General features: G+C 63.7%; 51 protein-coding genes (1 of these 51 cut by a window edge). 27 read left to right on the plus strand and 24 right to left on the minus strand.

Annotation, left to right across the window (positions count from 1 at the left end):
• The 5 genes from BCV67_RS11220 to rpsU all read right to left on the minus strand — a co-directional run.
• A protein-coding gene (locus BCV67_RS11220; RefSeq protein ID WP_062170354.1) for a beta-lactamase hydrolase domain-containing protein crosses the window boundary here: on the minus strand, positions 1-405 show its 5' portion. 87 nt of this gene lie to the left of the window's left edge; only the first 405 of its 492 coding nucleotides appear in the window; it begins with the start codon at positions 403-405; its stop codon lies beyond the left edge, outside the window.
• Positions 406-426: 21 nt separating this feature from the next.
• Complete coding sequence (gene dnaG / locus BCV67_RS11225; RefSeq protein WP_062170353.1) at positions 427-2,163, minus strand: DNA primase; 1,737 nt, start codon at positions 2,161-2,163, stop codon at positions 427-429.
• Positions 2,164-2,462: 299 nt separating this feature from the next.
• Complete coding sequence (locus BCV67_RS11230; RefSeq protein ID WP_062170352.1) at positions 2,463-3,365, minus strand: YihY/virulence factor BrkB family protein; 903 nt, start codon at positions 3,363-3,365, stop codon at positions 2,463-2,465.
• A 482-nt stretch (positions 3,366-3,847) separates the two neighbouring features.
• Positions 3,848-4,294: a GatB/YqeY domain-containing protein gene (locus tag BCV67_RS11235; protein ID WP_062170351.1), complete on the minus strand. Its 447-nt coding sequence runs from the start codon at positions 4,292-4,294 to the stop codon at positions 3,848-3,850.
• Positions 4,295-4,436: 142 nt separating this feature from the next.
• A complete protein-coding gene (rpsU, locus tag BCV67_RS11240; RefSeq protein WP_002808376.1) occupies positions 4,437-4,652 on the minus strand; it encodes a 30S ribosomal protein S21 in 216 nt (71 codons plus the stop codon).
• Positions 4,653-4,779: 127 nt separating this feature from the next.
• Between rpsU and tsaD the strand changes: the two genes are divergently transcribed.
• From tsaD to BCV67_RS11265, 5 genes are all read left to right on the plus strand, one after another.
• Positions 4,780-5,811 (plus strand): tRNA (adenosine(37)-N6)-threonylcarbamoyltransferase complex transferase subunit TsaD, encoded by a 1,032-nt coding sequence (gene tsaD, locus BCV67_RS11245; protein ID WP_062170349.1) that lies wholly within the window; start codon positions 4,780-4,782, stop codon positions 5,809-5,811.
• Positions 5,812-5,892: 81 nt separating this feature from the next.
• The gene (gene folB, locus BCV67_RS11250; protein WP_062170347.1) at positions 5,893-6,252 is read left to right on the plus strand and encodes a dihydroneopterin aldolase; all 360 of its coding nucleotides are present in this window, start codon (positions 5,893-5,895) and stop codon (positions 6,250-6,252) included.
• A gap of 123 nt (positions 6,253-6,375) precedes the next feature.
• Positions 6,376-7,638: a mechanosensitive ion channel family protein gene (locus tag BCV67_RS11255; protein ID WP_156455888.1), complete on the plus strand. Its 1,263-nt coding sequence runs from the start codon at positions 6,376-6,378 to the stop codon at positions 7,636-7,638.
• 263 nt (positions 7,639-7,901) lie between these two features.
• Positions 7,902-10,076: a glycoside hydrolase family 3 N-terminal domain-containing protein gene (locus tag BCV67_RS11260; protein WP_062170342.1), complete on the plus strand. Its 2,175-nt coding sequence runs from the start codon at positions 7,902-7,904 to the stop codon at positions 10,074-10,076.
• 265 nt (positions 10,077-10,341) lie between these two features.
• On the plus strand, positions 10,342-10,839 hold the full coding sequence (locus tag BCV67_RS11265; RefSeq protein WP_062170340.1) for a hypothetical protein: 498 nt from the start codon (positions 10,342-10,344) through the stop codon (positions 10,837-10,839).
• A gap of 171 nt (positions 10,840-11,010) precedes the next feature.
• On the opposite strand, the gene BCV67_RS11270 is transcribed toward BCV67_RS11265, so the two are convergent.
• Positions 11,011-12,165, minus strand: a complete 1,155-nt coding sequence (locus tag BCV67_RS11270) for a PQQ-dependent sugar dehydrogenase (protein ID WP_062170338.1) — start codon at positions 12,163-12,165, stop codon at positions 11,011-11,013.
• A gap of 164 nt (positions 12,166-12,329) precedes the next feature.
• On the opposite strand from BCV67_RS11270, the gene yiaA reads away from it, so the two are divergent.
• Entirely contained in the window at positions 12,330-12,764 is a 435-nt protein-coding gene (yiaA, locus tag BCV67_RS11275; protein ID WP_062170336.1) for an inner membrane protein YiaA, read from the plus strand.
• A gap of 43 nt (positions 12,765-12,807) precedes the next feature.
• On the opposite strand, the gene BCV67_RS11280 is transcribed toward yiaA, so the two are convergent.
• From BCV67_RS11280 to BCV67_RS11305, 5 genes are all read right to left on the minus strand, one after another.
• A complete protein-coding gene (locus tag BCV67_RS11280; RefSeq protein WP_062170334.1) occupies positions 12,808-14,100 on the minus strand; it encodes a dicarboxylate/amino acid:cation symporter in 1,293 nt (430 codons plus the stop codon).
• Positions 14,101-14,152: 52 nt separating this feature from the next.
• Positions 14,153-14,890, minus strand: coding sequence for a L,D-transpeptidase family protein (locus tag BCV67_RS11285; protein ID WP_428999517.1), 738 nt, complete (start codon positions 14,888-14,890; stop codon positions 14,153-14,155).
• A 62-nt stretch (positions 14,891-14,952) separates the two neighbouring features.
• Positions 14,953-15,801: a MurR/RpiR family transcriptional regulator gene (locus BCV67_RS11290; protein ID WP_062170330.1), complete on the minus strand. Its 849-nt coding sequence runs from the start codon at positions 15,799-15,801 to the stop codon at positions 14,953-14,955.
• A gap of 1,072 nt (positions 15,802-16,873) precedes the next feature.
• Positions 16,874-17,971: a dipeptide epimerase gene (locus BCV67_RS11300; protein WP_062170326.1), complete on the minus strand. Its 1,098-nt coding sequence runs from the start codon at positions 17,969-17,971 to the stop codon at positions 16,874-16,876.
• Positions 17,968-19,422 carry an SH3 domain-containing protein gene (locus BCV67_RS11305; RefSeq protein WP_062170324.1) on the minus strand — a complete coding sequence of 485 codons (1,455 nt, stop codon included), beginning with the start codon at positions 19,420-19,422 and terminating at the stop codon, positions 17,968-17,970. The genes BCV67_RS11300 and BCV67_RS11305 overlap by 4 nt, the downstream gene beginning before the upstream one ends.
• A gap of 209 nt (positions 19,423-19,631) precedes the next feature.
• On the opposite strand from BCV67_RS11305, the gene BCV67_RS11310 reads away from it, so the two are divergent.
• The 9 genes from BCV67_RS11310 (at position 19,632) to hglS (ending at position 30,540) form a co-directional block, all read left to right on the plus strand.
• Positions 19,632-21,050 (plus strand): transglutaminase-like domain-containing protein, encoded by a 1,419-nt coding sequence (locus tag BCV67_RS11310; RefSeq protein WP_062171860.1) that lies wholly within the window; start codon positions 19,632-19,634, stop codon positions 21,048-21,050.
• Positions 21,051-21,108: 58 nt separating this feature from the next.
• Positions 21,109-24,129, plus strand: coding sequence for a TonB-dependent receptor (locus BCV67_RS11315; protein WP_062170321.1), 3,021 nt, complete (start codon positions 21,109-21,111; stop codon positions 24,127-24,129).
• A gap of 57 nt (positions 24,130-24,186) precedes the next feature.
• The gene (locus BCV67_RS20520) at positions 24,187-25,749 is read left to right on the plus strand and encodes a serine hydrolase domain-containing protein (RefSeq protein WP_428999475.1); all 1,563 of its coding nucleotides are present in this window, start codon (positions 24,187-24,189) and stop codon (positions 25,747-25,749) included.
• Positions 25,733-26,443 (plus strand): M15 family metallopeptidase, encoded by a 711-nt coding sequence (locus tag BCV67_RS11325; protein ID WP_231732404.1) that lies wholly within the window; start codon positions 25,733-25,735, stop codon positions 26,441-26,443. Before BCV67_RS20520 ends, BCV67_RS11325 begins: the two co-directional genes overlap by 17 nt.
• A gap of 53 nt (positions 26,444-26,496) precedes the next feature.
• A complete protein-coding gene (locus tag BCV67_RS11330; RefSeq protein WP_062170318.1) occupies positions 26,497-26,877 on the plus strand; it encodes a hypothetical protein in 381 nt (126 codons plus the stop codon).
• A 222-nt stretch (positions 26,878-27,099) separates the two neighbouring features.
• Positions 27,100-27,477, plus strand: coding sequence for a calcium-binding protein (locus tag BCV67_RS11335; RefSeq protein ID WP_057626741.1), 378 nt, complete (start codon positions 27,100-27,102; stop codon positions 27,475-27,477).
• 289 nt (positions 27,478-27,766) lie between these two features.
• Positions 27,767-28,519 (plus strand): HAD family hydrolase, encoded by a 753-nt coding sequence (locus tag BCV67_RS11340; protein ID WP_062170316.1) that lies wholly within the window; start codon positions 27,767-27,769, stop codon positions 28,517-28,519.
• 76 nt (positions 28,520-28,595) lie between these two features.
• Entirely contained in the window at positions 28,596-29,087 is a 492-nt protein-coding gene (locus tag BCV67_RS11345; protein WP_156455995.1) for a hypothetical protein, read from the plus strand.
• Positions 29,088-29,181: 94 nt separating this feature from the next.
• A complete protein-coding gene (gene hglS, locus BCV67_RS11350; protein ID WP_062170314.1) occupies positions 29,182-30,540 on the plus strand; it encodes a 2-oxoadipate dioxygenase/decarboxylase HglS in 1,359 nt (452 codons plus the stop codon).
• Positions 30,541-30,706: 166 nt separating this feature from the next.
• On the opposite strand, the gene BCV67_RS11355 is transcribed toward hglS, so the two are convergent.
• The 7 genes from BCV67_RS11355 to BCV67_RS11385 form a co-directional block, all read right to left on the minus strand.
• The gene (locus BCV67_RS11355) at positions 30,707-32,077 is read right to left on the minus strand and encodes a leucyl aminopeptidase family protein (RefSeq protein WP_062170312.1); all 1,371 of its coding nucleotides are present in this window, start codon (positions 32,075-32,077) and stop codon (positions 30,707-30,709) included.
• A gap of 35 nt (positions 32,078-32,112) precedes the next feature.
• On the minus strand, positions 32,113-32,823 hold the full coding sequence (locus tag BCV67_RS11360; RefSeq protein WP_062170310.1) for an HAD family hydrolase: 711 nt from the start codon (positions 32,821-32,823) through the stop codon (positions 32,113-32,115).
• A gap of 472 nt (positions 32,824-33,295) precedes the next feature.
• Entirely contained in the window at positions 33,296-34,393 is a 1,098-nt protein-coding gene (locus BCV67_RS11365) for an AI-2E family transporter (RefSeq protein ID WP_062170308.1), read from the minus strand.
• Between the two features lie 48 nt (positions 34,394-34,441).
• On the minus strand, positions 34,442-34,900 hold the full coding sequence (locus tag BCV67_RS11370) for a hypothetical protein (RefSeq protein WP_062170306.1): 459 nt from the start codon (positions 34,898-34,900) through the stop codon (positions 34,442-34,444).
• Positions 34,897-35,382 (minus strand): hypothetical protein, encoded by a 486-nt coding sequence (locus BCV67_RS11375; protein ID WP_062170304.1) that lies wholly within the window; start codon positions 35,380-35,382, stop codon positions 34,897-34,899. Before BCV67_RS11375 ends, BCV67_RS11370 begins: the two co-directional genes overlap by 4 nt.
• Before the next feature lie 5 nt (positions 35,383-35,387).
• A complete protein-coding gene (locus BCV67_RS11380; RefSeq protein ID WP_062170302.1) occupies positions 35,388-35,747 on the minus strand; it encodes a hypothetical protein in 360 nt (119 codons plus the stop codon).
• Between the two features lie 120 nt (positions 35,748-35,867).
• On the minus strand, positions 35,868-37,298 hold the full coding sequence (locus tag BCV67_RS11385) for a Do family serine endopeptidase (RefSeq protein WP_062170300.1): 1,431 nt from the start codon (positions 37,296-37,298) through the stop codon (positions 35,868-35,870).
• Positions 37,299-37,759: 461 nt separating this feature from the next.
• On the opposite strand from BCV67_RS11385, the gene BCV67_RS11395 reads away from it, so the two are divergent.
• From BCV67_RS11395 to BCV67_RS11405, 3 genes are all read left to right on the plus strand, one after another.
• Positions 37,760-39,910: an adenosylcobalamin-dependent ribonucleoside-diphosphate reductase gene (locus BCV67_RS11395; RefSeq protein ID WP_062170297.1), complete on the plus strand. Its 2,151-nt coding sequence runs from the start codon at positions 37,760-37,762 to the stop codon at positions 39,908-39,910.
• A 148-nt stretch (positions 39,911-40,058) separates the two neighbouring features.
• Positions 40,059-40,844, plus strand: coding sequence for a hypothetical protein (locus tag BCV67_RS20430; protein WP_062170295.1), 786 nt, complete (start codon positions 40,059-40,061; stop codon positions 40,842-40,844).
• A gap of 77 nt (positions 40,845-40,921) precedes the next feature.
• On the plus strand, positions 40,922-41,761 hold the full coding sequence (locus BCV67_RS11405) for an NrdJb (RefSeq protein WP_062170293.1): 840 nt from the start codon (positions 40,922-40,924) through the stop codon (positions 41,759-41,761).
• 198 nt (positions 41,762-41,959) lie between these two features.
• On the opposite strand, the gene BCV67_RS11410 is transcribed toward BCV67_RS11405, so the two are convergent.
• A complete protein-coding gene (locus BCV67_RS11410; protein WP_156455887.1) occupies positions 41,960-42,868 on the minus strand; it encodes a hypothetical protein in 909 nt (302 codons plus the stop codon).
• Positions 42,865-43,419, minus strand: a complete 555-nt coding sequence (locus BCV67_RS20110; protein ID WP_156455886.1) for a hypothetical protein — start codon at positions 43,417-43,419, stop codon at positions 42,865-42,867. Before BCV67_RS20110 ends, BCV67_RS11410 begins: the two co-directional genes overlap by 4 nt.
• Before the next feature lie 486 nt (positions 43,420-43,905).
• On the opposite strand from BCV67_RS20110, the gene BCV67_RS11415 reads away from it, so the two are divergent.
• The 4 genes from BCV67_RS11415 to BCV67_RS11425 all read left to right on the plus strand — a co-directional run bounded on the left by BCV67_RS11415 (position 43,906) and on the right by BCV67_RS11425 (position 47,457).
• The gene (locus BCV67_RS11415) at positions 43,906-44,415 is read left to right on the plus strand and encodes an REP-associated tyrosine transposase (RefSeq protein WP_062170289.1); all 510 of its coding nucleotides are present in this window, start codon (positions 43,906-43,908) and stop codon (positions 44,413-44,415) included.
• Positions 44,416-44,797: 382 nt separating this feature from the next.
• Complete coding sequence (locus tag BCV67_RS19575) at positions 44,798-45,196, plus strand: PAAR domain-containing protein (protein WP_082746638.1); 399 nt, start codon at positions 44,798-44,800, stop codon at positions 45,194-45,196.
• Entirely contained in the window at positions 45,193-45,702 is a 510-nt protein-coding gene (locus BCV67_RS11420) for a DUF4123 domain-containing protein (RefSeq protein ID WP_062170287.1), read from the plus strand. Before BCV67_RS19575 ends, BCV67_RS11420 begins: the two co-directional genes overlap by 4 nt.
• A gap of 549 nt (positions 45,703-46,251) precedes the next feature.
• Positions 46,252-47,457 carry a hypothetical protein gene (locus BCV67_RS11425; protein ID WP_156455884.1) on the plus strand — a complete coding sequence of 402 codons (1,206 nt, stop codon included), beginning with the start codon at positions 46,252-46,254 and terminating at the stop codon, positions 47,455-47,457.
• Between the two features lie 8 nt (positions 47,458-47,465).
• Here the strand turns inward: BCV67_RS11425 and BCV67_RS11430 are convergent, their stop codons facing one another.
• On the minus strand, positions 47,466-47,939 hold the full coding sequence (locus BCV67_RS11430) for a hypothetical protein (RefSeq protein ID WP_062170278.1): 474 nt from the start codon (positions 47,937-47,939) through the stop codon (positions 47,466-47,468).
• 390 nt (positions 47,940-48,329) lie between these two features.
• Entirely contained in the window at positions 48,330-49,448 is a 1,119-nt protein-coding gene (locus tag BCV67_RS11435) for an alkene reductase (RefSeq protein WP_062170276.1), read from the minus strand.
• Positions 49,449-49,904: 456 nt separating this feature from the next.
• Here BCV67_RS11435 and BCV67_RS11440 point away from each other — a divergent pair, with 456 nt between their 5' ends.
• Entirely contained in the window at positions 49,905-50,540 is a 636-nt protein-coding gene (locus BCV67_RS11440; RefSeq protein WP_062170274.1) for a hypothetical protein, read from the plus strand.
• A gap of 134 nt (positions 50,541-50,674) precedes the next feature.
• On the opposite strand, the gene BCV67_RS11445 is transcribed toward BCV67_RS11440, so the two are convergent.
• On the minus strand, positions 50,675-51,490 hold the full coding sequence (locus BCV67_RS11445) for a dienelactone hydrolase family protein (RefSeq protein WP_062170271.1): 816 nt from the start codon (positions 51,488-51,490) through the stop codon (positions 50,675-50,677).
• 246 nt (positions 51,491-51,736) lie between these two features.
• Between BCV67_RS11445 and BCV67_RS11450 the strand changes: the two genes are divergently transcribed.
• Both BCV67_RS11450 and BCV67_RS11455 read left to right on the plus strand, forming a co-directional pair.
• A complete protein-coding gene (locus BCV67_RS11450; protein ID WP_062170269.1) occupies positions 51,737-52,876 on the plus strand; it encodes an alpha/beta fold hydrolase in 1,140 nt (379 codons plus the stop codon).
• Positions 52,877-52,960: 84 nt separating this feature from the next.
• Positions 52,961-53,620: a glutathione S-transferase family protein gene (locus tag BCV67_RS11455; RefSeq protein WP_062170267.1), complete on the plus strand. Its 660-nt coding sequence runs from the start codon at positions 52,961-52,963 to the stop codon at positions 53,618-53,620.
• Between the two features lie 79 nt (positions 53,621-53,699).
• Here BCV67_RS11455 and BCV67_RS11460 read toward each other — a convergent pair whose 3' ends face one another.
• Positions 53,700-54,680 carry an HPP family protein gene (locus tag BCV67_RS11460; protein WP_062170265.1) on the minus strand — a complete coding sequence of 327 codons (981 nt, stop codon included), beginning with the start codon at positions 54,678-54,680 and terminating at the stop codon, positions 53,700-53,702.
• A gap of 173 nt (positions 54,681-54,853) precedes the next feature.
• Between BCV67_RS11460 and BCV67_RS11465 the strand changes: the two genes are divergently transcribed.
• Both BCV67_RS11465 and BCV67_RS11470 read left to right on the plus strand, forming a co-directional pair.
• Positions 54,854-55,648, plus strand: a complete 795-nt coding sequence (locus tag BCV67_RS11465; protein WP_062170263.1) for a hypothetical protein — start codon at positions 54,854-54,856, stop codon at positions 55,646-55,648.
• 132 nt (positions 55,649-55,780) lie between these two features.
• Positions 55,781-56,476, plus strand: coding sequence for a TorF family putative porin (locus BCV67_RS11470; protein ID WP_062170261.1), 696 nt, complete (start codon positions 55,781-55,783; stop codon positions 56,474-56,476).
• Positions 56,477-56,707 lie beyond the last annotated feature (231 nt).

The raw sequence follows: 56,707 nt of genomic DNA on the forward strand, positions 1-56,707 counted from the left end.
TACCGATGCGCCATTGATGCGGGCATCAATCAGTGACAGCAGTGCGCCGGCGCGGTTGGATGAGGCGCAATGCAGCAACGTCTTGCCGCTGTCCTGCTTGAGCAGGCGGTCCAGCGTGCGTGCATTGGCTTCGGTGATGTCGCCGGCACCGGCGATGGGCAGGCGCACATAGCGCAGGCCGAGCTGCTCGGCCAGGGCGGCCTCGTCATAGCCGCGGTCCTCATCGGGGCGGCGTAGGTCGATGACGGTGGTCACGCCATTTGCGGCCGCTTCACGCAGTTGCTGTGCGCTGGGCTGGCCAGCGGTGATCAGGCCGGGGCGTGGTTGATGCAGGGTGGCGTCGCCGGCGAAGGCATGGGCCGGGACCAGCAGGGACAGCAACAGCGGCAGATGATGGAAGCGCATGCCTTGCTCCGTTGATGGCGGCTACAGACGTAGCGTGGCGCGCGTCTTGAGCAGCTCGCGCAGTTCGTATTTGTCGGTGTCGTCCAGGCCTTGCTGGCGTTGCTTGGCCTGCAGTTCGTCCAGGCGCTGCTGCAGCAGTTGTTTTTCCAGCTGCAATACGGCGTCCTGCAGTTCCTGCGCCCACATCGCTTCATCGCCGGGCAGCGCCTGCGCGGCCAGCTTGTGCAGCGCGGCCTGTTCCTCGCGCTCGTTGAAGTGTTCGAGCAGGGCGCCGGTGCTGATGTCCGGGCGCTGCTGGACCAGGTTCAACAATTCGACCAGCAGTTCGATGCCGGGCAGGCGCAGCCCGCTGAGGGCGTGGTGACCTTCCAGATTCATTGCCAGCGACGGTTGCTGCAGCAGGATGGCGATGGCCGCGCGTACCAGGCTGCGCTTCTGCGCCGGCACCGCGTTGTTGCGCATCGGCGGGCGCGGCGTGGCTGCAGTCGCGTTGGCGGGGCTGCCGATGCCGGTCAGGCGCGCCAGTTCCTGCTTCATCAGGTCGCCGAAGGCACCGTCGGGAATCTGCGCCAGCATCGGTTTTGCGCGTTCGGCCAGGCGTGCCTTGCCGTCGAGCGTGCCCAGGTTGATCTCGCGGCTGAGCTCGTCGAAGAAGAACTGCGACAGTGGCGTGCCTTGCTTGAGCCGCGCATCGAAGGCCTCGGCGCCTTCCTTGCGCACGATGGTGTCCGGGTCCTCGCCATCGGGCAGGAACAGGAAGAAAGCCTGGCGGCCATCCTTCATGCGCGGCAGCACCGACTCCAGCGCGCGCCAGCCGGCGCGGCGACCGGCGGCGTCACCGTCGAAGCAGAAGTACACATCCGGCGCATTGCGGAACAGCAGTTCGGCATGGTCGGGGGTGGTGGCCGTGCCCAGCGTCGCCACCGCCTGGGTGACGCCGAACTGGAACAGGCTGACCACGTCCATATAGCCTTCAACCACGATCAGCCGTTCGATCTTCTGGTTGGCCTGGCGTACCTGCCACAGGCCGTACAGTTCGCGGCCCTTGTGGAACAGCGCGGTTTCCGGCGAGTTGAGGTACTTGGGGCCGTCGTCCTTTTCCATGACCCGGCCGCCGAAGGCGATGACCCGGCCACGGCGGTCGAAGATCGGGAACATCACCCGGTCGCGGAACTTGTCGTAGACGTGGCCACGGTCGTTCTTGGAGAACAGGCCGACGCGTTCGAGCAGCTTCATGCGCCGCTCGTCCTTGCCCAGTGCATCCTTCAGCGCGCTGTAGCCATCCGGCGCATAGCCAATTGCAAAGCGCGCACGGGTATCGGCATCGACGCCACGGCCATCGAGGTAGGCGCGGGCCTTGTCGTTGCCTTCCAGTTGCTTCTGGAAGAAGCGGGTAGCGGCATCCAGCGCGGCGTACTGCTCGCGGCTGTCATCCTGCTGTTGCGGCGTGCGTGCATTGGTTTCGCGCGGGATTTCCATGCCCACGCGCTTGGCCAGCTCATCCACCGCATCGAGGAACTCGAGGCGGTCGTAATTCATCAGGAAGCTGATCGCGGTGCCGTGCGCGCCACAGCCGAAGCAGTGATAGAACTGCTTGGTTGGCGAGACCGTGAACGAGGCCGAGCGCTCGTCATGGAACGGGCAGCGCGAGGCGTATTCCTTGCCCTGGCGCTTGAGCGGCACACGTGAACCCACCACTTCGACGATGTCGGTGCGGGCCAGCAGGTCGTCAATGAACGCGTCGGGAAGTCGGGCCATGCGGCAAATGAACAGCGCCGCCGGTTGGCGGGGCGCGATGAAAAGGGGAACGGGGAGTGTACTAGGCTCGGCTGCTGCTGGTTGCGGGTTGTGCTTGATGGTTTTCAGTCAAAGGCTTGAAGCTACCCCTCCCCAGCCGCAGAGCTACCCCTCCCCAGCCCTCCCCTTGCCTGCGGCAAAGGGAGGGGGTAGGAGCTGCAGTTCGCAAAATGACGAGGGCTGCAGCCGTTGCCCCCTCCCTTTCGCGCAGCGAAGGGGAGGGCTGGGGAGGGGTAGCAGCTGTCGCCCTTGCTTCTACCTCACTCCACAGCCCCAGCATCAACCTCCGCAGCCGCCTTCAGCTTGCGCCGCGCATACACACGCTCATCGATCACCGCGGTGATCAGCGCGCCGCCAAAGAACACCACGCTGGCGTAGTAGATCCAGATCAGCATGATCACCAGCGTGCCCATCGAGCCATAGGCGCTGCCCGGCGCGGCATTGGCGATGTACAGGCCGATCGCATAACGGCCCAGCGCGAACAGCACCGCGGTGATGGCGCCGCCGAGGAAGGCCTGGCGCCAGTCCACCGGCCGGTCCGGCAGGTAGTGGTAGAGAAAGGCGAAGCCCAGCGCATACAGCAGCAGGGTGGTGATGTAGCCCACCGCCGGCAGGGCCGAAGGCAGGTGCGAGAAGATCACCTGCAGGGCGGTGGTCGCCACCATCGACACGATCAGCAGGAAGCCCAGCGCCAGCACCACGCCGGCGGAGAACACCCGCTTCTTCAGCCAGCCCAACACGCCCTCGAAGCGCTTGGAGTCGCTGCGGAAGATCAGGTTCAGCGCCGCCTGCAGCTGTGCGAACACCACGGTGGCGCCGATGAACAGCAGCACCAGGCTCCAGATGCCGGCGAACGAGCCCAGGTCCGGCTGCGCGCTGGCATTGGTGATCACCGTGCGCGCCACCTCGGCCACGCTGGGGCCGGCCAGCGAGCCGATCTGGTCGATAAGTGTCTGCTGTGCTGGCGGGTACAGTGAGGCGGTCAGCCACAGCAGCAGGACCAGCAGCGGCGCCAGCGACAGCAGCGTATAGAAGGCCAGTGAGGCGGCCTGGGTCATCACGTCGGTTTCGACGAAGCGGCGGACCAGGGCGGCCGGCAGGCTTTGCTGGAGCAGCTCCAGCCGGGATTTGAAGGTGTGCAGGCTAGGGCGGGTGAGGGGCATCAGGGTTTGATGGGGCGTGAAGGCAGGCCTCTGTTCTAGCAAAGCCGGGCTTCGGAGCAGGTGAATGGGGGAGGGCTTCGCAGGCTAAACCGGCCCGGAACTGTAGTGCCGAGCCATGCTCGGCATGGGCGTTACCGGCAATGCATAACGATGTGGTGTGGGAGCGGCGTAAGCAGCGAAGCTACATCCAGATCAGAAGCGGTGAAGCTCAACCCTCCCCAGCCCTCCCCTTGGCCTGCGGCCAAAGGGAGGGGGCAGAGCAGGTAGTGCCGAGCCATGCTCGGCAGGGGCTTTACCGACAATGCCCAAAATGTAGGAGCGGCGTAAGCCGCGAAGCCACATATTCCTCAGATTGCAGGCAGGCCGGTGATTCCAGCGCTGCCAGCTTCGCGGCTTATGCCGCTCCCACAAAAAAATGCAGAGGCAGAAACAACAAGGCCCGCACGTGGCGGGCCTTGTCGGTACAGGCTTGGCAGCTGGGATCAGCCGGCCAGGGCCTGCTTGACCAGCTTGGACACCAGGCCCATGTCGGCCTGGCCAGCCAGCTTGGGCTTGAGCACGCCCATCAGCTTGCCGATGTCGGCAGCGCTGGCGGCGCCGGTTTCAGCCATGGCGGCGGCAATCGCGGCCTGGATCTCGGCTTCGCCCATCTTGGCCGGCACGTAGCGTTCGATCACCACGATCTCGTCGCGCTCGATCACGGCCAGGTCTTCACGGTTGGCGGCTTCGAACTGGGTGACCGAGTCCTTGCGCTGCTTGACCATCTTGTCCAGCACGGCAATCACGTCGGCATCGGTCAGCTCGATGCGCTCATCCACTTCGCGCTGCTTGATGGCGGCATTGATCAGGCGGATCACGCCCAGCGAGTGCTTGTCGCCGCTCTTCATGGCGGCCTTCATGTCTTCGGTCAGCTGTTGCTTCAGGCTCATGGAGCACCTCTTTGGGTCGGGAATACGGGGAAGACGCCAGCTTTGCTGGCGTCTGGAACGCAAAAAGCCGGCGACGCTTGCGCGTGCCGGCTTTCACTCCAGTACGGAAGGCCGGAGCCCCCCGTTCAGGAGTTGCGTACGATCAGTACAGGCGCTGACGCTTGGTGACGTCGCGCGAGGAACGACGCAGCTGGCGCTTCACGGCAGCAGCGGCCTTGCGCTTGCGTTCCTGGGTCGGCTTTTCGTAAAACTCGCGCTTGCGGGTTTCGGCCAGCACGCCGGCCTTTTCGCAAGTGCGCTTGAAGCGGCGAAGAGCAAACTCAAAGGGTTCGTTCTCGCGGACTTTAACGCTGGGCATGGAATCTCCGGGGACTCAGTAGAAAAACCGGGTCATACCCGGTGAGCCGCGCATTATAGTCCCTTTGAACAGACGTGCAACCCCCTTGGATTTGGCGGGGGCGTCAGACAGGTCCACAATACGCCTTATGAAAGTCCTTGGCATTGAATCTTCCTGCGATGAGACGGGCGTAGCCGTCTATGACACCTCCCTTTCCGGGGCGGCCGCGCTGCGTGCGCATGCCGTTTACAGCCAGATCGCGCTACATGCTGAATACGGTGGTGTGGTGCCGGAGCTGGCCAGCCGCGACCACGTGCGCAAGACCCTGCCGCTGATCCGGCAGACCCTGGACGAGGCCGGCATCGCCATTTCCGAGATCGAGGGCGTGGCCTACACCGCCGGCCCTGGCCTGGTTGGAGCGCTGCTGGTGGGCGCCGGTGTGGCCCGGTCGCTGGCCTGGGGCCTGGATGTGCCGGCCATCGGCGTACACCATATGGAAGGCCACCTGCTGGCCCCGCTGATGGAAGACGACCCGCCGGAACCGCCGTTCGTGGCGCTGCTGGTCTCCGGCGGTCACACCCAGCTGATCGCGGTGGACGCCATCGGCAAGTACCGCCTGCTCGGTGAGACCCTCGACGATGCCGCCGGTGAGGCCTTCGACAAGACCGCCAAGATGATGGGCCTGCCGTATCCGGGCGGCCCGCAGCTGGCCAAGCTGGCCGAGCTCGGCACCCCCGGGCGCTACAAGTTCACCCGGCCGATGACCGACCGGCCCGGCCTCGATTTCAGCTTCTCCGGTTTGAAGACCCAGGTGTTGATGGCCTGGCGCGACAGCGACCAGACTGACCAGACCCGGGCCGACATCGCCCGTGGCTTCGAGGATGCGGTGGTCGATACGTTGGTGATCAAGTGCGGCCGCGCGCTGGATGCGGCCGGTTGCGATGTATTGGTGGTGGCCGGCGGCGTCGGCGCCAACAAGCGCCTGCGCGCCAAGCTGCAGGACGCCGCCCAGCGCCGTGGTGGCCGGGTCTGCTTCCCGCGCCCGGAGCTGTGCACCGACAACGGCGCGATGATCGCCTTTGCCGGCGCCCTGCGCCTGCAGGCCGGCCAGCACAGCCCGGCCGAGGTGAAGGTCACCCCGCGCTGGGATATGGCGTTGCTGCCGCCCTTGCAGGGCTGACAAGCAGGCTGCCGTGTTCGTCCACTGCAGGCTCAGTCTGCTGCCGTTACCATGTCGTATTCATTCAAAACGACAGATGCAATGGACAAGGTATTCATCGAAGGGCTGGAAATCGACGCCCTGATCGGCATCTACGACTGGGAACGGCGCATCCGCCAGACCCTGGTGTTCGATCTGGAAATGGGCTTCGACAACCGCAAGCCCGCCGCCAGCGACGACATCGTCGACACGCTGAACTACAAGGCCGTCAGCAAGCGCTTGATGGAGTTCGTGCGCGCCTCCGACTTCGGTCTGGTGGAGACGCTGGCCGAGCGCTGCGCGCAGATCGTGCTGGACGAGTTCAACGTGCAGTGGCTGCGGCTGAAGCTGAGCAAGCCCGGTGCGGTGCGCGGCGCGCGCGCGGTCGGGGTGATCATCGAGCGCAGCCGCGCTGCGGCTTGATCCCGCGCGTATCAGGCCGCGCGTCGTGTCGCACGCGGCCTGGGTGGTTTCCTGTTCGCACATTCCCCCGCTGCGGGGCCGGGCAGGGTGTTTCTGCAGTACATGTAAAAGGAAGCGAGCACGATGGCGGTAATGGGAATTCGTTGGCTGGATCAGCTGGAGAACATGCTGGCGCCGTATCCAATGGCCTATCCGGCGGTGGTGCTGGCAGGCCTGGTGCTGGTGGCGTGGTTGGCCAACTTCGTCACCAAGCGTGTGCTGCTGCGCGGCCTGCGTTCGATGATCGAACGTTTCTCCGGCCCCAATCACAACGCCAGGCAGCCGCTGCGGGTAATCGCGCGGCTGTCCAACATCGTGCCCTCGGTGGTGCTCGCCGCCGGCCTGGACATCGTGCCCGAGCTGCCGCCGGGGCTGGTCCACACCTTGAAGGCGCTGTGTCATGCTTGGACGGTGCTGACCATCGCGATGGCGGTGTCGCATGCACTGGACGCCTTCAACGATTTCTACGAACGCCGCGCCGACGCGCGCAACAAGCCGATCAAGGGCTACCTGCAGGTCGTCAAGATCGTGGTGTTCGTGTTCGCCGGGTTGTCGATCGTGGCGATCCTGGTCGGCGTGGAGCTGCTGCACCTGGTGACCGGCCTGGGTGCGGCCACCGCGGTGTTCATGCTGATCTTCCAGGACACCATCCTGTCGCTGGTGGCCAGCGTGCAGATCAGTGGCGATGGCCGCGTGCGCATCGGTGACTGGATCGAGATGCCCAGCCAGAACGCCGATGGCGACGTGATCGACATCGCGCTTCATACCGTTACCGTGCAGAACTGGGACAAGACCGTCACCACCATCCCGACCAAGAAGCTGGTCACCGAGTCGTTCAAGAACTGGCGCGGCATGCAGGAGTCAGGCGGGCGGCGGATCAAGCGTTCGATCTACCTGGACCAGCACAGCGTGCGTTTCCTCGATGGTGCCGGGCTGGAGCGGCTGGGCCAGATTGCGCTGCTGGATGATTATCTTGCCGGCAAGCAGCAGGAGCTGCAGCAATGGAACGCGCAGGTGGCACAGGCGCACCCGGAGCCGGTCAATGCGCGCCGGCTGACCAATCTGGGTACTTTCCGTGCGTACGTGGAGCTGTACCTGCGGCACAACCCCGGCATCCATCAGGACATGACCCTGCTGGTGCGGCAGATGGCACCCACCCCGCAAGGCCTACCGCTGGAGATCTACTGCTTCACCTCCTCGACCGCCTGGGCAAAGTACGAAGCCATCCAGTCCGACATGTTCGACCACCTGCTGGCGATCCTGCCGGAGTTCGGCCTGCACGTCTTCCAGGAATCCAGCGACGCGATGCTGATGACCGCACGCGATCAGCGTGACCGCCAACCGTAATGGCAGCCCCGCACTGTAGTGCCGAGCCATGCTCGGCAGGGGCCGTACCAACAAACCCGAAACACCAAACCTGCACTGTGGTGCCCAACCATGCTCGTCAGGCGAGAGGACGCACTGTAGTGCCGTGCCATGCTCGGCAGGGGCCGTACCAATAAAACCCCAGCACAGCAAAACTCAGCTCCACCACCGCAACCCGCGCGCCAACCGCTTAACGACCGGGGCGCTAGAATTCCCCGCCTGCTTGTGTATACCAAGGAACACCGGTGTCCCCCGACCGCATTGAATCCCTGATCGCGCGCATGACCGTCGACGAGAAAGTCGGCCAGCTGAGCGTATTCGCCGACATGGTCCGGCCGTTCGCGCCGGACGTGAACCCCGAAGCCAACGCAAGCAATGCCGAGCAGGTGCTGGAACAGGTGCGTGCCGGCCGCGTCGGCTCGCTGTTCAACGGCGTCGGTGCCGAACTGGGCCGGCGCTTGCAACAGGTAGCACTGGAAGAAAGCCGGCTGGGCATTCCGCTGATCCTGGCATCGGACGTGATCCATGGCATGCGCACGGTTTTCCCGATACCGCTGGGCGAAGCCGCCAGCTTCGAGCCCGAGCTGGCCCGCCGCACCGCGCGCGCCACCGCCGTGGAGGCCACTGCCGCCGGCATCCACTGGACGTATGCGCCGGCGGTGGATGTCGCCCGCGATCAGCGCTGGGGCCGGGGTGCCGAAGGTGCGGGCGAAGACGTGCTGCTGAGCTGTGAATTCGCCGCAGCCCGTGTGCGTGGCTTCCAGGGCGATGACCTGACCGCCGCCGATTCGCTGCTGGCCACACCCAAACACTTCGCCGCCTATGGCGCGGTTGCTGCGGGCATGGAATACGCGCAGGTCGATATCTCGCCGCAGACTCTGCGCGATGTGCACCTGCCGCCGTTCAAGGCCGCGTTGGATGCCGGCGCCTTGTCCCTGATGAGCGCCTTCAACGACATCAACGGCGTGCCTGCCAGCGCCAACCGCGCGCTGCTGACCGATCTGCTGCGCAACGAGTGGAAGTTCGAGGGCGTGGTGGTATCCGACTACACCGCCGACATGGAGCTGATCGCGCACGGCTATGCGGCCGATGAAGTGGACGCCACCCGCAAGGCATTCCTGGCCGGGCTGGACCTGAGCATGCAGAGCGGTTTCTACGATCAGCATCTGGCTGCGCTGGTGCACGCAGGCGAAGTACCGATGGCGGTGCTGGATGCCTCGGTACGGCGCATCCTGCGGCTGAAGGAGGCGATCGGCCTGTTCGACAACCCCTACCGTTCGCTGGACCCGGAACGCGAAGCCGATCAATCGCATATCGCCGAACATGATGCGCTGGCGCGCGATGCCGCACGGCGCTCGGTGGTGTTATTGAAGAACGAGGGTGAGCTGCTGCCGCTGAAGAAGCAGGGGCAGAAGATCGCCTTGATCGGTCCGTTCGTGCAGGACCGGGAGAATATTGAAGGTTGCTGGACGCTGTTCGGCGACAAATCGCGCTACGTCACGCTGGAAAGCGGCATGCGTGCCGCGCTCGCCGACCACGCCGGCTTGGAAGTCGTCGCCGGCTGTGACCTGGAAGCGCCACTGGACGGTGGCATCGAGGCGGCAATGGCTGCCGCACGCCGCGCCGACGTCGTGGTGCTGGCGGTTGGCGAGCCGCAGCGTTACAGCGGTGAGGCGCAGTCACGGGTGGAGATCACCTTGCCGCCGGCGCAACAGGCGCTGGCCGAAGCGGTTGCCGCTACCGGTACGCCGCTGGTGGTGGTGTTGCGCAATGGTCGCGCGCTGGCACTGCAGGGTGCGGTACGTCATGCACAGGCCATCGCGGTGAGCTGGTACCTGGGTACGCAGAACGGCCATGCGCTGGCCGACCTCCTGTTCGGCGACTACAACCCGTCGGCACGTCTGCCGGTGAGCTTCCCGCATGCGTCGGGCCAGCAACCATATTTCTACAGCCACCCGCGCAGCGGCCGCCCGGAACTGCCGACCATGTCGGAGTTCAAGTCACGCTGGCGCGAGTTTCCCAATACCGCGCTATATGCCTTCGGCCACGGCATTGGCTATACGCGTTTCGAATATGAAGCGCCGCGCCTGAGTTCAGCGCAGTTGGATTGGGATGGCGAGCTTGTCATCCGCACCCGCATACGCAACCTTGGTGCGGTGGCAGGCGAGGAGGTGGTGCAGTTGTACGTGCACGATCGCGTCGCCAGCAGGGTGCGCCCGGTGCGTGAGTTGAAGGCCTTCCGGAAAGTGGCCGTGGCAGCCGGTGAGGCGGTCGACGTGGAATTCCGGCTGGACCGACATCAGCTCGCCTTCACCGGTGTGGATGGCGAATACAGCGCCGAGCCGGGGCTGTTCGATCTCTGGGTATGCGCCTCGTCGGTAAGCGGGGAAGCTGTGAGCTTCGAGCTGCTGGGCCGCTGATCCAAACCGCCGCAGCAAGGTAGTGCCGAGCCATGCTCGGCAGAGGCTTCACCGGTAGAGCCCGCTGCCGAGGTTCTGGGCATGGCCAGCTTCGCGGCTTACGCCGCTCCTACAGGCATTCTCCCCGTCCTGCGCGCTAAGCTCCGCAGGTGTAGTGCCGAGCCATGCTCGGCAAGGGGCTTCACCGGTAAGGCCTCTGCCGAGCATGGCTCGGCACTACGGACGTTGGATGCATTGTCGGTTTCTACAACCTGGGGAATGATTGATGCCTGCAGCACCGCCTGTCTATATGCCGTGGTTGATGACGGCCGGCTTCGGCTGGTTGTATTACCGGCGTATTCGCCGCCACTTCGGCTGGCAGCCATGGCGGCCGCTGCGTAATGGCATTCGCATCGGCGTCCTGTCGCTGGTGAGCGTGATGCTGGTGTTCGCCGCGCTGTATATCCCGCATGTTGCGCTCGGTATCGGGGCAGGTGCGGTTGCCGGGATTGGCCTGGGAATATTCGCGCTCAGACACACCATGATCAGTCCGCGTGATGGTCGTCTGGGATATACGCCCAACCCCTGGATTGGCGGTGCGCTGGCGCTGTTGCTGATCGGGCGACTGGCGTGGCGCTGGTATGGCGGCGCTTTCAGCCAGGGCATGGGGCAGGGCATGGGCAATGCCAGCCCGTTGACCTTGGCCTTGGCGGCGGCCTTGATCAGTTATGGGTTGGTGCAGGCCATTGGCTTGGCCCTGCGCCTGCGCCAGACAAACGGGTAGGGGGGGGCTGGTTGTGGTGCCGAGCCATGCTCGGCAGTGGCCTTACCGGGAAAGCCCCTTGCCGAGCATGGCTCGGCACTACAGCTTCGCTGGGAAAGCCCCTGCCGAGCATGGCTCGGCACTACAGCTTCGCTGGGAAAGCCCCTGCCGAGCATGGCTCGGCACTACGGCTCAGTTGCCTTTTGGCGTCAGCTTCAGCAGCTTTGCATTGCTGCCGTCTTCCAGCAGCCACAGGGCGCCGTCCGGGCCTTGCTCCACTTCGCGGATGCGGTTGCCCATGTCGAAGCGTTCGGCCTCGCGTGCCTTGTCGCCGTCAAAGGCGACGCGAACCAGCGACTTCGACGACAGCCCGCCGATGAAGCCGCTGCCCTGCCACTGCGGGAACAACGTTCCGCTGTAGATGATGAAGCCCGCCGGGGAGATCACCTGGCGCCAGGTCACTACCGGGGCGATGAATTCCGGGCGGGTGTCGTGGTCCGGGATCGGGCGGCCGTCGTAGTGGTCGCCGTTGGAGACGATGGGGTAGCCGTAGTTACCGCCGCGCTGGATCAGGTTCAGCTCATCGCCGCCCTTGGGGCCCATCTCGTGTTCCCACAACTTGCCGTTGCCGTCGAAGGCCAGGCCGAGCACGCTGCGGTGGCCCAGCGACCAAACCTGGTCGGCGGGTGAGCCCTGCGCCACGAACGGATTGTCCGCCGGCACGCTGCCATCGTCGTTGAGGCGGATGATCTTGCCCAGGTTGGTCTTCATGTCCTGCGCCGGGTCGAACTTCTGCCGCTCGCTGGAGCTGATCCACAGCTTGCCGTCCGGGCCGAACGCCAGCCGGTGGCCGTAGTGGCCGCGGCCGCTCACCTTTGGGGTCTGCCGCCAGATTACCTGCGTGTCGGTCAGCTGGCCGCTGCCATTGGCGTCCAGCACCAGCCTGGCGCGGGCCACGGCGGCGCCGCGGGTGTCATCCTCGCCGTCTTCGGCATAGCTGTAATAAACCAGCCCGTTGCTGGCGAACTGCGGATGCGCCAGCACATCACCCAAGCCACCCTGGCCGCCATAGGCCACGGTCGGCACGCCGCTGATGTTGCTGCGCTTGCCGCTGGCCGGGTCGAAGTGGACCAGCTTGCCGCCTTTTTCGGTGACCAGCAGGCTGCCATCGGGCAGGAAGGTCATCGCCCACGGCTCGTTGAAACGGGCCACTTCGGTGGCCTTGAACGGCCATTGCGCGGGCTTTATCGCCGCTTCGGCAGCCGGGTCCGGGTCAGCGGCACAGGCGCTGGTGAACAGGGCCGGGGCCAGGGCCAGGGTCATGCTGAGCAGAAGGGTACGGGGCATGGGAGTCTCCGGAAGCGGGATGCGATACCAGTGCAGGGTTGTACACCATGCCAGCCGGTGCTGTCCCTTTGAGGTATGGGACTGGCGCACGGAATCGCTTACCGTAGCGGCCGGGCGCCCGCGGATGTTGGGCCGCTACATCCACAAAAGGGAGTTTTTAAAAGATGAGAGCACAGATCTATCGCCCCTCGGCCGCGTTCATCGCCGCCGCCTGGACCGCATTGTTGCTGGGCGCGGCAGCTTATCTGGTCGGCCTGTTCAACGCGCAGATGCTGCTCAACGAGAAGGGCTATTACCTGACCCTGCTGCTGTTCGGCCTGTTCTCGGCGGTATCGCTGCAGAAGAGCGTGCGTGACCGGCTGGAGAACATCCCGGTGAGCAGCCTGTATTACAGCCTGTGCTGGTTTGCCCTGCTGTGCGCGTTGTTGCTGCTGTTGGTGGGCTTGTGGAATGCCACCCTGCTGCTCAGTGAGAAGGGCTTCTATGGCATGTCGTTCGCGCTGTCGCTGTTCGGCGCGGTTGCCGTGCAGAAGAACACCCGCGATGTGATGGCCGCCGATGCCGCTTACGGCACCCCGCCGCTGCCGCCGCAGGAATGATCCCAAGGCCACTCCCGTCTGGCGCGGGAGTGGCTGCAGTCAATCAACTGTCGCTGGCTTGATCCTGCTCCGGGTGCTGCGCGGTGTGGCGGGCAACGATGCCGGTTGCGGTGACCCCGCCGGTGGCGTTGCCAATCGTGCAGAACACATCGGGAATGGTGTCCACCGCCAGCAATACGCCCAGCGGTTCCACCGGTAGGCCCAGGCTCTGGGTGATCGGCATGTTGTTGGTCATGAAGTTGGCCTGGCCGGGCAGGCCGGTCGAGCCCATGCTGATCGCCGCCGCCAACAACACTGCTACCGCGTACTGCGAGGCATGCACGTCGATGCCGTACAGCCAGGCGATGAAGCTGGCCACGGCGATGTACTGCGCCGGGCTGGTGATGCGGAACAGCGACACCGCCATTGGCAATACCAGCGAGGTCAAGGCGGGCGGGTAGCCCAGCCGGTTGCGCGCGCTGTCGATCATGGCCGGCAAGGAGGCCAGTGAGGACTGCGTGCTGCCGGCAATCACCTGCACCGGCACCAGCGCACTGGCGAAACGACGGATCGGCTCGCCGGCGGCGAAGCGCGCCACCACGTACAGCAGCAGGGTGATCAGGATGTAGATTACGCACATCAGCACGATGTAATAGCCCAGCACGCCGAGGATGCTCATGCCCACTTCGGCGCAGACCACGAAAACCAGCGCGAACACGCCCACCGGCGCCGCCCACAGCACCCAGCGCACGATGGTGATCATGGTGTCGGCGATGATGCGGATGATGTCGAGGATGCGCTCGCGGCGCTCGGGCTGCTGGCGGCTCAGCGCAAAGCCGAAGAACATCGCAAACGCCACCAGCGGCAGCATCGCGCTGGAGGCGGCGGCCGCCAGTGCATTGCTGGGAATCAGCGAGCTGATCCACTGCGCGGCACTGAGCGGGGTGGCGGCCGTGGTCGGCGAGCGCAGCGCATCGCGGAAAGCCTGGATGTTGTCGGCATCACGCGGCAGCAGGTCCAGCAGCAGCGGGGTGATCACCGCGGAGAACGCCGCCGAACCCACCAGCAGGATCAGGAACACGATGATCGCGTTGCGTGCGGTACGCCCGGAGGCGGCGGCATTGCTGGCGGTATTGACGCCGACGATGACCAACGCGGTCACCAAGGGCACCACCGTCATCTGCAGTGCATTGAGCCAGAGCCGGCCGATCGGGCGCAGCACGTCGGCAATCTGCAGCGCCAGCACCTGGTCATAAGCGGTCAAGGAAAGGCCGACGATGGCGGCAAGTACCAGCGCTATCAGCACCTTGACCGGTGCAGAGACCTTTGGGGATTTTGCGGGTGCGCTGTCGGTCATGAAGGGAAGGCTTGGCTAAAGGAAGGGAAGATGCCCTGAACGGGACAAATGCTCAACGAGCGGTTTCTGAAAGTGGCGGCAGGCCCCAGCTTTTCTGCAGGCGCTGGTACTGCGCAGCGGGCAACAGCACGAACAACGGCTTGGCCTGCGGCGACAGCCACGACAGCAGCGCCGACATGCGCTCGGGCTCCATCGCGGTGCAACCGGCGGTGGCTTCGCCCGGCTGGCGCCACAGGTGGGCGAAGATGCAGCTGCCCTGGCCGGGCACCGCGGCAGCGTTGTGTTCGATGACGAAACCTTCGCGATAACGGCGGTCGCCATTGTTGTGCAGGTCCAGCCGCATGGCTTCGGTAGAGCCTTTCACCGCGTCCTCGCCGACCTTGCTGACGTCGACGATCTGGTTGTACAGCGGCGAGGCGGGCACATCCATGCAGTAGCTGCTGGCCAGCATCGGCTGGTAGGGCATCTGGCTGCTGATGTGTTCGGCATAGCCAAAGGCCGGGCCGATGTTGAAGATGCCTGCCGGGCTGCGGCCATCGCCTTCGCGCTTGTGCGGGCCGTCCTGCTGCTGCGGATGCACGCCAACACCCCAGGCGCTGCCGCTGCGGCCCAGGGCGACATCGAAGCCGGCGTCGTGGGCTTTCCAGCCGCCGTCAGTACGCTCGAATGCCTGCAAATGCCCGTTGGTCGCATCCCAGCCGGGAGAAGTGACCACGATCAGTTGGCGGGCATTGTGCACCGGTGTAGCGAACGGCGCAGCGATGCTGAGCGGTGCGATGACCATCAACATGCAGCCCAGCAGTTGACGGATGTTGCGTTGGTGGAAGCTGGACATGAGGTTGGTTCCTGCGCTCAGTTGTCGATCAGGTGCTGGATGCGTTCCTGGTTCATCGCCAGCTGCCGTTGCCGGTCCGGATTGGCCTGGCACAACAGTACGAACACGAAATCCAGCAGGTACTGCAGCGAGCTGCGGTAGAGCAGTTGGGCCACAGGGGGTTGCGGGTCGTGTGCGCAGATGGCCAGCGAGGCATCGGCATGTGCACGCAGCGGATTGGCGGTGTGGCGGGTGATCGAAACCACCTTGCCGCCCACTTCCTGGAACTGCCGCGACAACTGCCACAGTTGCGGCAGCTTGCCGAATTCGGAGAACACCAGCAGCGCGTCACCGGCCCGCGCGGCGGACAGGTTGGCGGTCATCAGGATGGGATCGGCCTGCTGCACGGTGAGGATGCCGAGCAGCGACAGGCGCATGGCGAATTCGCGCGCATACAGGCCGTCATCGCCCAGGCCATAGATGAAGACTTTGGGAGCGGTGTCGACAAGTGCGATGACCGCTTCCACGTCCGCCTGCGAATTGGCGGCCATGGTTTCTTCTTCGGCCGCTGCCTTGGCGCGGCGCAGGGTTTCGGCCACCAGCAGATAGCCGCCTGGCTGGTCTTCCGGCGGCCAATGGGTGCTTTCACCGTTGCCGGCGGCAGCCACGGCGGCACCGACCGAGTACTTCAGGTCGGGATAGCCCTTGAAGCCGAGTTTCTGGCTGAACTTGACCACGCTGGACTGGCTGATATCCAGCGCGTTTGCCAGCTGCTGCGAGGAGTAGTCGCGCAGCAGGTGGGCGTTGTCGAGGATGAAGTCGGCAATGCGACGTTCGATGGCCGACATCTGTTCGCGCTCGGAGCGGATTTTTACCAGGGGTGGCATGGGCGTGTTGGTATTTATCTGCTGAAGACTTTAAGGGATTGCACTGGTGAGCGGAGCAGCGCGTCACCCCCGACCTTGCACGAAGCACCAGAAAGGGCCAGGGAGCTGCAGCTTTGGCTTTGCTTCTGCTCCAGCTCCCTCCCTTGCACGAAGTGCAGGGGAGGGTTGGGGAGGGGTAGCTCCTGCAGTTGGTTCGGTTCCAGCTTTTGCCGTCGCTTCTGCTTTTGCCGTTGCTTCTGCCCTTGCCTTTGCCCTTGCTCTACCGGGTCCCCTTCCGCAGCGACGGAGCTGGCAGACAAGACCCCGAATGGGGCGACGTGCAAGGAAGCACGTCGTTTTTCGACGAGACAGGGACGTCTCGTTGAAAAATCCTGCCAGCGGAGTGGACCTGGAGCGCGTAGCGCGGAAGGCGCGTAGGCAGGGTGTGCTTTCTTTTGGTTATCTTTTCTTTGCACAAGCAAAGAAAAGTAACTCGCTCCCCGAAGGGGAGAGAAAGCCTTTGCTCTGGCTTTTAATGTTTTCTGCAAGTCGGAGCGAAAACTGAAGCCAAGGCCAAGGCGAAGGCGAAGGCGAAGGCAAGAGCTTTCGCTCCCCTTCGGGGCGCGAGCACACCTTTCTTTGCTTGTGCAAAGAAAGGTGGCCCAAAGAAAGCACACCCTGCCTCCGCGCCCACGCCGCTGCGCGACGCGGGTCCACTCCGCCGCCGGGATTTTTCGACGAGACGTCCCTGTCTCGTCGAAAAACGACGTGCATCCATGCACGTCGCCCCTGCGGGGTCTTGTCCGTCGGCTCCGTCGCTGCGGAAGGGGACCCGGTAGGGCAAAGGCTGGAGCAACGGCAACGGCAACGGCAACGGCAACGGCAGGAGCAGGAGCAGGAGCAGGAGCAAAAACTACCCCTCCCCAACCCTCCCCTGTGCTGCGCGCAAGGGAGGGGGCTGAAGCAGATGCCGAAGGCTGGGCAACTCCACAAAACAAAACAGCGCCGGGCGTTGCCGGCGCTGTATCAGTTCGTTCCGCATGCGCGACCACGGCGGCGGCAACCGGGGAGAGAACGGTTGCCGCCTGCGTGATCACGGCTTGATCATCTCCAGCCCGCGTACCTCGATGATGCCCAGGCCCGGCGCGTCGGTGATGCTGATCTCCGATTCATTGAAGATCACCCCGCCTACCACCGGATTGAACTGGCTCAACGAGGGCCCATCCAGATCCACCTTGCTGATCGCGCCCGACTTGGCCACACCCAGGTGCACCGCCGCCGCCACGCTGATGCTGGATTCCAGCATGCAGCCGATCATGCATGGCACGCCGTACAGCGAGGCAATATCGGCAATCTTGATCGCGTTGGAAATGCCGCCGGTCTTCATCAGCTTGATGTTGATGATGTCGGCCGCACCCTGTTGGATGAGGTCAAACACCTGGTGCGGGCTGAACACGCTTTCGTCGGCCATCACCGGCGTGTTGACGCGCTCGGTGACGTACTTCATGCCGGCGATATCCGCCGCCTTCACCGGCTGCTCCAGCAGCTCCAGCACAACGCCGGCGTTCTCCAGCACGTTCATCGCGTACACCGCCTGCTTGGCGGTCCAGCCCTGGTTTGCATCCAGGCGCAGCAGGGCGCGGCCTTCGACGGCGGCGTGGATCGCCTTGACCCGCTCGATGTCCAGGCCGATGTCCTTGCCTACCTTGATCTTCAGCGACTCGAAGCCTCGGTCCAGCGCGGACAGCGAATCGGCCACCATTTTGTCGATGTAATCCACGCTGATGGTGATGTCGGTGGTGATCACCGGATCGCCACCGCCCAGCATCTGGTACAGCGGTGCGCCGTGCAGCTGCGCCCACAGATCGTAGATGGCGATTTCCACCGCCGCCTTGGCGCTGGTGTTGCGCTCCAGCGAGGTCTGTATCAAGCCGCAGATGCGGTTGAGGTTGCTGATGTCCTCGCCGATCAGGCGCGGCTTGATGAAGCTGTTGATGGCTTCGATGATCGAGCCGTGCGTATCGCCGGTGATCACCGCCGTGGCCGGGGCCTCGCCGTAACCGGTGTTGCCGCTGTCGGTGCGTACCAACACCACGATGTCTTCCACCGTTTCCACGGTGCGCAACGCGGTTTTGAACGGGGTTTTCAACGGCACGCGGAGCATGCCCAGTTCGATATCGGTGATCTTCATTTGGTGTCTTGCAGGCGGATGCGCTGGATGTTGGTCATGCGGTCGATGTAGCTGGCGCTGTCGCTGGCCATCATCGGCTGTAGCGGGGTCACCGATACGCCGTTGAGGCTGGCATGCACGCGCTTGCCGCTGGCGTCGAACCAGCTGCCACCGGAAGTATCGTGGATCACCCAGGTCATGCCATTGGCCTGGCCGAGCATCATCATCACGTGGCCGGGGATGTAGATCAGGTCGCCCACCTGCAGCTTGGCGATGGCCTCATTGCGCGTGGCCTTGTTGTCCTTGTCGGTAAACGGCACGCGGTTCAAGGCCGGGCTGATTGCCTGCGCGCTGGTATTGCGCGGCAGCAGCACGCCAAAGCTGCGGTAGATCTCCGAGACGAAGCCGCTGCAGTCGCGGGTGTCGTAGGAGTGGCCCCAGCCATAGCGCTCGCCGAGGAATTTGAAAGCCTGGGTGATCAGGTTGGCCTGGGTCAGCGGCAGGTAGTCGCTGGCCGATTCCTGCGAGCGCGGCAGCAAGGCCGGCACCAGCGCCAGGCTGCCATCGACATTGCGAACCGGCAGCTGGATGACGTGACCGGCGTGGGCCTGTTGGCCATTCACCGGATCCATCACCGGCCAATCGGCCAGTACCGGCACGCGCACGCCCATTTCCAGCTGAAGGTCGGACACGCGCGGCTCTTCTGGCGTATGCGCGGTGAAGGCCTTGCCGGCCGTGATCACCCGGTACGGGCCCTTGGCGCCGTAGCCGAACACCTGCTCGGCGCTGCCGACGCCGACGAAGCGCTTCTCCATCCACGCCGCATAGCGTTCGCTGGCGATGAATACCCACTTGCCGTCGGCGCTTTCGTGCAACACCGCCACCGCGTCGCCGGGGAACAGCGCCGACTCCTGGAAGCGGTCGATATCGGTATCGCCCTGGCTGCTGAACACGCGCAGCTCGGTGGGGAAGGCACGCAGTGCGGCGCGGTGCACGACCAGGCCGTACTGGATCGGCCGGCTGGCCGGAACCGCGTCCAGACCAAGGTTGGCGGTAACCGCCTGCAACTGGGCGGCGCCGACCTCGCGACCCTTGACGTCATACAGGGTGCGGCTGGGCGCGCGCGAAATCTTGCCGATCTGCTCGCGCACCCATACTTGTGGCAGTAGCGCCGGCAGCGTGTGCAGGTCGATGATGGAGGCATCGAGCTGGCGCATGCGCGCGTTCTGCGCGTCGATCGCGGCCCGGTCCATGATCAGCGCGTCGGCGTTTGGCAGCTTGGCAACCCACGGTTGCGGCGTCAGCAGGCCGGGTTCCAGGCCGATGATGCCGGCGTAGCCGGGTGCTACGGTGGCCGCCGGTGGTGGCGACAAGGCGAAAACCGGCCCGGCACACAGTGCCGTGGCAAGGAGCAAAGCCCGCGCAAGCGGGGCGAGACGTCGGCGCTGCGACAGCGGCGGCAAAGCGGGCATTGAGAGTTCCCCTCGTTGATGCTCTGGAATATTTATTCCTTTCTCTCGTGAAAGCAAGAATAAATTATTGACCGTGTACCGGGTGCGTGTTAAACAGCGTTAACCACCCCGCACGTGGAAGTGTTGCCGTGGCATCAAACGCCGATTCTGCCCGCTTTGCCCGCGTCCCGTTTGTCCGCAAGGTCCTCGCCACTGCGTTGTGCATCGGCATGGCCTGCGCCGCCCATGCCGCCGAGGCACCTCCCAAGCCCTTGCCCGAGCTTGCCGCACGCGTGGACCGTGGCGACTTTGCCGGTGCCCAGGCGGAGATCGACAAGGCCTTGGCCGCGCCGGGCGTGGATGCCGATACCCGCGCGTCTTACCTGTTCCAGCAGGAGCGCATGCGCCGTATCCGCCTGGATTTCAGCCTCGACGAAGCCCAGGCCAAGGCTGCCGTGCGCAAGTCGGTGCCGGACCTGCGCGATGAAGAGTTCGCCGCCTGGGATGCTGCCGGGCTGCTCGAGCACCTGGACATCGATGGCCAGCGCCGCTGGTTCAAGCGCGCGCCCAATAATCTATTCCTGTTCAGTAGCGAGGCCTCCAACCGACGCCCGGCGGACAAGCGCGTCTCCCGGCCCGGCCCGTACGAACGTCTGGGCGCGCACCATATCGAGGTGATCAAGGCCTCGGAGCAGAGCGGCCAGTCCAGCCTCAGCCCGCGCCGGGTGCGTGTTACCCAGTCGATCAAGGTCGATGCCGATGCGGTACCCGCCGGGCAGACCGTGCGTGCGTGGCTGCCGTATCCGCGGTCGATACCCGGCCAGCAGGAGAACATCCAATGGCTGGCCAGCGTGCCGCAGGGCGCGCAGATCGCGCCGGAAGACACGCTGCAGCGCACCGCCTATCTGGAGCGCAAGGCTGTTGCCGGCACGCCGACCGAGTTTTCGGTCAGCTATGAGCTGACGATCTCCGCGCGCCGTTTCATCATCGACCCGGACAAGGTGCTGCCCACGCCGCGGGACCCGGCGCTTGCGCCCTACCTTGCCGAACGCGCACCGCATGTGGTGTTCACCCCGGCCATGCGTGAGTTCTCGCGCAAGGCGGTGGGCAATGAAACCAATCCCTACCGCGTGGCCAAGAAACTGTTCGACGCGGTGGATGCGATTCCCTGGGGCGGTGCACGCGAATACTCGACGATCAGCAATATCTCCGACTACGCGCTGCATGCCGGTCACGCCGATTGCGGCCAGCAGACCTTGCTGCTGATCTCACTGCTGCGCATGAACGGTATTCCGGCGCGCTGGCAGTCGGGCATGGTCTATTCGGACAACGAGGTCGGCTACAACAACCTGCACGATTGGGGTGCGCTCTATCTTGCGCCCTACGGCTGGGTGCCGATGGATGTAAGCACCGGCGCACTCAACAGCGACCTGCCGGCGCAGCGCAATTTCTATTTCGGCGGGCTGGATGCCTACCGCATCGCGTTCAACGATGACTACTCACGCGCGTTCGTGCCTGCCAAGCAGCACTTCCGTTCGGAGACCGTTGATCTGCAACGAGGTGAGGTTGAGTGGGAAGGGGGGAACCTTTACTTCAACCAGTGGCAATACGACTTCGAGACCGAGATTTTGGCGCCGGGGTCCAAGTAATAGAACGTCGTAACCGTTGTCTTACTTACCGATCTACATCTGCAGGAGAGAGCAGGGGATGAACAGGAAAATGTTGAAAAGGGCGGCACTGACCGTCGCATTGGGTGCCTGTCTTGGGGTCATGGCGCCAAGCGTGATGGCGCAGAGCGCAAGCGGTGCCATCGCCGGCCGCGCAAGCTCCGGTGACCAGATCACCATCGTGAACAAGTCCACCGGCCTGACCCGCAGCGTCACCGTCGGCAGCGATGGTTCCTATCGTCTGAGCCAGTTGCCGGTGGGCGATTACAGCCTGCAGGTGAAGCGTGACGGCGAAGTGGACAAGGAACCGCTGGCAGTCAACGTGTCGCTGGGCGGCACCACTACCGTCAACCTCGGCAGCGCCGGGTCGGGCAGCGCGGTTACCCTGGACTCCGTGCAGGTGGTCGGCTCCAAGATCGTCAATCGTGTAGACGTGTACTCCACGGAATCCTCGTTCAATATCAATCGTGAAGATCTCGCCCGCATGCCGGTGCCGCAGGACCTGTCTTCGGTTGCGATGCTTGCGCCCGGCGTCATCGGCGGCAATTCGTCATTCGGCGGCATCTCGTTCGGCGGTTCTTCGGTGGCCGAGAACTCGGTCTTCATCAATGGTTTGAATGTCACTGATTTTTACAAGCGGCAGAGCTTTTCGGCCGCACCCTTTGCGTTCTTCGAAGAGTTCCAGATCAAGACCGGCGGTTATTCGGCCGAGTTTGGTCGTTCCACCGGTGGTGTGATCAATGCGGTCAGCCGCTCGGGCAGCAATGAACTCAAAGGCGGCGTCTCCGTCACGTTCGAACCGTCTGCGTTCCGCTCGAAAGCGGATGATCACTACTACAAGGATGGCAGGACCAATGTCCGCTCCAGCCATGATAGCCGCAGCTTCACCAAGACCAACGGCTGGGCGTCCGGTCCGCTGATCAAGGACAAGTTGTTCCTGTTTGCCATGTACGAGCAGCGGGATACCAACTCCGGCAATACCAATGCTGCAGGCAACAGCTGGACCACGGCCGAGTCGAACAACGGCTTCTGGGGCACCAAGCTGGACTGGAATGTCAGTGACAACCACCTTCTGGAGTTGATGGCGTTCTCCGACAAGGGTGATGTTGATTCTGATATCTACACCTACGATTTCGCCAGCTCGACCATCGGCAGCGGCGCGCCAAGTCAATCCACCGCCTCCAGCGGCGGCACCAGCGGTTCGGTGACCTATACCGGTCATTTCGGTGACAACTTCACCGCCAAGGCGATGTACGGCATCAACCGCAGCAGCAGCTACAACCGCTCACCGGCCGATGCACTGTGCGACTACGTCACCTATGAAAACGCCAGCTATGGCGCTACCTATCGGGCGATGGGCAGCCCGGTGCTGGGCTGCCACCCGGGTGGCACGGTCGTCGATCATGAAGATGAGCGCATCGCCAAGCGGTTGGATTTCGAGTGGGTATTGGGTGACCACCAGCTGCGTTTCGGTTGGGATCACGAGCTGATGACCACGGACCGCAAGACGAAGTACCCAGGGCCTACCCGCAAGTACTACACCGCCTACGGCACCAAGCCGGGCAATCTGCTGGATAACGGCGCGGTGGTTCCGGGTGGCGTCAACGCCATCCTGCGTGCACGCGAGCGTGCCGATGGTGGTGTGTTCGATATCAAGGCCAGCGCTTTCTATCTGGAAGACAACTGGAACGTCACCCCGCACCTGATGCTGAATCTCGGCGTGCGCATGGACAATTTCGAGAACATGACCACGGTGGGCACCACGTTCACCAAGCAGGACAATCTGTTCTCGCCGCGTCTGGGCTTCTCTTGGGATATGAAGGGTGATGGCAGCACCAAGCTGTTCGGTAACCTTGGCCGCTACTACATGCCGATCCCGAGCATCCTGAGCTACAACTTTGCCGGTGGCCTGCTCGACGAGTACACCTACTACGCGCTGGATGGCTGGAAGCAGCAGACCAACCCTGTCACCGGCGCGCCGTACATGGCGCCGATCGTCGGTGCACAGATCGGTCCGGTTGATCAGTCACAGAACATCGCCGTACAGGATCTGCGTCAAAGCGTGGACCGCGATCTGGATGCGGTCTACCAGGACGAGGCAATTCTCGGCTTCCAGACGATGATCAACCAGGCGTGGTCGTGGGGTGTCACCGGTACTTACCGGCGCATGCCCAATGCGATGGATGACATGCGCATCAATGCGCTATGCGGAACGCGACATGGCAATCTCTGGCCGATCGCCAATCCGGGTGACAAGCTGACACTGTGGGGTACCAAGGCGCAGGGCTGTGCGCAGGACGGCTGGGTCACGATCGATACCTCCAAGGAGGGCTACATCAAGGCCGGCAGCGAAGAGATCGTTGGTTACTCCAAGCCCAAGCGTACCTACAAGTCGATCGAGGTCCAGATCGATCGTGCGTGGGACGACAAGTGGGCGTTCAACGCCTCCTACCTGTGGTCCAAGTCGTCGGGCAATCACGAAGGTCCGGTCAACTCGGATACCAACTACGCCGATACCGGCATGGTCCAGCATTGGGATCACCCTGCCAACAACCAGCGTTATGGCGATCTGTTCAACGATCATCGTCACCAGATCAAGCTGCGCGCCAGTTACAGGCTCAACGAGATGTGGTCCTTCGGTAGCACCTTCACCGCGCTTTCGGGTGGTCCGATCACTGCGTTTGGCGTGACCTGGCCGGATGAAAATACTGCCGTGGCCAGCTATACCAGCACTGGCAGTGGCGGCGGCACCGGTTGGCTTTGCGTGGACAAGTGCGCCGGCGCATGGCAGGACCGCGTATACCGCTATTCGCCGCGCGGTGACTTTGGGCGCATGCCGTGGACCTACAACCTGGGTGCGACCGTTACCTGGACGCTGCCGGTCGAGGGCATTGACCTGAAGGCCAGTCTGTCGGTCTACAACCTGATCAATACCCAGGAAGTGATCAACGTGGCAGCTCGCTATGAAGGCCAGCCGGGAGTCATGCGTGACACCTTTGGTACCGGAACGCGTTGGCAGGCTCCGCGCTATGCGCAGCTGATGGTCAATTGGAACTTCTGATGTAGTTTGTGAGAACGGCCCGCTTCGGCGGGCCGTTCGCTTTTGGGAGGAGTGATCGTGGGATTGAGGATCTGGTTGTTCGCCGCAAGCGTCGCGTTGGGTGGAGCAGCGCAGGCAGTGGCTGCGGAGAGTGCGGATGGCCCGCGCTTCGATGCTCTGCTTGATCAGGCCGTGCAGCACTACCAGCTGCCCGGTATCGCCATGGGCGTGATCGAGGATGGCAAGCTTGTCTATCGCGGTACGCGCGGTGAGCTGGTTGCAGGGCAGGGCGCGGCGATCAACGACGACAGCCTGTTCAAGATCGCCTCCAATACCAAGGCGATGACGGCGGCAGTGCTGGCGCGGCTGGTGCAGGCCGGCAAGCTGCGTTGGGACGACCCGGTCACCAGGCATCTGCCCCAGTTCCGCATGCAGGACCCATGGGTGACGCGCAACATGCAGGTGCGTGATCTGCTCATCCACAACAGCGGCCTCGGCTTGGGCGCTGGTGATCTGATGCTGTGGCCCGAGCCGAACAACTTCGATCGCAAGGACATCATTGCCGGCTTGGCGCATCTGAAGCCGACCGGCAGTTTCCGCAGTGATTACGCCTACGACAACCTGATGTATGTGGTGGCCGGTGAGGTTGCCGCTGCCGCTACGGGCAAGCCGTATGCGCAGCTGGTACGCGAGGAGATTTTCCAGCCGCTGGGCATGCAGCGCTGCCAGGTGGGTGCGTGGTCGCCGGCCGCGGTTGGCAATATCGCCCAGCCGCATCAGCGTGAAGGCAAGCGCAATGTCGCGGCCGAGCGCGATCCGCCGCAGGTAACCGATTTTCCTTCCATGGCCGCCGGCGGTGTGCGTTGCAGCCTCAATGACATGCTGCGCTGGATGCAGGTGTTACTGGATCCAGCACAGGCACCGGGTTGGCTGGATGCCACGCAGCGCCGCGCCTTGTGGACCGCGCATATGCCGATGCCGATCAGCCAACGCCTGCGTGACTGGGACAACACCCACTTCTACGCCTACGGTTATGGCTGGCGGTTGTCGGATATGGACGGGCAATGGAAGGTTGCTCATACCGGTACCTTGTCCGGCATGTATTCCTCGTTGGCCCTGCTGCCCGACCGCAAGACCGGCGTGGTGATCCTGATCAATGGCGAGGGCGAAGATGCACGCACCGCCCTGATGCAGGCCATGCTCAAGCATTACACCGAGCCGGGTGGAAATATGGACGTGCTGCACTATGCGCAGCTGATCGAAACCGCAGCCGCACAGCGGCGCTCGGCGGGCCATGTGCGCCCGCCGGTGCCAGCGGCGCGCGCGGCGACGCCTGCCGAGTTCGGCAGCAAGGCCGGTGTGTGGCAGGACCCGTGGTTTGGCGAGGTGTCCTTGTGCCCGCGCGATGGCACGCTGCAGTTTGCCTCGGTCAAGTCGCCGCGCATGACCGGTCAGGTGATGCGCAGTGGTGAGCGCTGGTATGTGGCCTGGCAGGGATTGGGCGAAGATGCCGATGCCTGGCTGGAATTCACTGGCGACGCACAACGGCCGCTGCTGCACCTGCGCGCCATCGACCCGGATATCGACTTCAGCTATGACTACCCCGATCTGGAATTCCAACGCCATGGCGATTGCCGCTAAGTTTCTGCCCTTGCTGCTGGCGTTGCTGCCGCTAGCCGCGCTTGCCCAACAGCAGGTGCAGGTATCGAACGCGACAACACCTGCGCAGGCCGGCATCGTCGATGTCACCACGCTGGCGCCCGACATCGCGCTGGACATCCGCTACGCCGGCACCGACAACTTCACCGGTCGCGTCGTGCCGGGTTACGAAGCGCCGCGGTGTTACCTGCTGCAACCGGTGGCGCAGGCTTTGGCGCGGGTGCAGCGCGGCCTGCGTGCGCAGGGCTATCGCTTGCAGGTCTTCGACTGCTACCGGCCGGTGCACTCGGTGACCTCCTTCGTGGCCTGGGTGCATGACGGCAAGGACCAGATCGCCAAGCAGCGCTATTACCCCAACATCGACAAGAGCCAGCTGCTGGATGGCTACATCGCCGAGACCTCCGGTCACAGCCGCGCGGCCACGGTGGATCTGGGGCTGCTGGATTGCCGCAGCGGGCCGTGCATGGCGGTCGACATGGGCACCGGCTTCGATCGGTTCGATGTGCTGGCGCATACCGCCAACCCCGATATAAGCCCGGCGCAGCAGCACAACCGGCGCTTGCTGCTGGATGCCATGCAGGCGCAGGGCTTTGCCAACTATCCGATGGAATGGTGGCATTACACATACAAGCCCGAGCCCACGCCGACCACGGCGTACGACTTCCCGGTGCGTTAGCCGGCACAGGGGCGGTTAGACTGCAGTCCCTTGAATGGACCCGCCCTCCGCCGATGAATCTGGTTCTGCATTACGGCCTGCTGGGCTCACTGGAGGCGGGTTTGATCGCCCTGGCCATCGGCTTCGTGGTGTTCGCACTGTGGTGGCAGGTGTGCCGACGCACAGGGCTGCGACATGGTCATGCCATCGCCTATGCCGCTTTGATAGCGGCGGCCATCGGCGCCGGCGTGGATGGCTGGAAGCTGTTTTCGCTGGGCATGATCAATCTGCAGTCACCGCTGTACGCCAAATTGGCGCTGGCCTCGATCCATGATCCGGACCAGTTGGGCACGCGCGTGCTGCTTGAGTTGATCGGAGTAGCGGTTGGCGTCGGCCTGGGTTGGTTGTTGTTCAGTTCGCGTCAGCCGTTGGCTGACACCACGCATGGCGCTTGAAGCCTCGGCATCGTATTAATAAGCACGATGGGTGGAACGCTCTAATCATCGGCTTACGTTCGTTTCATGCATGGCTAACGTGGGCGGTAACCGTTGCGCTGCGGGAAGTGGTTAACAGCATGTGTTTCGCGGTTTTGCACGGTGCAAGCGATTCAGTCACACCTTGTCAGGGTTGGGGTGTGCGGAATTTCCGCGCTTTGCCAAACACACGAGGAAGACCTGATGACCGTACGTAATCGCACTCCGCTGTTCGCCCTGGTTGCCATTGTAGGTTCCGCGCTTGCACTGCCGGCCATGGCACAGGACGCACAGGATCAGGCCGCCGCTGCACAGGCACAGGCTGCACAGGCACAGGACTCGGCCGATCAGGCGCAGAACGCTGCAGCCAGTGCATCGAGCAGTGCCGCCAAGGCCTCGGCAGCGGCCGGTGGTGGCCAGAGCTGGGCCGATGTGGACGCCGACGGTGATGGCGCCATCACCAAGACCGAATCGCAGGCCAATGCAGGCCTGGCACAGGTGTTCGACCAAGCCGATGCCAACAAGGACGGCAAGCTGACGCCTGAGGAATACCGGGCTTATGCAGCTGCACAGAAGAAGTAATCCGGATTGATGGAGGAGCTTCAGGAGCACCCCTCCCCAACCCTCCCCTGCGCTGCGCGCAAGGGCGGGGGTAAAGGCGGCTTCGCGCGATGAACTCACCGTTCGCACGGTCCGCTCCCTTCCTTGCGCATAGCGCAGGGGAGGGCCGGGGAGGGGTGCTTTGGCAGTTGATCTTTGCCGTCACTGAAATCCCTCGCGCTTTGCCCCACCGGCCAATCCAACTGACCAATCGGGGCCTTCCCAGAGCAATACCCTATTCATCGCAGGGCAGATTGCTATCCTGTGCGGCATGAACACGCAGACCTCCCCTTCCGCCATCGGCCTGGTCGGCTTCGACGGCGATGACACGCTCTGGAAGAGCGAAGACTATTACCAGAAGGCCGAGCACGAATTCGGCCTAATCCTGAGCAACTACATCGACCTGCACGACGCCGGCACTGCCCAGCATCTGCTCAAGGTGCAGCGGCGCAACCTGGCCGTCTTCGGCTATGGCGCCAAGGGCATGACCCTGTCGATGCTGGAAGCGGCGATCGAACTGACCAACGAGACGATTTCCGCGCACGACCTGCGCCAGATCGTCGAGATCGGCCGCCGCACGCTGGAACATCCAGTCGATGTCATTGATGGCGTACGCGATGCCGTGGCCGCCATTGCCGCTGAATTCCCGGTGGTGCTGATCACCAAGGGCGATCTGTTCCACCAGGAGCAGAAGATCGAACGCTCCGGCCTGCTGGATCTGTTCCCGCGCATCGAGATCGTCTCCGAGAAGGACCCCGGCACCTATGCCAAGGTACTGGCCGAATTCAACATGCCGGCCGAGCGCTTCGTGATGGTCGGCAACTCGCTGCGTTCGGATATCGAGCCGGTGCTGGGGCTGGGCGGCTGGGGCATCCACACCCCATACGCAATGACCTGGGCGCATGAAGCCGAGCACGGTGTCTCGGCCGACGAACCACGCCTGCACCATGCCGATACCGCCCACCAGTGGCCGGAGGCGGTGCGTGCTGTCGCCGCGCAGGCCGCCGCGGCGCAAGGCGGCTGAGGTGACAACGGCAGGCTGCCGGCCAACCACGCGGCGTGCGGTCTTGCTGCTGCGGCTGGGCCTGCTCGGCACCGCCATGCTGGCGTGGCCGGCGCTGGCCCAACAGCCGGCAGCGGCGGCCGAGGCCTATGCGCCGGCCACCGGCGATGCCTGGGTGGACCGCCAGCTGGCCGATATCAACGCCTATGCCGCGCGTTATCCGGAAGCTTTCGTGGACGAACTGGCGCGCTATGCCGGCGCCCGCCCGGGCTATGTGCAGGCCTTGCTGCAGGACCACGGCTGGAAGCCGGGTGACGTCTATCTGGCCTGCTTCTGGGGCAAGCTCAGCGGCAGCAACTGCCGGGCGCCGGTAAAGGCTCGCGCACAGCAGCCAGAAGCCAGCTGGAAAGAGGTGCTGGCCGGCCTGCAGCCGCCGCCGGACAACCTGCGCTGGCGCGCCCTGCGCCACGCCATCGTCGCCAGTTTCGACCACTGGGACCGGCCGATTACGCTGGACCCGCTGCTGCAGCGACAGCTTGGCGACCGCGCCCAGCGCGAGGCCGCCGCACGCCGCAGCGCCGGCGACTAAACCGCAGCCACGGTTGTGGCCCTGCAGATAGGCGTGGCCCCCGATTCCGGGCGAAAATGGCGCTTTCCTCGACTCCGTGCCTGCGCGCCCCATCATGACCGCCGACCGTTTCGTTTCGCCCGATCACATCCGCAGCCTGTTTTCGCAGGCGATGTCGCATATGTACCGCACCGAAGTGCCGTTGTACGGCACGCTGGTGGAGCTGGTTGGCGCGATCAACGCCGACGTCCTGGCCGCTCAGCCGGAGCTTGCTGCGCAGATGCAGCGCAGCGGTGAGCGTGAGCGCCTGGACGTGGAACGCCACGGCGCGATCCGCGTCGGCACCGCGCAGGAACTGGCCACGCTGGGCCGGCTGTTCGCGGTGATGGGCATGCAGCCGGTGGGCTATTACGACCTGTCGGTGGCCGGTGTGCCGGTGCATTCCACCGCCTTCCGGCCGGTGGATGGCGCCTCGTTGAACCGTAACCCGTTCCGCGTGTTCACCTCGTTGCTGCGACTGGAGTTGATCGAAGACGTGGCACTGCGCGAGCAGGCCGCCGAGATCCTGGCCCGGCGCAACATCTTCACCGTCGGCGCGCTGCAGCTGATCGAGCAATGCGAACGCGATGGCGGCCTGAGCGAAGACGATGCCTGGCGCTTCGTGGTGGAGTCACTGGAAACCTTCCGTTGGCACAACGAAGCCACGGTGTCGCTGCAGACCTATCACGCCCTGCACGGCGCGCATCGGCTGGTGGCGGACGTGGTCAGTTTTCGCGGCCCGCATATCAACCACCTTACTCCGCGCACACTGGACATCGATGCCGCGCAGGCGGCGATGCACGCTCGTGGACTTGCCGCAAAGGCGGTGATCGAAGGCCCGCCGCGCCGCGCCTGCGCCATCCTGTTGCGCCAGACCAGCTTCAAGGCGCTGGAGGAAATGGTGCATTTCCCCTCCGGTGCCGACAACGAAGCCGGTACCCATACCGCACGCTTTGGCGAGATCGAGCAGCGCGGGCTGGCGCTCACGCCGAAGGGCCGTGATCTGTATGACGTCTTGCTTGCACAGGCGCGTGGTGGCGAAGGCAGTGCCGGTGGCGACTACACGCAGCGCCTGCAGGACGCGTTTGCCGCGTTCCCGGATGATCACGCAACGCTGCGCCGCGAAGGCCTGGGCTATTACCGTTACAGCCTGACCGAAGCGGGCCTGGCCGCCGATGCGCAGACGCGTGCCCTGCCGGCGGAAGTATTGATCGAGCGTGGCCTGGTCACTGCCGATCCGATCATCTATGAAGACTTCCTGCCGGTCAGTGCGGCGGGCATCTTCCAGTCCAATCTGGGCGGTGGTGAGCAGCGTGCCTATGCCGCGCGTGCCAACCGCGACGCCTTCGAGCAGGCCCTGGGCGCGACGGTCAGCGACGAGTTCGCGATCTACGAGCGGCTGCAGGCCGAGTCGCTGGCAGCATTGAAGGGCTGATGATCAGCTCCCTCCCTTTGCCGCAGACAAGGGGAGGGTTGGGGAGGCCGGTCTGTAGTGCCGAGCCATGCTCGGCAGGGCCTTCACCGGTAACACCTCTGCCGAGCATGGCTCGGCACTACAGGTAATGCCTGCGCCGGGCATGGCGCGGCATTACATCAGGGCCTCAAGCGCCGTAGCGCGTCTTCAACATCGACCACGCCGAACGCAGGGCCAGTGCTTCGCCACCGGCCGGGCGGCCCGGGCGTTCGCCGTCGTTCCAGGCGTAGACGTCCAGATGCGCCCAGACCTGGCCTTCGTTGATGAAGCGTTCCAGATACAGCGCCGCGGTCACCGAACCGGCCATGCGCGAGCCGGCGTTGGCCAGGTCGGCGATGCCGCTGTTGAGGTAACGCAGGTACGGACGCCACAGCGGCATGCGCCAGACCGGGTCGCGCGTGCTGTCGCCGGCCTGCAGCCACTGGTTGGCCAGGGTGTCGTCATTGGCGAACAGCGCCGGCAGATCCGGGCCCAGTGCGATGCGCGCGGCACCAGTGAGGGTGGCGAAATCGAGGATGGTGTGCGGGTTCTGCTCGCTGACATAGGTCAACGCATCGCACAGCACCAGCCGGCCTTCGGCGTCAGTGTTGTCGATCTCCACGGTGATGCCCTTGCGGGTGGTGATCACTTCGCCGGGACGGAACGCATCCGGTCCCACCGCGTTCTCGACCGCCGCCACCACCAGGGTCAGCTGCACCGGCAGCTGCTGCGCCATCACCAGACCCGCCAGTGCGATGGCATGGGCAGCGCCGCCCATATCCTTCTTCATGTTGCGCATGCCATCGGCCGGCTTCAGGTCCAGGCCGCCGGTGTCGAAGCACACGCCCTTGCCAACCAACGCCAGATGCGGCGCACCGGCGGTGCCCCAGCGCAGCACGATCAGGCGCGGCGCGCGGTGCGAGGCGCGGCCTACCGCATGGATGGTGGGGAAGTTCATCTCCAGCAGTTCGTCGCCGGCAATCACTTCCAGCTCGCCGCCATGCGCATTGGCCAGTTCGCGCGCGGCGTCTTCCAGCTGCTGCGGGCCCATGTCTTCGGTGGGCGTGTTGACCCAGTCGCGCACGCGCAAGCAGGCGATCACCACGTCCAGCACTTCGGCGGCCGGCGTTGCCAGCAACTGCGCGGCCGGGCGGGCCAGCTTGCGGTAGCGGTCGAAGCGGTAGCTGCCCAGGCCCCAGCCGATCTGCAGGTTGGCGGTGCTGCTGGCATCGAGTTCATTGGCGAGCTGCCAGCGGGTGCCGGCCGGCAGCGCGAACGGTGCATGCGCATAGGCATAGGCGTCGGCGTGATCGCCCACGCCCAGTACCGCGCCGGCAATGCCGTTGTCACCGGGCAGCAGCAGCACGCTGCTGGGCGCGCCGTTGAACTGCTGCGCGCTGGCCCAGGCCTGCACGGCGGCCGGTTGCTGCGCCTTCCAGGCGGCAAAGCCATCGCGGTCGAGCACGTATAGCGGCAGGGTGTTGGAGGAATCGGAGGTGTAAGCGGTAATCGGGGTCATGGTGTTCTCTGAAGCGTCTGCTGGCGGCCGAGGGCTTAGCGCTGCGGGGTGGATGCGCCTGCATCCAGCCAGTCGGCCAGTCCGGTCAGGGTGTCGAACTGCAGATCGGGCTGCAGCTCGGTGTGAGTCCATGTGTGTTCTTCGCGGTTGATCCAGCAACCACGCAGGCCTGCGCGCATCGCGCCGGCCACGTCCATTTCGGCATGGTCGCCGACATGCAGAACCTGCGCGTGTTCAACGCCGAGGCGTTCGCAGGCCGCATGGAAAATGCCGGGATCCGGCTTGGCCGCACCGAATTCGCGCGAACCCAGCTGGAAGGCGAATAGATCACCAATGCCGATGCGCTGCAGGTCGGCGTTGCCATTGCTCACCGCCGCGATAGGGACGCGCGCGGCAATGCGGCGCAGCGCGGCCAAGGCATCGGGATAGAACTCGACCTGGTTGCGTGCGGCATAAAAGGCTTCGTATGCCGGATCCAGCAGCTCCATGCTGGCACCGCTCTTTTCCAGCGCTTCGGCCAGGGTCAGTCGGCGCAATGCGCTCAGGTCGTAGTGCAGCTGCGGGTTGTCGCGGAACGAACGTTCGCGCAGTTCACGCATGGCCGGCACCGGGTACATGCTGGCGGTGGCCGGACTGTGTTCCAGCATCCAGTCGTGCAGCACCTGGTCGATGCGGGCGCCGATGGGAGCGAACGGCCACAGTGTGTCGTCCAGGTCGAGGGTAATGGCGAGTACGGGGAAGTTCATTCCGCCATTTTACGCCATGCCCATGAGCCGGGCCTGTCGGCGGCCGGGACGTGGCCCGGGGAAGCGCAACCGGGCATGCTGCCCGCAGGATTTTGTAGGAGCGGCGTCAGCCGCGAAGCAGGTACATCGTCAGTTGGCATGGATGCTTGTTGCTTCAGCACCATCAGCTTCGCGGCTGACGCCGCTCCCACAAACGAGCGGCAGCCAAGCTCAACCATCTGTCGTAGATAGCCCCGTAGCCCGGGTAAGCGCAGCGCACCCGGGAGGTGGGTGTCTGCTGATGTGTCGAATTGTCCGCAAACGGCCCCGGGTATGCGGTGCTTACCCGGGCTACAACAGCCGGGCTTTCTGGCTTCTTGGTTTTGTGGGAGCGGCGTCAGCCGCGAAGCAGGGACATCATCAGTTGGCAGGGACGCTGGTTGCGGCAGCACCGTCAGCTTCGCGGCTTACGCCGCTCCTACAGCTGATGACGCTATTCCAGCAGTTTGGCCCAGCCTTGCATGCCGTCCACGCGGCTCAACACCAGTTTCACGCAGACCAGCAGCGGCACTGCCAGCAGCAGGCCGACCATGCCCCACAGCCAGCCGAACAGCATCAGCGCCAGGATCAGCATCAACGGCGAAATCGTCATGCTGCGGCCGAGCACGATGGGCGTGATCAATTGCCCTTCCAGCGTGTGCAAGCCCAGGTAGGCCACCGCGGGCAACAGCGCGGTGAGCGGATCGCGGAATTCGACGAAGCCCATCAACAGCATCAGCACGATGCCGATCAACGGCCCCACATACGGTGCGAAGTTCAGCAGCGCCGCCACCGTGCCCCATAGCAGCGCTTCCGGCATTTCGATGCCAAGCAGCATCAGGATGCCGGCCAGCACCAGGCCCAAGGCGATGTTGATCACGGTGATGGTCAGGACGTAGCGCGATATCTCGCGTTCGATCGAACGCAGGATCTCGGCGGTGAAGCGTTTCTGCTGGCGGTTGGGCAGCAGGGCGATCACGTGCCGCTGCAGGTTTTCGCCGTAGATCATGAAGAACAGGGTCAGCAGCACCACCGCCAGCGCCGAGGCGGCCAGCTTGGGCGTGCGCACCAGCGCCTTGTAGGGATCGTCGAGCTGGGTGCGGATCACCTGCACCTTGCGGTTGCCTTCGCCGCCGGCCGCGCGCGCGAAGCTCTCGGCAGCCTGGTTGGCCTGCTGCACCGGTTTGACCAGATCCTGCACCTGGCGCGACAGCTGCCGCATCTGCTGCGGCGCTTCCTGCACCCACTCACTGGCGGGGCCGGCCAGCTGCACGGCCAGCAGGCCACTGCCCGCCAGCCCGGCCGACAGCACCAGCAACGCAGCCAGGAACCGCGGCAGGCGCAGTTTCTGCAGCAGGCGGATGATGGGGTTGCCGATCAGCGCGAAGAACATCGCCAGCAGCACCGGCAGGATGACTTCCTGCGCTGCCCACAGCGTATAGCCCACCGCCAGCGTTGCCAGCACCAGCAGCGCAGCAGGTGCACGCGGGCGCGGTGGGGGCGTGGTGGGTTCGGCCGGCGCGGTGGCGGCTTCGGGCAACGGCTCGGACATGCGGGCGGGGCTCCGGCGGAAAGGGCGCGGCGCAATGCCGCGCCCGGCTCAGGATTCTGACAGTTCCGTGGCCGCTTCGGCGGCGCGCGGTGGACCGGAGTTGGGCGGACTGGCTGCGGCAGTTGCACTGCCACTTCTTGCCGCTGCCGCACCCTGCGCGGCGTCGGCCGCAGCGTCGCCGGCGTCATCCGCAGCATCGGCTGCATGGGTGGCCGCCATGCCCGCAGCTGCGGCGGCGAACGATGCCACCGAGGCTTGCGCCGAGGCGACCAGGCCGGACACCGAGCCGATCATCTGCAGCCAGCGCGCACCACTGAAGGCGCCACCGGGTTCCAGCTTGCCGGCCAGGAAGCCACCGGCTAGCCCGGCCACGATGATGCGGCCGGGCGTCCAGGCGCTGCGCCAGGTGTGGTTGAGCAGCTCCCAGTGCTGGGTGGTTTCCTCGTTGCGGATCTGCACCACGGCTTCGGCGCGGCGTACGCGGCGCTGCAGGGCGTCGAAGTTCATCGTTGCTCCTCCCCGGGCAGCTTAACGTCGGCATCGGGATCCTCACCGCTGGGCTCATCGAACAGGCCCAGCCGCGACAGCTGCCGGCGTGTGGCATGCATGCCGGTGTGATGGAAGAAATACGAGACCCGCCAGATGCCGTAGCCGGTGATGGCCAGGCTCAGCGCCGTGGGTATCAACAGCGATACGAACAAGGACAGGCCCATGTATTGCAGCAGGGCCACCAGCGTGGCGGCCAGCAGCAGCCACGCCGATGCGCCGAACACGATGGCCACGCCACTCCAGGCCAAGGCCCGGCCGAACGCACTGCGGGCCAGTGCGAAATCGGCCGAGACCAGGCGCCGCAATGAACGTGCGGCGTGGCCTGCCGAATCCAGCGTCTGCCGGCCGGCGGTGCCAACCTGGCGGATGCTTTCTTCCAGCCCGGGCGCAGGGCCCGGGGTGGATTCGTCGCCAGTGGGCGGTGTTGCGTCTTCGCTCACGCCGATCAGTCGTTGCTGCGGGCGAGCTTGGCGATGATCCAGCCGGCGGCGAAGGCGACGCCGAACGAGGCCAGCGGACGCTCACGGATCAGGTCGGCGGCGCTGTCCATCAGGTCCTTGCCCTTGTCCATCAATGCATCGACCTGTTCCTTGGCGGCGGCACCGCCCAGTTCGGCCGCAGCAAGGCCCGACAGCGCGCTGTCGGACAATTCGGCCTTCAGGTTGGCCCGGCCCAGGCGCAGCTCGTCACCGGCAGCGCCGGCAGCGCCCTTGACGGCCGAACCAGCGGCGGAAGCGGCGGACTTCAGGTGTGCGCCAGCCTCGCCCAGGTGTTCCTTCATGTTCTCGGTATTGGTGGGGCTCATTGTGATCTCCTGGTTTCAGCGGGTGCGCCGGATGGCGCGCGGTTGCAACAGAAAGCAACAAATACCAGCTGTGGGGTGTAAACGACGTTATGCCACCACAGCCTGATGCTCACCTGGGCATCATCGCATCATCAATTGGCCGCGCTGGCTGCCGCCGCGCAGGATGCTCAGCACCAGCTGTGGCGGGCGCTGGCTGAAGCTGGCGCGCCAGCCGGCCAGGTCGGTGAACGCACCGCTGCTGGCGGCGAGAATCACGTCGCCACCGGCCAGGCCCGATTGCGCGGCGCGGCTGCCGCGTGCCACTTCGCTGACCAGCACGCCATTGATGCCGGCCTGGCGCAACGATTCGGGCAGGTCGACGAAGGTGGCGCCGTTCAGGCGTGGGTCCAGCGTGTCGCCGACTACCGCGCGCGGTTGTTCCTTCAAGGTGGCCTTGAGTTGCAGCGGCTTGCCGTCGCGGCGGACTTCCAGGTCGACCGTGCGGCCCACCGTGGAGAGGCCTTCGAAATTGTGCAGGGCCTGCGCGCTGTCCACGCGCTGGCCGTTGATGGCGGTGACAACGTCGCCGGCCTTCACGCCTGCAGCGGCGGCGCCGGAGCCGGCCAGCACCCGCGTCACCAGCGCGCCACGGGCTTCTTCCAGGCCCAGGCCCTGCGCGATCTGCGGGGTCAGGTTCTGGGTTTCCACGCCCAGCGTGCCGCGTACCACCACGCCCTTGGTGATCAGCTGTTCGACCACATCGCGGGCAAGATTGGACGGAATGGCCAGGCCCAGGCCGATGTTGCCGGCCATGCTGCCTTGCGGGTTGTAGCTGGCGGTATTGATGCCCACCAGCTGGCCGCTGAGGTTGACCAGCGCGCCGCCGGAGTTGCCCGGGTTGATCGAGGCGTCGGTCTGGATGAAGTTCTGGTAGCCCAGCCCGCGGATGCCGCTGCGGCCCACCGCCGAGACGATGCCGGAGGTGACCGTCTGGCTGAAGCCGAACGGGTTGCCGATCGCCACCACGAAGTCGCCCACGCGCAGCTGGTCGCTGTTGCCCAGCGGCAGCGCGGTGAGCTTGTCGGCCGGGATGCGGATCAGCGCGATGTCGGTGTCGCGGTCCGAGCCAAGGAACTCGGCCTTGACCGTGCGCCCGTCGGCCAGGGTGACCTGCACGTCGTCGGCGTTCTCGACCACGTGGTGGTTGGTGAGCACGTAGCCGCGGCTGGCATCGATGATCACGCCCGAGCCCAGCGACTCGTTGATGCGCTCCTGCGGCACCTGCGGGAACAGGCGGCGGAAGAACGGATCATCGAAGTAGGGGTTGCGCACCCGCACCACCTGCTTGGTGTTGACGCTGACCACGGCCGGCATGGCCTGTTCCAGCATGGGCGCCAGTGACGGCACCGCCTGCCCGGCGACCGCAGCCGGCAGTGCGGCGGTGGTGGGCAATACCGTGCCCAGCGTGGCGGCGCTGGCGCGGTTGTCCAGGTGGGCATTAATGGCGGTGGCGGTAAAACCACCAAAGGCGGCGGCCAGGGCCAGGGTCAGCAGGGTCGGGATGGGTCGCATTGCCGGGGGTTCCATGCGGGGGCGCCCGAGGGCGGCGCCGGGGTGGGGCGGGTTGCTGAACGCGAGTGTGGCGGGGGGCAGCTAAATCGGCAATGAAACTTCTGCAACGCCGCAATCCCAAGGCCGCCAAGCCCTGCACGAATTGCAATAGACAAGACGCAGATTTTTCGTTTGACATCACCCCGCCGGCGGGTAAGCTTGGCCTGGTCATCACCCACTAGATGTTGGGTTGATGTGAAAAGCGTCCCCAAGCAGTAGGGTTTAGTGCTCGGGGTGCAAGCACCCCAACGGAAGGCGTGCAATGACCGCGACAGTGATGCAGAAAACCGGTATTTCCCGGATTCCCCTCATCCCGCCGACAGGCGCGTAAGTACGCGCCTGCGCGTCGTTGTCTTTGCCGCCCGGCCTGTTCGGGAAAAGTTGAACGCACCGCAAGGTGCCCCAGGAGAATTTCCACAATCATGAGTACGGTGCGTCTGGAAGTGGTCAGCAATCAAACCAAGTCGGACATGATCCCTCTGCAACCTGCCTCGCAGGACATCTGGGAAAAGAAGTACCGCCTCACGACCAAGGCGGGCGAAGCGCTGGATGCCGATATCGACGGCACCTACCTGCGCGTGGCCCGTGCCTTGGCTGACGCCGAGGCCACCGACGACAAGCGCGCCTACTGGTATGAGCGGTTTGCCTGGGCCCTGCGCCGTGGCGCAATCCCGGCGGGCCGCATCACCTCCAATGCCGGCGCGCAGCAGCACAAGCCGGCTACCAGCACCATCAACTGCACCGTGTCGGGCACCATCACCGACTCGATGGATGGCATCCTGGAAAAGGTCCACGAAGCGGGCCTGACCTTGAAGGCCGGCTGCGGCATCGGCTACGAGTTCAGCACCCTGCGTCCGCGCGGTGCCTTCGTTGCCGGCGCCGGTGCCTACACCTCCGGGCCGATGTCCTTCATGGATATCTACGACAAGATGTGCTTCACCGTGTCCTCGGCCGGTGGCCGCCGTGGCGCGCAGATGGGCACCTTCGACGTGTCGCACCCGGACGTGAAGGACTTCATCCGCGCCAAGCGCGAAGACGGCCGCCTGCGCCAGTTCAACCTGTCGCTGCTGATCACCGACGGCTTCATGGACGCGGTCAAGAACGACGCCGACTGGCAGCTGGTGTTCCCGATCAACACCAAGGAACAGGCCGAAGTCGACCAGAACGCGACCGACCTGGTCTGGCGCGATTGGCCGACCCACGAGAACTACATCGTCCGCGATGACGGCCTGGTGGCCTGCAAGGTGTATGGCCACATTCGTGCCCGTCACCTGTGGGACATGATCATGGTCTCCACCTATGACTACGCCGAGCCGGGTTTCATCCTGATCGACCGCGTCAACGAGATGAACAACAACTGGTGGTGCGAGAACATCCGCGCCACCAACCCCTGCGGCGAGCAGCCGCTGCCGCCGTACGGCGCCTGCCTGCTGGGTTCGGTGAACCTGACGAAGTTCGTGCGTGACCCGTTCACCGACAAGGCCTCGTTCGACTGGGACGAGTACAAGGAAGTGGTGCGCGTGTTCACCCGCATGCTCGACAACGTGGTCGAAGTGAACGGCCTGCCGCTGGAACAGCAGCGCAACGAGATCATGCGCAAGCGCCGCCACGGCATGGGCTTCCTCGGCCTGGGCAGCACCATGACCATGCTGCAGATGAAGTACGGCAGCCCCGAGTCCTGCGAGTTCACCGAAGCCATTGCCCGTGACATGGCCGTGGCCGGCTGGGAAACCGGCCTGGAGCTGGCCCGTGAGAAGGGCGCCGCCCCGATCATGGAAGAGCAGTTCGCGGTCACCGCCGCGATGCTGCGCCAGCGCCCGGAAATGAAGAAGGACGGCTGGAAGATTGGCCAGAAGATCGCCGGCAAGGTGCTGCACGCCCGCTACAGCCGCTACATGCAGCGCGTGGCCACGGTGGCCCCGGAGCTGGTGGAAGAGCTGTCCAAGGTGGGTTCGCGCTTCACCCACCACAGCTCCATCGCCCCGACCGGCACCATCAGCCTGTCGCTGGCCAACAACGCCTCCAACGGCATCGAGCCCTCGTTCGCGCACCATTACAGCCGTAATGTCATCCGCGAAGGCAAGAAGTCCAAGGAAAAGGTGGACGTGTTCTCCTTCGAGCTGCTGGCCTACCGCCAGCTGGTCAACGCCAAGGCCATGCCGTTCTCCGACGAGGCCGATGCCAAGCTGCCGGACTACTTCATCAGCGCCGACGACATCTCGCCCAAGGAACACGTGGACGTGCAGGCCGCCGCGCAGAAGTGGGTGGACAGCTCCATTTCCAAGACCGCCAACGTACCGACCGATTACCCGTACGAGCAGTTCAAGGACATCTACCGCTACGCCCACGAGCAGGGCCTGAAGGGCTGCACCACCTTCCGTTTCAACCCGGCTGCCTTCCAGGGCGTGCTGGTCAAGGAAGCGGACCTGGAGAACACCACCTACCGTTTCGAGCTGGAAGACGGCCAGACGGTGGAGGTCAAGGGCAACGAACAGATTGAATACGACGGCGAAATGCACACCGCCGCCAACCTGTTCGACGCCCTCAAGGAAGGCTACTACGGCAAGTTCTGAGTGCCTTCATTGCCCGCCTGGCGCCTGCGCCGGGTGGGCATGACGGTGGTCTCACCGCCACCGGGTTGTTGCGCGCTTGTTTCACGTTGCATCGGCTTCGATATAGCATCGCCAACGTTAAAAGACCCGATGCCCTGAGGAGGGCTTTATGAGCAATGGTAATGGTGTGACCGCGACCGTAACCCAGGTTGCCGAGAACGTGAAAGAAACCGCAGCCAACGTGGGCGAGAGCATCGCCGCGACCGCCAGCGATGCGGTGGCGGCCGTCAAGACCGGCGCGCACAAGGTGGAAGCCGGTGCCAAGAAGCAGGTGGCCAAGGTCAAGAAGGCAGTGAAGAAGGCCGAGAAGGCCGTGGTCAAGAAGGCCAGCGCCGCCAAGAAGGTCGTGGCCAAGAAGACCGCTGCGGCCAAGAAGGAAGTGACCAAGAAGGTCAGCTCCATGCGCAAGAAACTGGAAGCTGCCAAAGCCAGCGCCCAGGCCGAAGCCGCTGACCTGAAGAAGAAGGGCGCCGGCAAGCGCGTCGCCGCCAAGAAAGCCGTTGCCAAGGTTGCCAAGAAGGCAGCGGGCAAGGTCGCCTCGGCCAAGAAGACCGTGAAGGCTACCGAGAAGAAGGTCGCCAAGGCCGTCGGCAAGAAGGCCGCTGCCACCAAGAAGGCAGTGAAGGCCACCGAAAAGAAGGTGGCCAAGGCCGTCGTCAAGAAGACCACCGCTGCCAGGAAGGCGGTTAAGAAGGTTGAAAAGAAGGCCGCCAAGAAGGTCGCCGCCGTCAAGAAGACGGTGAAGGCCACTGAAAAGAAAGTCGCCAAGAAGGTCGCCAGGAAAGTAGCCGTCAGCAAGAAGACGGTTGCAAAAAAGGCCGCTTCGGCGAAGAAGACGGTTGCCAAGAAGGCCACCGCCGTGAAAAAGGCCACCAAGAAGGCCACCCGCAAGTAAGCCACACCGCGCACCCCGTCCCGACGGGACGGGGTTGCTGCCAAACCGTATAGCAACGCATAACCAGGACTCGCACCATGGCCGTCAAGATCGACAAGAAAATCAAGGGCTATTCCGTCATCACTCCGGACGACAAGGCCCGTGACGCAGCCGCGGTGGCCAAGGCCGCGGTTTCCGTGGCGCCGGTCGAGTCCGTGACAGACAACATCGTTCACATGCACGAGCGCATCGAGCGCCCGGAAGTGCTGATCGGCAGCACCTACAAGATCAAATCGCCGTTGGTGGAGCACGCCTTCTACGTGACCATCAACGACATCGTGCTCAACCAGGACACCGAGCACGAGCTGCGCCGCCCGTTCGAGATCTTCATCAACTCCAAGTCGATGGAGCATTTCCAGTGGATCGTGGCGCTGACCCGCATCATGTCCGCCGTGTTCCGCAAGGGCGGCGACGTCACCTTCATCGTTGACGAAATGAAGGCCGTGTTCGACCCCAAGGGCGGCTACTTCAAGGCCGGTGGCGTGTACATGCCGTCGCTGGTGGCCGAGCTGGGCTCCATCGTCGAAGACCACATGAAGTCGATCGGCCTGCTGCACGACCCGGAAATGAGCGCCCACCAGCGCGCCCTGATCGCCGAAAAGCGCAAGCAGTTCGAAGACCGCTCAAAAAAAAACAGTGAAGTAACCGCAGCGCCGGCGCAAAGCGCGGCGCTCGCCCCCTCCCTTTCGCAAAGCGAAGGGGAGGGCCGGGGAGGGGTAGCTTCCGAGGTTTTCGTCCTTGAAGCCGATCCCGAAAGCGCCGACAACGGCAGCTTTCCGGCCGCCGCCACCATGTGCCACAAGTGCAGCACCAAGGCGCTGGTGATCATGGACGGCTGCCAGACTTGCTTGAATTGTGGGTATAGCAAGTGCGGGTAACAGGCTTGGGATTGAGGTGAAAGATGGGCCCAGCATGGGGACCCATGCAAGGCGTTGGCTGGATCCACAGTAGGTTCCAGCGAATTGAAGTCGGAGCACAAAGGGCCGCCCTCTGAGGAGGCCCTTTGTCATATTTGTCGTGGTGATGCCGCTGGTTGCGTCATGGCTCTGATAGGTCGGCGGTTGGGGTCATCCAACTCAGCGGGTAAGAGCGGCCCGTATCTGCGCTATGCCTTCGGCATTCGGCCACCCCTCGAATGTCTGCACGACATGGTCGCCTTGCATCAAATAGAACGTCGGAGTGTCGAGACGGGTGAGTTGCTGCCAATCACTCCATGTATACATCCGCTTCATGGACAGATCTGGGTGCGCGTTGTTCCAGTCCAGGATTCCTCTTCCAGGTAGCGACGGGTCTGGGGGGACAAGCAGTAGCAGGCGTTCACGCAGCCAGCGCAGATCCTCGTTTGATCCGATATCGGTCAGAGCGCGAGTCGAGAAGGCACAGGCGGGATGGATAACGGCGATGACCTGCAGGTGCCCGGCCACGGGCGTCCAGGTGCCGATGGTAGCTGTATGGTTCTCATCCAGAGACAGGTATCGCCATGGTCCGCTCGGAGTGAGGCTGGGGGCGGACGTGATGTGGGGCAGAAAGCCTGCCTGTCCACCTTCGACTTGTGCCAAAAGGCGGTTGGCATCGTCGAAGCGGGCGACCGTGACGAGAGCTCCCGCATAGGTGCGGGTATGCCAGTCGGTGGCCCTGCCGTCCGTCAACAGCTCCCGGTACAGACAACCCAAAGTATCCACGTCGTCTTCCGCCAGTGAGTAGAACTCTGCGAAGGCGGTAGCCCTGAAAAAGTCGTCGGCAATTGCCGTGTCAGCTATAGGGCGTGAGCAGACCGAGGTGCCGACAGCGAGCTCTCGATAGGTCGAAATGATGGCTGCCGAACGTCGTTCCCCGCTTTCATCGCGTAATTGAACATTTAGTTCAATCAAGCGATCGTATAGCGAGGTACTCTCTTTGGTTGGTGGATTTGCCATCAATCCGAAGACTGGAAACACCGCCATCCAGAAGATGGCGGTGCGAATTGGTGCATGAAACTGCATCAACAACCACTCATGCAAATGGAGCCGACGTCTCTGGAGCAAGTAGCACGGCCGGAGCACCAATAGTTCTCGTGATCCGCCATGATCCTGGATGCTGTCTCACGGCCAAATGCAGACATGATCTGCTTGTCTTCTTGCGTACTTGCTCGAAGTTTTGGCATGACGGACAGCGTGCTTTGCAGCCCAAATATCGAAAGAAGCTCGTAAGCCTGACTACTGGAGAGCTCTGATTCTATATCGGCGTAATAGAAAGAAGTGACGCCGGTTTCGTTGAAACGCAGCGAGTTAACAAAGCGTGCTTTTGCTGCAGGGGATAGTGCATTGATAGGAGATTCGGTGCTTATAGTTTTGGCAAGGAAGGCCGCCAACTGCACCGCGGAGTGTACTGGGGCATTTCTTCGCACTATCTGCTGCTGTTCAACATAAGAGCTGGCCAGTTGCATGGCAATCGTTTCATCTGCCCCGCGGTCTGGCTTGTCGTTTGCCGATGCTGTGCGATTCGATAGAAGGCCGAGTGTTGATATGACCAAGAATACGAGTAGATGCGATCTCATAAAAAATTCCTTTTAATATGATGACATCAGGATGCGCTGGTTACTCACGTGTGCGCGACAACGTTTTTAGTACGGATGAGGTGAATATGCAAGTTGTGTCGACGATACTGCGGAAAGCCGGGGTCAGAGTCGAGTTTCCCTCCCAGAAATAGGGGGAATAGGGGTCAGGGTCGGGTGTCCGCTCTGACCCTTTTTTGCTCTTGGTGAAGCTGGCAGTGACGTAGCTCGGGTAAGCGCAGCGCACCCGGGGAGTCGGTAGTCAACGAAGCCGGGCAGATGTTCGGCTTTTCTGTTCTTGCTGGTAACCATTGGCTTTCATGCAAACGGGCACTTCCCCGTCTCCGGTGTGATCTGCTGCCATTGTGATCATTACCAGACCCCGGGTGCGCTGCGCTTACCCGGGCTACGGTGGATCACAAGGCGGCGAGAGGTTTGCTTACGGATCGCGCGACGTGTGCTGCTTCGGTGCATGGCTACGCTTGAGCGATGGTCAACTATCGACGCAACCGCGTTGCTGGCGGCACGTACTTCCTCACCGTGACGTTGCGTGACAGGCATAGCGATTTGCTGGCGCGTGAGATCGATGCGCTGAAACGGGCATGGCGTAATGCGGCGCGCCGGGTGCCTCACCTGGTTCTGGCTGCGGTGGTGCTACCGGAGCATCTGCATGCGGTGATCCAGATGGATGCCAGCACAGATGACTATCCACGGCTGTGGCAGGACATCAAGAAGGGCTTCACCCGTAGAGTCTTCGCGCCGGGTCATCGATCCCCTTGGCAGGAGCGCTACTGGGAGCGAACAATCCGCGATGAAGCCCAGCTTCAAGCCTGCGTGGACTACGTGCACATCAACTCGTTGAAGCATGGCTGGGTGAAAGCGGTGCGCGACTGGCCGCACTCGACGTTTCATCGCTACGTCCGCGAGGGTTTGTTGCTGGAAGACTGGGCATGCGATGAGTCATCACCAGATGTTGGCTTTGGAGAGCCAGCGCGGTAAGCCGTAGCCCGGGTAAGCGCAGCGCACCCGGGAAATCGGTAGTCAACGAAGTCGGGTCGGTGCTCGGCTTTCTTGTTCTTGCTGACGACGAACGAGGTCAGCTTTCCTTCCAGTACAGATGCCTGGCCAGGTCGCCGCGCTGGGCTTGTCCAGGCCTCAGGTTTGAAGGCCAAGGTCAGAGTCCGGGTTCCGCTCTGGCCATTTTCGTTGAATTAACCTTGGGCCGCTAAGATTGGTTGGTCTAGCGTTGAAGGAATTCGACAGACGAAAGCGGGCGAGAACACGAGTGCCGCGCCCAAGCGGGCGAGAACCCGGACAAATCTCATGGTCATGCTGTCTGCCTTTCCCAATAGTCGGGTGATGGCAGTCAGCGGAGCTGATCGTGGGACGCAAATGGATTGTTGTGGGCGACCTGACCAGCAGCAGTGGTCGCGTCATTACCGGATCGCCATTTACCGACATAGAGGGAATGGCGGTAGCCCGCGTTGGCGATAAAGCCACTTGTCCGTTGCACAAGGGCATCTTCCCCATCATCACCGGGGACGGCAGCATTGTCATCGATGGTCAATCGGTTGCCTTGCATGGAAGTCATCTCGCCTGTGGCTGCAAGGTTCTGGCGACGCGACAATCGCTGGTGCATCTCGATGACGGTACTGCAGCGGGCGCTTCGGCATCGCAGCAGCTACCGTTAGCTCCAATACGCTTCGAAAAACCAGCGGTGTGCCTGGAATGCCTGCTTGCAGGTGCATCGAACAGCGCCCCGTTTCTGGTTCGCGCATGAGTGACTGGTACAAATTCGCGTTGGTGGATTGCGCGGGCGCACCGGAACGCGCTGGCACGCTGCAGCACCACGCCGGCACTGCCGGGCTGCAATGCCGCTGCCTGTTTGATGGGCAACCCGAAGCTGCGCATGCACAAGCAGCACCCTGGCTGATGGAGCTGCCGTTGGGCGGTGTCCAACAACCGGTGGATCATTGGTTGGCTGGTTTGGAACAGACCGAGGTGGGGCTTACCTTGCTGGCCTCTCGCGTTCCGTTCGAACCCTTGTTTGTTCATCTGCAACAGCAGCTGGACATTGCCCTGCCGGATGGAAGTCTTGCGCTGATGCGTTTCTATGATCCGCGCGCGTGGCTGCGCTATTGCCAGGTGCTGTCCTTGCCTCAGCAGATTGAGTTGCTGGGACCTGTGCTTGAGTGGCAAGTGACGCTGCGCGGCCAATCCCAGACCTTGTTCGGCGCCGACCTGCTGCGACAACAGGAGGCCGGCAATGCTTCAGCTGACGCCTGAGCAGTTTGCCAAGCTGTGCCTGCCGGAACCATGCGCATGCACGAACTTTGCAATTGCGTAAAGTGCGCGACGGTTGGATCGTTGACTTCGCGGCTGACGCCGCTCCTACAAAGATGCATCGCTTCGCGGTGGTGAGGTGGTTGTGGGAGCGACGTCAGTCGCGAAGTCGGCAAGCCATGCGCATCCACTGACTGTGCAATTGCATGAAGTGTGGGGCGGCTGGATCGTTGGCTTCGCGGCTGACGCCGCTCCTACAAAGATGCATGGCTTCGCGGTGGTGAGGTGGTTGTGGGGGCGACGTCAGTCGCGAGGCTGGCAAACCATGCGCATGCACGAACTTTGCAATTGCGTGAAGTGCGCGACGGTTGGATCGTGGGCTTCGCGGCTTACGCCGCTCCCGCACGTTTCAGGCGTCGTGCCTTTCCTGCAATGACCTTGGGAAATTGTTCACTGCACAGGGGCGATGAAGTGCAGCCAGTGACATCAGATGCGGTGATGGAAACATGACAGCAACGTTGGCAATAACCCGGCACAGGTAAAAGCGACAGCATGAAATTTCTTCTGATTCTTGTACTGGTGGTATCAGGCATGTGCACGTCCATGGCCTCCAATGCCAGTTCTTCGTATGCCGTGCAGCTGCAAGGCGCGCCTGCATTGCACTTGGCCGTAGCGGATGCGGACGTGGCCGCTGAAGACGCGCGGAATGGGAAGGATGCGCTGTACTCGGTGGCGTTCTTCCTGGTGGTGTTCGTTCTGATTGGATGGGGGGTTACTCATCTTTCGCGGGAAAGGACGCCCAAGGCCACGCCGTCGTTGCCGCGCGTGCCGGTGCAGATGCACTGGTATGACGGCACCCAGCTGCCCATCGCCGATTGGGGGCGGATCAGCGAAGACGCGCCCGCGCAGATGGATGCCGAGGCTGTGCATATCTACCGCACTTCGGCGGCAAGGGAATGGCTGGAGGCGCTCAATCACCGCCTTGGCGAGCACTACCGGATCACCGAGTCCGGCGATTTCCTGCTGTTGTCAAACCTGATGGACCGGCCTGGCGAGGTGTTCCTTGCCAGCTGCCAACGCCTGCTCGGGCGCATCCGTCGCAACCTGGGGGCACTTGCGGTTGAACAGGGCATGGGCAAGCACGTGGTGATGGTTTTCGCCGATGAGGATGATTACTACGCCTATGTCTCGCACTACTACCCCGAAGACGGCGAGTACGCGATGTCTTCGGGCATGTTCATCAAGGCTGGCTATGGGCATTTCGTGCTGCCGCTGTCGATCCTTGATTCGATGGAACCGGTGATCGCCCATGAGCTCACCCATTGCCTGCTGCAGCACCTGCCGATTCCGGCCTGGTTGAACGAGGGCCTGGCGGTAAACACAGAACACAGCTTGTATCCACAGCTGGCGGCGCCCGGCGCGCAGATGTATTTTCCGCATGAGATTGCCGCGCAACACGCCGCTTACTGGAACCCGGAGAGCATCCAGCTGTTCTGGTCCGGAAAATCCTTCCTCGCCGCAGACGATGGCAACCGGCTTTCCTACGATCTGGCCAAGAAGATCACCGCGCTTGCAGCAGGCGATGAGCGTGCGTTTCGCAAGTTCGTGGCTGCGGCGCAGATGAGTGATGGCGGCCTGGCAGCCGAGCAGCATCTGGGTTATCCAATCCAGAACCTGCTCGAAGCGGTGCTGGGTGAGGGCGACTGGGCGCCGAAGCCGGAGGCGTGGATGCAGGGGGTTGAGCGTGGGCAGTTCTAGTGCGGTAGTCAGTCGAGAAGTTGATACTGGTTCTTGCTGATGCGCTTTACGCGAATGAAGTCATGGTCACTTGGTGTGTTTACTTCAACCATTTCCTCCACCCAGTCTTCCGAATAGGCCATGCCTGATTCTGTATCGAAGCTGGGGTTCCAAGAAATTTCATAGATGGGCTGATCGCTGTCGGGTACATAACGAATACTGAAAACGTTCAGTAGCGATTGCCTGAGGGCTATGCGGTTGACGTGCTTCCAGAAGGCGGGGTGCCGTGCTGCAGACACCGCCGATGCGAAGGCCAATGCACAAGGTATTTCCGCGAACGCATCGTTAATGGTTTGCTGGGCGGCGGCCAGCTTGCGCTCCATGGGATAGATGGCAACGTATTCGACCAGAACCAGCGTGCTGCCGTACTGGAATTCGCAGGTCTCAGGTGTGGAGCCAGTCCAGTGACCCAGCATGTTCTGCGACAGAAGCGAGATGGGCATTGGTCCTGATTCCAGATGGCGGGCACCGGTTGTTGCGGGAGTGCCGCAATCTGTATGGCTAAGGGCAATTGTACCTGCGCCAATGCCGTCCGCATTCTAGTCCTGTGTAGGAGCGACGTCAGTCGCGAAGCCAGGAGACCTTGCGCATCCGCAGGCTATGCATTTGCATAGAGCCAATGGCGGCGGGATTCAGGGCTTCGCGGCTCACGTCGCTCCCACAAAGATGTTTGGATTCCCGGTGGCTGCAGGATTGTAGGAGCGACGTCAGTCGCGAAGCCGGCGGACCCTGCGCAATCACAAACTGTGCAATTGCGTGGAGTACGCAACCGTTGGATCGCGGGCTTCGCGGCTTGCGCCGCTCCTGCAAGGGTACTGAATCGTGCCCGATCTTCAGCCTGCGGCGTTGTAAGGCGGGTAGTCGATGTACCCCTTGCCGTTGCCGCCGTAGAAGGTAGTCGGGTCGGCCTTGGCCAGCGGGTAGCCGTTGCGCAGGCGCTCGACCAGGTCCGGGTTGCTGATGAATGGCACGCCGAAGCCGGCCAGGTCGATCAGGCCTTCGTCGATCAGCGATTCGGCTGATTCGCGGTCCAGTCCACCTGCCAGGATCAGGCTGGTTTGCGGCAGCTTGCCCTTGATGGTCTTCAGCAATGCGTTGAAACCGGCCTGGCCGGGGTCGGTGCGGGAGAAGCCTGCCTGGTTCATCAGGTGCACGAAGGCCAGCTTGCGCTTGCCGATGGCGTCGGCCAGGGCGGTGTAGGTTTCATCGGTCTGCGGATAGGACGGCATGTCGAAGACGTTGCCGTAGGGCGACAAGCGAATGCCGGTGCGCTCGGCGCCGATGCGCGCAACGATGGCATCAATCACTTCCAGGGTGAAGCGGATCCGGTTCTCCAGCGTTGCCGCCGAGTACTTGTCGTCGCGGTCATTGATCAGCGGATTGAGGAACTGCTCGTGCAGGTAGCCGTTGGCGCCGTGGATTTCCACGCCATCAAAGCCGGCATCCATCGCGTTCTGCGCAGCCTGGGCGAAATCTTCGACCACGCGTGCGACTTCTTCGGTGCTCAGCTGGCGTGGGGCCGGCGGATCAACCATGCCGGGCTCGCCACTTTCGGTATAGCCGAAGGCCTTGGAATTGGCGGGCTGCTTGCTGCTGGCGCTGACCGGCGCGCGTCCATCGGCCTGGATGGAGGGATGCGACATGCGGCCCACGTGCCACAGCTGGGCGACGATCTTGCCGCCCAGCGCACGCACCGAGTTGGTGGTCAGGCGCCAGCCTTCAATCTGCTCCGGGCTGTAGATGCCGGGGTTGAACAGATAGCCCTGGCCCTCGCGCGAAATGGGCGTGCCTTCGCTGACGATCAGGCCTGCGGTGGCGCGCTGTGCGTAATACAGGGCAACGCGTTCGTCGGCAATGTCGTCCGGCGCGCGGGAACGGGTCATCGGCGCCATGACGACGCGGTTGGAAAGCCGGATCCCGGCAAGGTTGTAAGGCTCGAAAAGCGTGCTCATTTCAATGTTCCAGGAAGATCTGATTAGGGGAGGGCAGTGCCTCGGCAACCGGCACTGCAGCTGCAGCGCAACGGGCACCGCAGCAAGGACTGCTGGAACATGGGCACGGTTATGGGCCACCTCAACCGAACAGTGTGGAAAGCAGAATTGCGGCTGCCGCAACATTCACGCGGGCATTGACGATGGCAGGCCGGGCCATCAGCGCTGAAATGGGCCAATGCCGTGCCTGCAATCACGGGTTGTCGGGTGCAGTTGGATCGTCGGCTTCGCAGCTGATGTCGCTGTCACGGAGGGGGCGCTGCCAACCGGATATGAAGCGCCTGAAGCGCGCGCCGGTCATGCGTTGCCTTTATTGAAAGGCGGTGGGTTTTGTGCAGAAAGGCGCTTGTGGCAGACAATCTTGCCTATTCAGGGCGCAGGCCATACGCTCGGCGCAGCATAAACAGGGGATGTTGCATGGCTGCTCGAGGCTTCCTTTTTTCCACCGCCATCGCGCTGGGCCTGGCAGCCTGCGCGGCAGCGGAAGCGCCCGTCCCGGTGCTGCCAGATGCCCGGGCGGGCCAATGCCACAAGGACAGCGACTGCAAGGGCGATCGCATCTGCGAGCAGGGCAGCTGCACCGCACCCCCGCCACAGCCGGTTGAGCCGCAGGCGCCGCCCGCAGCAGCGCCGCTGGTTTCCGCTGATGATGAGAAGGCCGCGCTGGCGGCAGCCATTGCCGGCTATATCGCGCAGAGCAAACAGGAAGCCATTGAAACCTCGTTGATCGAGTCCGAGGAGTTCCGCAAGCTGGTGCGTGGTGATATCAACGGCGATGGGCTTGCCGATCTGGCCGCGAGCACCTTGTTTGCAATCGAAGGCAGCAATACCGACTTCCAGCATCTGTTCGTTTTCCAGCAGCGCGAAGGAAAGCTGGTGTTGATCGACAGCAGCGCCGCCGATGCCGGCAAGCTGGCGGATTTCGATATCGCCGGCGGCCATCTGCAGGTCAGTTACCTGGACTACGCCGAAGAGGATTCGCGTTGTTGCCCGAGCTTGGAGTACAGCAAGCAGTTCGTCGCCGCCGGTGACAAGCTGGTGCTGCGCAACTGATTTGAAGCCATTAGCTGTGCGTGGGAGCGGCGTAAGCCGCGAAGCAGGCAATCTGCCCGCGTGCATGCGATGGCAGTCCCGGGCTTCTTGCACCGTCGCCATCCGCGGCTTCGCGGCTGCGACAAGCCCGGCGATCAGCGGTGCTGCTGGAACAGCCAGTCGCGCCACCAGTTGCCTGGATCGATGTCGGCCGGCGGCGTATGTGCCAGCCCGGCATATTCCCTGAGCTGGATCTGCTTGCCGCCAGCGGCATGAACCGCAGCGACAAAGCGGCGGTCGGCAGTGATCGGGTTTTCCTCATCGGCGCTGCCATGCAGCACCAGAACCGGCAGCGCCTTGAATGTGTCTGCATGCGCGTTGGCCGGAGCGATGCCGGAGATCGGCACGATGGCGGCCAGCAGGTCCGGCTGCAGGGTAGGCGCCAGCCACGCCGCCGATCCGCCCATCGAGAAACCGAGCGCATAGATGCGGCTGTGGTCGACCGGGTTGTCGGCGGCAACGCTGCGCGCCAACGTCAGCGCGGCCGCCAGCACCGGTGCAGCCTGGGCGGACTGATCGGCCGAGGCCGGGCCATAGTTGGCGCTCCTGATAGGGAACTGCGGCACCAGCACGTAGGCCGGGTAGTGCTGGCGTATCTCTGGCACCGCCCAGCTTCTGGCCAGCCTGTCGAGCTGACCGTTATTGTCCGTGCCGATTCCACCGGAGCCATGGAACTGGATCACCAATGGATAGGTTTGCCCGGCCCGCAGGTTGGCCGGGCGCAACAGCCGATAGGGGAGTACTAGGCCATCATCGGCAACGAAACTGCCCACTTCGAACTGCGTGATATCGACTGTGGCAAATACGTCCTTGGCCAGCGGCCCCACCCCGCTTATGTGGGTGACGGTGGCGCTGCCGTGCGTGCTGCCGACGAGCAGGGCCAGACCGATGGCAAGGTAATGCTTGGGCATGTGAGCGCTTCGGGTTGCCTGGGCCGTTGATTGTAGTGGCGGCAATGACGGCGCCGGCGCGAGATTATCTTATCGAAGCCATGCATCCGGCTGCGGGTGAATGCGGTAACGGCGTACGTCATGGGCGCAAGTGCGTGCACCTTCGCGGAATGAACGTTTCTTCGTGACATAGGCCGCCCGCGCGCGCCGTGCTGGCGCCTGGTTTGAGCTAGCATCAGCACAACGGGTGCCCAGGGATTGGAAGGCATGAAGATCGCGGTGATGCGCTGGCTGTTGGTGCTCATGTGGCCGCTTGTGGCGAGCGCGCCGGTGTTTGCGGCACCAGGCGCGCTGCTGGAGGCCACGCCCACCGGCGGCGCACCGGCCGGCACCAAGGCATGGCGCATCCGCTACGAAACCACCGATGTGGATGGCGACCCCACCCAATCCACCGGCGTGCTGATCGCACCCGAAGGCGTGGCGCCGCTGGCCGGGCGCGACGTGGTGGCCTGGGCGCATGGCACGGTGGGTATTGATTCGGCCTGCACGCCGATCCGTACGCTGGATCAGATTCCGGGCCTCGCGCAGATGCTGGCGCGGGGCTGGGTGGTGGTGGCCAGTGATTATCCCGGCCTGGGTACGCGCGGGCCGCATGCCTATCTTGCCGGTGACGCCACTGCAGCGGCGGTGCTGGATTCGGTGCGTGCGGCCAGGGCAGTTGCGGCCGCCGCTGCGGGCCAGCGGTTCGCGGTATGGGGGCATTCGCAGGGCGGGCATGCGGCGCTGTTCAGTGCACAACGGGCGCGCGCCTATGCACCGGAACTGCAGCTACAGGGGGTGGTGGCGGTATCGCCGCCGACCGATCTGGCGGCGAACATGCAGCACGCCGATCCCACGGTGCGTGGTTTGTTGACGGCGTTCACCGCGCGCAGCTGGTCCAGGGTGTACGGCGCTGATCTGTCCACCATTGCCAACAAGGCCACGCAAGGGGTGATCGAGCGCGCCACCCGTGGCTGCGAAGGCGATCCGTTCTCTGCGGCCGCGCTGCTGCGACTGTTGCGGCTGCGTGCACGCCTGGGCAGCCTTGACCTGGCCGGGCGCGCGCCGTGGGACAGTTTGATGGCGCGCAATTCGATCAGCGCGTTGGCGGCCGGGGCGGCGCCGCTGCTGCTGGTGCAATCCGACGCCGATGGGCTGGTGGCCACGCCGGTGACGCAGGGCTTCCGTGACCGCAGTTGCCAGCGCGGCGCCGTCCTGCGTTACCTGCGCCTGCCGGATACCGGCCACGCAACCACCGCGATAGCCTCGGCAGATCAGGCCGTTGCCTGGATTGCCGAGCGCTTCAGCGGCCAGACGCCGGCCAATGACTGCCCGGCCGTGACACCGGACCGCGGCGGAAGTGCTTGAACCTCCCAGGGCCGTGGGTGTGTGATGCCCATCGTTGCCAATGAATCATCGTTGCCACGCTGCTGTAGTCACGGAGGTCCTGCCATGTCGCTGCTGCTTTATGGTCACCCGTTCTCCTCGTATACGCAGAAGGTGCTGATCGCGCTGTATGAGAACGCCATCGCCTTCGAGTTCCGCCTGTTGGGGCCGGATACCCCGGAATACATCGGCCAATGGCTGCAACGCTGGCCGTTGGGCAAGTTTCCATTGCTGCTTGATGGCGACCGCAGCGTGGTGGAAACCAGCATCATCATTGAATACCTGCAGCTCAAGCACCCCGGGCCAATACGATTGCTGCCCGAGCAGCCGATGGCCGCGCTGGACGTGCGCTTCCATGACCGCTTCTTCGATCTGCACGTGATGAGCCCGGTGCAGCATGCGGTGGCCGGTGCCTTGACTGGCGACGACGGCAAGCGCGACGAAGCGCGTGCGTTTGCCGTGCAGAAACTTGAGTTGGCTTACGCGTGGTGGGAAAGCCAGTTGCCGGGCCGCACCTGGGCCTGTGGCGAGGCGTTTTCGCTGGCCGACTGCGCGGCGGCGCCGGCGCTGTTCTACGCCGACTGGGTGCACCGTATCAGCGACGATTACCCGCTGCTGCTGGGCTACCGCCAGCGTCTGCTGCAACGCCCCTCATTCGCGCGCGCGGTCAACGAGGCACGCAGCTACCGTCACCTGTTCCCGCTGGGAGCGCCCGACCGCGATTGATTGCTGGCGGCTGCAACGGGCGCGTGGATCAGCGGTTACTGCGGGCACGTGCGGCATCGCCAACGGCTTCCGCGATGGATCAATCCGAGCCCAGCTTGGCCCAGCGTCCGCCCTCGCGCAGCGTCACCTCGAAACGCGCCCATTGGCGCAGCTCGCTGGCGGTGGCATGGCCGATATCGCCGATGCCATCGCCGGCCACCACGGCGTACACCAGGCGATCGGCAACCGGCCCTGACAACGCCGGGGTTACCGTGACCCGGCGCACGCTCCAGGCGCGGCCGAGGCGGCCATTGCTGTAGCAGCGGCCGGCTTCGATACGGTCCGGATGCAGGGCATCGCGTTCGGCATGTTGCTTGGCCAGCTCCAGCAGTTCGGTCAGGTTTTCGTCGGTGATGTCGACGAACGAATTGAGCTGGCCGATGGCGGCGTGGAAGTCTTCCTGGGTCAGGTCGACACGGCGCTGTGAGGAGGGCACGGCAGCGGTCTGCTGCCGCCGCCGGTGCAGGTGCACCGGGTAGCGGCGCCAGGCGAAGCAGGCATTGAAGGCGATGCCGGCCAACAGGATGGCGGCGACATTTATCGCCACCGGCGTGAGCAGGTAGTGGTAGCCGAGCGCATGCACGTCGCTGCCGCCAATCACGGCGGCAAGCGCAGTGGCGCCGCCGGGCGGGTGGATGCAGCGCAGATAGTGCATCGCGCCTACCGCCAGGCCCACGGCGAGGGCGCCGGTCCAGGCCTGTTCGGGGAACATCAACTGGCAGCTGACGCCAATGAACGCCGACACCAGATGGCCGGCAATCACCGCCCACGGCTGCGACAACGCGCCATGCGGTACCGCGAACACCAGAACCGCACTGGCGCCCATCGACGCCAGGAGGATGGCGCCGCCGTGATGGTTGCCGAACCCGCCCGGGAAGCACCAATGGGTGAGCTGATAGACCACCGTGATGCCGATCAGCGCGCCCAGTGCCGAGATCCATTTTTCCCCATGGCTGGTCTGGTTGCGCTCGATGCTCAGCCAGTTGCGCAGGGGGTGCAGGGGCTTGCTGCTGGACGTCATGGCAGTTGATAGGCGAGGGGTTGCCCATTTTGAGGGTATTTTTGCCTCGCGCATGAGTCCGGATCGGGCCGGTGACCGGTCGCTGATGCGGATTTGTTTGGTGCTCATGGCGTGATTGCGTGCACCGGCATGGGCAGACGGTAGGATGGAGCGCACTCCGTATTGTTGTTCACATGATGCTTTTTGGACCGTTGATCTCGTGGCCGTTCCTGCTCCTGGTGATTGTGCTGCCGCTTGTCGGTGCCGCCATGGCCATCGGCCTGCTGGTGCAGGCCTGGTATTTCCACCGCCATGGCGAGGGCGGATGGGCGAATTTTTTCAACTGGAAGACGCGGATCAGCACCATATTCGTGCTGCTGGTAATGGTGTGGGTGGGCTTTATGGTCTACAAAGTGGCCCAGTTCAAACGCGAATTCGACGTTGAGAACTGGCGGCGTTCCAGCCGCGCACAGTTCGTGCTGGATCGTGACTTCCAGTACGGCGAGTTCAAGGTGCCGAAGGGGACGCTGGTCAATCGCCGCGATGTATTCGATAACGGCGAGCCGCAACGTCCCCTGGGGTTACGTGGTCTGGATGCGCTGCAGTTCACCAAACCGGTGCGGTTGGCCGGCTTGTGGGTAAGCGCACTGGAAATGACGCCCGGGCGCATGCGGCTGGCCACTGACCAGCGCATCAGCCCAGTCTATCACACTGACCCGGAGAGCGGTGATTGGGTGCTGGATACCTCGCGTGCGTTCATCGACTGCAAGGCCGGGGAGAATGTCTGGTTCAATGCGCCGCTGATCGACTATGACATCCAGGCTGAATTCCTCATCGGTGAGCCCGATGGCGCGGCAGCGCGCTTCAAACCAAGTCAATGGCAGTTCACCCGTTGTGAAAGCGACTGGGTACCGATGGAGGTCAAGCCGGCGTTCGCCGAGCCGATGCCGGCGGGAGCGAGCCGGCCGGTGTTCACCGCGCTGGATTGAAGCTGGGCAGGGGCATCGCGGTTTTACGCAGATTTGATGCGGTTGCAGGCCTGCCGCCATCGCCGGTTTATGCGGGTGAAGGAAACAATTCCGCATCGCCGCGCAGCTCGCGTGGCCGCCTTCGGAATGCCCATGAAAACCCGCCGTGCTTCGTTGTATCTCGCCACCTTTGTTGCTTTCACCGCCAGTGCCGATGCATTGGCCATCGATACCAGCGGCAGCGCCGCACTCACCAGTGATTACGTCTGGCGCGGCTCCACCCAGAGCCAGGGCGATGCAGCGATACAGGCAGGCTTTCGCCTGGCCGGCGCCAATGGGGCGTACGCCGCTGTCTCCGGTTCCAGCGTAGAGTTCGCGCCGGAAACGCATGCCAGCAGCGAGCTGGACTTCATCGTCGGCTGGAACGGCAAGCTGGCTGATGCGTGGGCGCTGGATGCCAACCTGCTGCACTACCGTTACCCCGCCACCACGGTCGACCTCAACTGGACCGAACTCAACACCACGCTGACCTGGAAGGACAACTATTGGCTGTCACTAGGCTGGTCGCCGCAGGCCTTGGGAACCACGCAGGATGGTTTGTACACCCAGCTCGGTGTGCGCATGCCGCTGGCATCGCAACTGCGGCTGGAAGCCGCCGCCGGCTGGTACCAGCTTCAGGATGCCGCAGGCGGTGGCTACGCGCACGGCCAGGTCAGTGCGATATGGGCGGTAGCTGCCCCCATCGAGCTGCGCCTGAGCGGGCATTTCACCGATCAGCATGCGCGGGAATTGTTTGGCGAAAACGCTGCCGGCACCCGTTGGGAAGCCGCCGTGCAGGCATCGTTCTGATAGCCGCCAATGCCTCGGCTGTGGGAGCGGCGTAAGCCGCGAAGCAGACATCAATGAGCAATCACCTGATCTGCGATCTGAAGATCTACGAGCTTCGCGACTGACGTCGCTCCCACAGAAGTGCATTGACGCCGCCTTTGTAGGAGCGGCGTAAGCCGCGAAACTAAGATCAATGAGCAGATTGCCCGATCTGCGATCTGAACAAGTACGAGCTTCGCGACTGACGTCGCT

This window comes from Stenotrophomonas nitritireducens, assembly GCF_001700965.1.
In the GTDB taxonomy this organism is placed as follows: Bacteria; Pseudomonadota; Gammaproteobacteria; order Xanthomonadales; family Xanthomonadaceae; genus Stenotrophomonas; species Stenotrophomonas nitritireducens_A.

Coding starts and splice junctions, on each gene's coding strand:
- dnaG (WP_062170353.1), bottom strand. CDS start 2,163: ATGGCCCGACTTCCCGACGCGTTCATTGACGACCTGCTGGCCCGCACC.
- BCV67_RS11230 (WP_062170352.1), bottom strand. CDS start 3,365: ATGCCCCTCACCCGCCCTAGCCTGCACACCTTCAAATCCCGGCTGGAG.
- BCV67_RS11235 (WP_062170351.1), bottom strand. CDS start 4,294: ATGAGCCTGAAGCAACAGCTGACCGAAGACATGAAGGCCGCCATGAAG.
- rpsU (WP_002808376.1), bottom strand. CDS start 4,652: ATGCCCAGCGTTAAAGTCCGCGAGAACGAACCCTTTGAGTTTGCTCTT.
- tsaD (WP_062170349.1), top strand. CDS start 4,780: ATGAAAGTCCTTGGCATTGAATCTTCCTGCGATGAGACGGGCGTAGCC.
- folB (WP_062170347.1), top strand. CDS start 5,893: ATGGACAAGGTATTCATCGAAGGGCTGGAAATCGACGCCCTGATCGGC.
- BCV67_RS11255 (WP_156455888.1), top strand. CDS start 6,376: ATGGCGGTAATGGGAATTCGTTGGCTGGATCAGCTGGAGAACATGCTG.
- BCV67_RS11265 (WP_062170340.1), top strand. CDS start 10,342: ATGCCTGCAGCACCGCCTGTCTATATGCCGTGGTTGATGACGGCCGGC.
- BCV67_RS11270 (WP_062170338.1), bottom strand. CDS start 12,165: ATGCCCCGTACCCTTCTGCTCAGCATGACCCTGGCCCTGGCCCCGGCC.
- yiaA (WP_062170336.1), top strand. CDS start 12,330: ATGAGAGCACAGATCTATCGCCCCTCGGCCGCGTTCATCGCCGCCGCC.
- BCV67_RS11280 (WP_062170334.1), bottom strand. CDS start 14,100: ATGACCGACAGCGCACCCGCAAAATCCCCAAAGGTCTCTGCACCGGTC.
- BCV67_RS11285 (WP_428999517.1), bottom strand. CDS start 14,890: ATGTTGATGGTCATCGCACCGCTCAGCATCGCTGCGCCGTTCGCTACA.
- BCV67_RS11290 (WP_062170330.1), bottom strand. CDS start 15,801: ATGCCACCCCTGGTAAAAATCCGCTCCGAGCGCGAACAGATGTCGGCC.
- BCV67_RS11300 (WP_062170326.1), bottom strand. CDS start 17,971: ATGAAGATCACCGATATCGAACTGGGCATGCTCCGCGTGCCGTTGAAA.
- BCV67_RS11305 (WP_062170324.1), bottom strand. CDS start 19,422: ATGCCCGCTTTGCCGCCGCTGTCGCAGCGCCGACGTCTCGCCCCGCTT.
- BCV67_RS11310 (WP_062171860.1), top strand. CDS start 19,632: ATGGCCTGCGCCGCCCATGCCGCCGAGGCACCTCCCAAGCCCTTGCCC.
- BCV67_RS11315 (WP_062170321.1), top strand. CDS start 21,109: ATGAACAGGAAAATGTTGAAAAGGGCGGCACTGACCGTCGCATTGGGT.
- BCV67_RS11325 (WP_231732404.1), top strand. CDS start 25,733: ATGGCGATTGCCGCTAAGTTTCTGCCCTTGCTGCTGGCGTTGCTGCCG.
- BCV67_RS11330 (WP_062170318.1), top strand. CDS start 26,497: ATGAATCTGGTTCTGCATTACGGCCTGCTGGGCTCACTGGAGGCGGGT.
- BCV67_RS11335 (WP_057626741.1), top strand. CDS start 27,100: ATGACCGTACGTAATCGCACTCCGCTGTTCGCCCTGGTTGCCATTGTA.
- BCV67_RS11340 (WP_062170316.1), top strand. CDS start 27,767: ATGAACACGCAGACCTCCCCTTCCGCCATCGGCCTGGTCGGCTTCGAC.
- BCV67_RS11345 (WP_156455995.1), top strand. CDS start 28,596: ATGCTGGCGTGGCCGGCGCTGGCCCAACAGCCGGCAGCGGCGGCCGAG.
- hglS (WP_062170314.1), top strand. CDS start 29,182: ATGACCGCCGACCGTTTCGTTTCGCCCGATCACATCCGCAGCCTGTTT.
- BCV67_RS11355 (WP_062170312.1), bottom strand. CDS start 32,077: ATGACCCCGATTACCGCTTACACCTCCGATTCCTCCAACACCCTGCCG.
- BCV67_RS11360 (WP_062170310.1), bottom strand. CDS start 32,823: ATGAACTTCCCCGTACTCGCCATTACCCTCGACCTGGACGACACACTG.
- BCV67_RS11365 (WP_062170308.1), bottom strand. CDS start 34,393: ATGTCCGAGCCGTTGCCCGAAGCCGCCACCGCGCCGGCCGAACCCACC.
- BCV67_RS11370 (WP_062170306.1), bottom strand. CDS start 34,900: ATGAACTTCGACGCCCTGCAGCGCCGCGTACGCCGCGCCGAAGCCGTG.
- BCV67_RS11380 (WP_062170302.1), bottom strand. CDS start 35,747: ATGAGCCCCACCAATACCGAGAACATGAAGGAACACCTGGGCGAGGCT.
- BCV67_RS11385 (WP_062170300.1), bottom strand. CDS start 37,298: ATGCGACCCATCCCGACCCTGCTGACCCTGGCCCTGGCCGCCGCCTTT.
- BCV67_RS11395 (WP_062170297.1), top strand. CDS start 37,760: ATGAGTACGGTGCGTCTGGAAGTGGTCAGCAATCAAACCAAGTCGGAC.
- BCV67_RS20430 (WP_062170295.1), top strand. CDS start 40,059: ATGAGCAATGGTAATGGTGTGACCGCGACCGTAACCCAGGTTGCCGAG.
- BCV67_RS11405 (WP_062170293.1), top strand. CDS start 40,922: ATGGCCGTCAAGATCGACAAGAAAATCAAGGGCTATTCCGTCATCACT.
- BCV67_RS20110 (WP_156455886.1), bottom strand. CDS start 43,419: ATGAGATCGCATCTACTCGTATTCTTGGTCATATCAACACTCGGCCTT.
- BCV67_RS11415 (WP_062170289.1), top strand. CDS start 43,906: ATGGTCAACTATCGACGCAACCGCGTTGCTGGCGGCACGTACTTCCTC.
- BCV67_RS11420 (WP_062170287.1), top strand. CDS start 45,193: ATGAGTGACTGGTACAAATTCGCGTTGGTGGATTGCGCGGGCGCACCG.
- BCV67_RS11425 (WP_156455884.1), top strand. CDS start 46,252: ATGAAATTTCTTCTGATTCTTGTACTGGTGGTATCAGGCATGTGCACG.
- BCV67_RS11430 (WP_062170278.1), bottom strand. CDS start 47,939: ATGCCCATCTCGCTTCTGTCGCAGAACATGCTGGGTCACTGGACTGGC.
- BCV67_RS11435 (WP_062170276.1), bottom strand. CDS start 49,448: ATGAGCACGCTTTTCGAGCCTTACAACCTTGCCGGGATCCGGCTTTCC.
- BCV67_RS11440 (WP_062170274.1), top strand. CDS start 49,905: ATGGCTGCTCGAGGCTTCCTTTTTTCCACCGCCATCGCGCTGGGCCTG.
- BCV67_RS11445 (WP_062170271.1), bottom strand. CDS start 51,490: ATGCCCAAGCATTACCTTGCCATCGGTCTGGCCCTGCTCGTCGGCAGC.
- BCV67_RS11450 (WP_062170269.1), top strand. CDS start 51,737: ATGAAGATCGCGGTGATGCGCTGGCTGTTGGTGCTCATGTGGCCGCTT.
- BCV67_RS11455 (WP_062170267.1), top strand. CDS start 52,961: ATGTCGCTGCTGCTTTATGGTCACCCGTTCTCCTCGTATACGCAGAAG.
- BCV67_RS11460 (WP_062170265.1), bottom strand. CDS start 54,680: ATGACGTCCAGCAGCAAGCCCCTGCACCCCCTGCGCAACTGGCTGAGC.
- BCV67_RS11465 (WP_062170263.1), top strand. CDS start 54,854: ATGATGCTTTTTGGACCGTTGATCTCGTGGCCGTTCCTGCTCCTGGTG.
- BCV67_RS11470 (WP_062170261.1), top strand. CDS start 55,781: ATGAAAACCCGCCGTGCTTCGTTGTATCTCGCCACCTTTGTTGCTTTC.